Origin of the sequence: Moritella sp. F3 (genome assembly GCF_015082335.1) — a bacterium.
GTDB lineage: Bacteria > Pseudomonadota > Gammaproteobacteria > Enterobacterales > Moritellaceae > Moritella.
This window is the reverse complement of sequence record NZ_BLRL01000012.1, coordinates 1-57,671: the sequence shown is the minus strand read 5'-3', so window position 1 is coordinate 57,671 and position 57,671 is coordinate 1. Positions and strand designations below refer to the sequence as shown.

The following is a 57,671-nucleotide window of genomic DNA, read 5'->3' as shown; positions in this document are numbered from 1 at the left end:
AACAACTGCACACCATAGACACTCATCAAGACCACCTTAGCGTGGTGAGTTATCTCGCCAAGTGCAACAAACCCGCTATCGTCATCGCCGCCAGTGGCATGTGCAGCGGCGGACGCATTGTCAATTACCTCACGGAGTTTCTACCTGATAGTAAAGCCAATGTGATTTTTGTTGGCTATCAAGCCAAGGGAACACCTGGTCGAGATATTCAGAAATATGGGCCCGCTGGTGGTTATGTAACGCTGAATGATAAACGCATTAGCATTAACGCTGGTATTCATACTATCAGTGGGTATTCAGCCCATGCCGATCAGCAAGATTTACTTAATTTTGTTAAACACATCAAACATCAGCCACTCGAGATACGTATAGTGCACGGGGATGAAGCGGCTAAAGCTGTGCTTGCTGAAAAGTTAGGAACATTAGTGCCAGGTGCGCGGATATTGCGGCCAATAGAGTAATGTTAGTAGATATATCTAATCTTGATATGTTGCGTGAATGAAGCTAATATATCGTCTAAATTAGTAAGGTTATTATACATAATGTCTAATTGAAAATATGGCGTTCATCTTAGGGGTGAATACTATAATTTTACTGAAAAAATCCACATGAAATAGGCTTCTAGATTTAAATGAAAATTAATACAATAACTAAATTAAATACCAATGTTAGCGGTAAACTGATACCTATATTAGCATGCCTATTTCCTATTTTATGTCTAGCATACGGGAAAGGTTATAAAGCAATACCCGCTATTTTATTGCTATTTTCTTTACCTGTTCTATTTTCAACTCCTCGTCAAACCTTAACTAAAGATACAAAAGTATTGATAGGAGCATTTTTATTTTATTTTGGTATATTTGTTTTTTCAGCGCTATTAAATGGAGATAGCTTGTCGAAATTAGATGGCCCTAGTCGATTCATTTTATGTATTCCTATTTTCATAGCCTTACTTCGTTATCCTCCTCCTTTTTCTTGGGTTTCAAACAGTATTGTCGTAGCAAGTTATATTGCTGGTACAGCGGCTCTAATTTTGGTTTTTCATTATGGTCAAGGACGTGCATTTTCGTCTGGCTATGATTTCTTTTCTAAAGGTTACATGCCGATCCAATCGGGTAATATAGCTATGACTTTTGGTATTATATGTTTGCCAATAGCCACTTACTATCTAAAAAAAACAGCACTAATTACATCCATAATATGTAGCTTTGGTGCCGCTTTTGGTATTTCCGGCAGCTATCTTTCTGGTTCACGTGGTAGCTGGATTTTTGTCCCGATTGCTATCCTATTCTTGTTATATATAAATAGAAAGTATATACAAAAAACTAAAACAACACTTGTTGCATTCATCATTATCATAGTACCAACATTGTCTATGCTTACTGTTATTAACATAACACCGACAATGCAACAGAAATCATCGCGTATCGAGCAACTTTCTCGGGAGATTGATATGTATGAAAGTGGGGAAATGCCTGAATCTGAGTCATCATCAGGTATTCGTTTAGAATTATGGCGTGATTCGGGTTATACATTTATTGAAGCACCCTTTGTAGGTGTCGGCTATGAAACGCGAAATGAGTTGAGAGCTCAACGGCAAGCTGAAGGTCTGATTAGTATTCCCTCTAACTATTTGACTGGACATGCACATAGCCAATATTTTGAAACTTTAGCTGTAAGAGGCATTCTTGGATTTATTGGATTAATGGGGATTTTCATTGCTCCCTTGTTTATTTTTAGACAATTATATCGAGATGGTAATGAACAGGTCAAAACCATTGCGCAATGTGGGGTATTAAGCGTCATTATGATGATGGGTTATTGCTTAACACAGGCAATGTTTAGACATAACTCTGGCGCTATATTTTATCCATTGATGACGGTTATTCTACTGGGTAGTGGGTTAGCCTTGGCAAAGAAAGAGGTTGAAAATTAATTTTATTATCATCAGATAAGGTACCAGCAATGAATAACAAAATATCAGTTTGCATTATTTGTAAGAATGAAGAAAAAAAGATCGAAGCATGCTTACAATCAGTAATGTGGGCGGATGAAATTGTAGTACTTGACTCGGGAAGTTCAGATGGAACACTTGCTATTGTTAAAAAATATACCGATAAAGTATTTGTACGCGAAGATTGGCCAGGCTTTGGTGAACAGAAACGTCGTGCTGAAGCCTTAGCAACTAATGACTGGATATTCTCAATTGATGCTGATGAAGTTGTTCCCGAAACATTAGCGTTAGAAATTCAAGCTGCAGTCAGTAATGCTAATACTGAACAGGTATTTAGTGTTAACCGTTTAACGCATTTTTGTGGTGAATTTGTTTATCACAGTGGTTGGTACCCGGATAAATTACCGCGTATTTATAATCGTAGTCGCTACCGTTATAATCAAAATATGGTGCATGAATCGCTAGAGTGTAAAGATGCGCCGATTACAGATTTACAGCATAATCTATTACATTATACTTTTTCTGACCTGAATGTTTATTTACAAAAACGTACTGGTTACGCTGAGGCTTGGGCGCTTGAAAAATATAATAAAGGTAAAAAAGGCTCAATGTTAAAAGGTTCATTGTCTGCTGTATTTGCTTTTATTCGCCATTATTTTTTACGTCGCGGTTTTTTAGATGGTCGTATTGGCTTTTTGATCGCTGTAATACAATTTCAATATACCTTTAACAAATATGCATTATTGAAATTTAAATATAAGGATACAAAAAAACACTAAAAGATTAGTTTATCAGCTCAAAGTAACGATATAAGTTGATATATTTTTTTCTTTTACGAATAAAGGGTATTATGTGATGCAATTATATCTTAAGGTGAAAGAACTGAATTCTGATTAAAATGTGATGCTGAAGATACAAGATAAATGGAACAGTGTGAATTTTAAAGTTAGAGTAACTTCCAAGAGTAGGTAAACCAATCCGCAGCTGGAAGGCTGCTATGGATTGGTTTATCATTGAGTTTAAAAACTGATTTTAATCGATACTTCTAAAATTGAGATTGAACTGAGGTGCCTAGCCATGACAGAAAAGCTTTAATTAAACGTTGTCATTTCCAGATCTTTTCTTGCTAAAGCTATACTTTTTTCGGTGACATTTCGAGCCCAAAACCCATATTCACTTTTAATCACTTTACATGGAACTCCAGCACTTATTGAGTTAGAAGGTATCTTGCTTGTCACAATACTACCCATCCCAACGATAGAACCATTTCCAATTGATGAGTTTTTAAGTATTTTCACATCCGTCCCGATCCAAACATGCTTTCCAATTGTTATTGCGCCATGATTATTAATTTTTTTAGAGTTAAAGTTTAGTATTGGGTGGCCATCAGAAGTCATCATCATAATACCTTTAGAGAGCAAACTTCCATCACCAATGACGATAGAGGACGGAAGGGGATCTGGCTTGTTTTCGTTTTTAACATTCTCAGAACCAGAGAATATCAAAGAAGGCTGACCAGATGCATCCGAAACGTTTAATAGCCCCTCTCCCATTGAAACTCTTTCACCAATTGCTACGTGTGAATTACTTTTTAAAATTTCAATTTTCACATTATCCAAAACGACATTGCGACCAATATATATGTGGTTATTATTTCCCACAATTTTTATATCTACTTTTCCAGAGAATCCATCCTCGATTAAAACACTGTTATTTTTTGTTTTTGATTTGAATTTTATTTTTATATTAGTTTTTCTATTTATTTTATTTATTGAGATGAAGTTATGCTCTGTTCCAGAGAAAGTGAATCTACTATTTTTAAAAAATGATTTAAACGATAAAACTAGAATTGAAAAAATACTATTTCCAACTTTTTTATCGCTATACATACTTACCAAATCTACGACGGGCATTTAACCTCCAGTGAAAGTTCATTTCAAATTATGATATTGTTTTGCTATTAACTTAGGGGTGAATTTAGAACTAACTTTCAAGGTGTATTTTGATGGTGTTATTAGCATGTCATCAATTTTTTGTGATATTAATGGTATATTATCCATCGGAATTAAACACGTGCTCTTTTCACCTAAAAGCTCTCTTATTCCAGCGCTACAATCGGTTGATAATACGGGGACGTTTAATGCCATAGCTTCTAATATGACCATAGGTAAGCCTTCTGAATCTGATGAGATGATCAGGCCCTTTGAATTTTTTAAGTATGGATAAGGATTTTCTTTAAAACCTAATAATATGACCTTATCTTTAATATTCAATTCATTAATTTTTTTTATTATTTTATCTTTTAGGCTTCCGGAACCAGCGAGCACAAGTTTACAATTAGTATTTACTTTCGCAAACTCTTCCAATAAACGATCATGTCTTTTTACACGGTTAAAGCGTCCTATGTGTATTATATAGTTATCTTCGATCTTTTTAATGTTATCATTTGCTAATGATATTACATTGTCTATATCAATAGGGTTATATATAACGATATGTTCATTTAACTGTTTGAATATTTGTTCAAAACTATCTTTGACACCGTTTGATATAAATATTAGTGGGTGGTATTTGTATATTCTTTGAATGTTTATTTTTGTTTTTATTTTTTTAAATAATGAACTTTTAAAGAATAATGTTTTATGATATTCACTGTGGATAATATGATAAACATTTAAATTACTTTTTGACATCACTTTATCAGACGAAATCATGTTAGATAAAACTAATGAGTCACATCCAAAATTGTTAATAATAAATTCATCTATCTTATTTGCCATTTTAGATTTATATAATAATCTTTTAATAAATCCATTTTTATTTATAGAGGATAATGCATCGATAAAATGAACATCAAAATTAGCGATGTTATACTCAGTTTCATTACTTAATGATATAATGTGGCAGGTACAGTTCTCGAATTCTTCCATCGCTTTGTATAGATTTAAAACAACTTTTTCAGCCCCACCACCATTAATAGCTGGAAGAATGAAAACGACATGTCTTTTTTTATTCATAAGGAGCCTAATTTTTCTGTTATTCTATCATCAATCATATCAATAGATTTAGTCCAGGATTTGATAGTATCATTCATATTATTAACTTCATTATCATTGATCAATGTTATTCTTTCACAATATTTTTCAAATCCCATACCAGCACTTGAATATACCGATATTATTTTTATTTTTTGAGGGGATTTTAAAATTATTAATTCGAGCGGAATCTTACTCTCTATAAAATCAGCATTTTCTATTATATTTGCATATTTTTCTGTTTTTTCTCTAGGATGTATTTTAAATGAAAATGAAATGCTTTTACTAGTAAGGTAATTAGCTATTTTTTTATACACAAGAAGGTCAGTACCGGAATTTAAGTATTCAGGAGATGATATAGGTTGTGTAGCAATAATGTATTGAACTGTTGTGTTGTCGCTTCGTACATTAAAAAATGGAAAACAATATTTAGTTATAAGATTATGATCTATAAACTGTATAACTTTTGTCTTTGGTCGTATGTATTCAGGGGCATTCTCTGGATTCAATAAAAAAATATTCGAGCATTTAGAATTATCACCTACATATCGCATTTTCTGTTTTGGTGAGGTTATCTTTTTCAAACATTTCTCTACGAATTTTAATTTCATCCCTCTGTAGTTAGATAGACCGTCTTCTATCACTATATAGTCTTTAAAGCATAGGATGAAAATACGAGCCAATCTATTTCTATCATTGAATACAATTAACTGAGTATTGTTAAAATTGATATTTTCAGTAATCTTTCGTGTAAGTAAAATGTTGCAAATATTGTTTTTAATGTACTTGTTTATGGTTGAATTTGTGTAGGTCAATAATGGTATAAACGGCCCTAAAATACTTTTTTTCACTGTAGATATTACATCTTGTCTTTGAATGAAAATTATTTCTATCTTTGAAGGAAGCACGCTCGTATCATAATTATTCTTATTTATGTTTTGTTGGTCCGTTATCATAAAAATGTAACTTTTTTTATGCGTTGACAAGCCTCTTAAAATCGAAAAAAGTAAATTTCTAATCGTGGAGCAAACGTATATATCCATTAAAGTCTCATTATGTTTGGAACTGGAAGCTAGACTGCAATTAAATACATTTTCTATCATATCCCAAAGTATTTTAGTTATTGTGGTGATTTTAGTGATTTTAGTCAATTAGGATTGGATGTATAATAGACAATTTCTAAAATAGAATTTTATGTAAAATCGGCCTCGAAAATGAGGTTGTGCTTTTATGATAATTACCTTTAGTAAAAATTTGGTTATGAGTCTGCGTATTGTACGATTCTAAAAGATATCAACTTGAAACATAACTTATTGGATTTTTAATTTTGGTGCTAATGTACAAGTATACATTAGTTCCCTCGATAAAATTTAATAATCAGGCTGAATTTTATTATTATTTTTGTATTTTTAGATGGTAAAATGGGTAATACCTAAGTGTATATTGATTTAGTGTAGATATAAGTTTAATCAACATGCACCTTTAAAGTTTGAAACGCTATCGGTCAAATGTTTAAGTGGCTGATTTTTAATTATAAATTGTGGGTTTACAATGAGAATATTAGCATTTCCCGGTTGTGCCAATGCATACAATAGCGTGCGTCCTGAAGTTGAAACATTTATTGGCCTGGCTAACAAAGGCCATGACGTAACCGTGATGATACCTGAAGATTCAAATGCTCTGAGTTATTATCAAGAGGCTGGTATCAAAGTGATATTCGGTTATCCGAAGCGCAAAATATGTTTAGAGACAATAAAAGCTTTACGTAGTGAATTAAAAACACATAATTATGATGTTGTTTATGCGACCAATTCTAAAACCATCCCTAATGCTGCCTTTGCCTGTATCGGTTTACCCGTTAAGTTAGTTGCTTACCGCGGTACTACGGGCGGGTTGTATCGTCATGATCCAAGCGCTTACCTTACTATCTTACACCCGCGTGTTGATGGCGTTATTTGTGTATCGGAAGCGGTAAGACAAGATATTCTCCAGCAAGCCTGGAAAGGTAAAGAGCAGGTCGTGACAATTCATAAAGGACATAACCTAGCTTGGTATGGGCATAAAGCAGCTGATTTATCTGAATTTGGTATTAAGGAAACTGATTTTACTGTGGTGTGTGCGTGTAATGTACGCCCGAGTAAGGGCATTGAGGTTATGTTAGATGCAGCGAGTAAACTTACTGATTTAGATAACTTTCATTTAGTATTAGTGGGTAAGGGGCTCGATCAAGAACCTTACAATAGTCTTATCGCTAAACATCCGATGAAAGATCGTATTCATGTAACCGGTTATCGTAAAGACGCGCCTGAAATTATTACCGCTTGTGACGTATTAGTACAACCGTCGATCAGTGGTGAAGGTTTACCTCGCACCGTAATGGAAGCTATGTCATGTGGAACACCGACAATCGTGACTACTACGGGGGGTGGTAAAGAAGTGGTGCTTGATGGTATTAGTGGATTTGTTGTGCCAGTAAAAGATGCTAATGCAATTGCTGACAAAGTACGCTTCTTCCATAGTAATCCACAAGCTATTATTGAGTTTGGCGTAGCGGGTAAAACAAGATTAGTTAACGAGTTTTCGACTCAGAATACTGTTGATAAATTTGAACAATATTTTCAACAGCTGTAATATTTTTGCCCTATTTCATAAAATCCCCTTTCTATTACCTCTGATCTTTATATAAGAATGACAGTAATAGAAGGGGGATTTTAGTATCTGTCTAAAAGCGGTATAATTATTGTATATCTAAATGACACGCTGATTATTGACACTCGAGGCTGATAGCTGAACACTGGTTTAGTTTTTCTCGTGTTCAAACAAGGATACATATGTTCAATAACAAATCCATTCTCATCACAGGTGGCACCGGCTCTTTTGGTAAGAAATATACCAAAACAATTCTTGCCAATTACAAGCCAAAACGCTTAATCATTTTATCACGAGATGAACTCAAGCAGTTTGAAATGCAGCAAGAGTTTAATGATCCCTGTATGCGGTATTTTATAGGTGATGTACGTGATGGTGAACGTATGATGCAAGCGATGCAAGATGTCGATTTTGTAATCCATGCTGCAGCGTTAAAGCAGGTTCCTGCGGCCGAATATAATCCGATGGAATGTATTAAAACCAATATCCATGGCGCTGAAAATGTAATTAAAGCGGCGATTGCTAATAAAGTCGAAAAGGTGATTGCCCTATCGACAGATAAAGCAGCGAATCCGATTAACCTGTACGGTGCAACCAAGTTAGCGTCGGATAAATTGTTTGTTGCGGCTAATAATATGGTCGGCACTGGCCCCACGCGTTTTGCTTGTGTGCGCTATGGTAATGTTGTTGGTTCGCGCGGCTCTGTGGTACCATTTTTTAAAGGCCTCATTGCCAAAGGTGCGGACTCATTACCCGTTACGCATGCCGAAATGACACGTTTTTGGATCACCTTGCAAGATGGGGTTGATTTTGTACTGACTAACTTTAAGCGTATGCAGGGGGGGGAAATATTTATTCCCAAGATCCCTTCTGTGCATATTATGGATTTAGTCGAAGCGTATGCGCCCGGTATTAAAACTGACATTATTGGTATCCGCCCAGGGGAAAAATTGCATGAAATCATGTGCCCTAAAGATGATTCACATCTAACCTTAGAATTTCATGACCACTATGTCATCTGTCCGACAATTACTTTTTTCGGCCAAGATATCGATTACACCAATAATGGCTTAGATGAGGCCGGTCAATCAGTGCAGCAAGGTTATGAGTATCATTCGGGTAATAACCCCGATTTCTTAGATATTCAACAGATCCGTGATTTTGATAAATTGGCAGAGCTATAACAAGTGATAATACGTGATGAAGGAATGATGCTGTTATGATCCCTTATGGAAAACAGGATATTAACCAGCAAGATATTGATGCTGTTATCAAGGTGCTACAATCAGATTATCTTACTCAAGGTCCGCAAGTGCCTTTGTTTGAACAGACCTTGATAGATCACTCTGGTGCGGAATATGCCGTTGCTTGTAATAGTGCTACATCGGCATTACATCTGGCTTGTTTAGTGTTAGAACTCGGTGTTGGTGATTGGTTATGGACCACGCCCATTACCTTTGTGGCATCAGCTAATTGTGGCTTATATTGCGGCGCACAAGTTGACTTTGTTGATATAGACCCCATTACTTATAACCTTTGTCCAAAAGCGCTTAAACGAAAATTGATTATTGCCAAAGCGCAAAATAAATTACCGAAAGTGGTCGTTCCCGTACACTTGTGCGGACAGCCTTGTGATATGCCTGCTATCCATGCCTTATCGCTAGAATACGATTTTAAAATAATCGAAGATGCGGCGCACGCCATTGGTGGGGAGTATCAAGGTAAGCCAATAGGTTGTGGTGACTACAGTGATATAACAGTATTTAGTTTCCATCCAGTGAAAATTGTCACGACAGCGGAAGGCGGCGCGGCGTTAACCAATCAGCAGGCGCTAGCCGATAAAATGACGCTGTTACGTAGTCATGGTATTACCCGAGATAAAGCATTGATGAGGCCTGTAACTGGCTTAGATATAGAAGAGCAGGGCGATTGGTATTATCAGCAAGTAGAGCTTGGTTTTAATTATCGCATGACGGAGTTACAAGCGGCATTAGGTGTGAGCCAAATGCAGCGTCTAAGGCAGTTTGTCAGTGAACGGCAGCGTTTGGCATCACGTTATAATCAGTTATTAGCCGATCTACCGCTAACTTTACCTAAGCAGTTAGAAACCACTAATTCGGCTTGGCATTTGTATGTGATCGGTTTGCAGTTGGATGATAGTGCTTTTTCTCAGAATCGATTGTCTCAGAATAAAGTTTTTCGGCAGTTACGTGAACTGGGAATTGGCGTTAACTTACATTATATTCCTGTGCATACCCAGCCTTATTATCAGGCTATGGGATTTGCTGTTGGTGACTATCCTGCAGCGGAACATTATTATCAGCATGCGATCTCATTACCGTTATTCCACGGCATGACTGAGGCGCAGCAAGATGAAGTCGTCACGGCACTACGCCTTGTATTAATAAAGGTGTATTAATAAAGGTGTATTCGTTAATCGTGAGTTACTTACCGATGGTTAAACAATTAATATGAAAATAGCAGTTATTCCAGCGCGCGGTGGCAGTAAACGTATTCCGGGTAAGAACATCAAATTGTTTCATGGCAAGCCTATTATTGCTTATTCAATTGAAGCCGCGCTAGCATCGGCTTGTTTTGATAAAGTGATCGTATCAACTGACGATGCAGATATAGCCAAGGTTGCGTTAGCTTATGGCGCAGAAGTGCCTTTTGTACGTCCTACTGATATTGCTGATGATCACGCTACAACGATGGACGTTATCCAACATGCCATAGAGTGGTGTCAGTCACAGGGTATGTCTGTTGATTTACTTTGCTGTATTTATGCGACCGCACCTTTCATATCAGCGGATGATTTGATTAAAGGATTAACACTTGTCTCTGCAGGTGATATTGATTACGCCTTTAGCGCAACGTCTTTTGCTTTTCCTATTCAGCGTGCTATTTCACTAAATGACAATGGCAGTGTACAAATGTTACAGCCTGAACATGTAAATGCCCGTTCACAAGACTTACAAGAAGCATTTCACGATGCAGGGCAATTCTATTGGGGTAAGGTCTCTGCATTTGAAGCAGGAAGACCATTTTTTTCACTCTCTTCAAAAGCCATCTTGATACCTCGAAAGCGAGTTCAAGATGTTGATACGTTCGAAGATTGGGAATTTGCTGAAGCCTTATATGCAGTCATGCAGGTTTAATGTGAATATTATCATTCGTACAGATGCATCGGTGCATATCGGCAGTGGCCATGTGATGCGTTGCTTGGTATTAGCACAAGGATTAACACAACTGGGTCATCTGGTGCGTTTTGTTTGCCGTCCACAAGCGGGTGATTTAATTACTTTCATTGAAAGCAAAGGTTTCTGCGTGTCTACATTAGCGCCACCAAGCATTGAATTGATACCGACTACTAGCGCTGATTATGCGGCTTGGTTACAAGTACCTTGGCAGCAAGATGCGCAAGATTTATTAGCGGAGGTGGCCGCCTCCGAGCTTATTATCGTTGACCATTATGCGTTGAATGCAGACTGGCAATTGTGTATACAGCAAGCATTACACTGTAAGATCATGGTGATTGATGATTTAGCGCGAGAGCACCATGCAGATTTAATTTTAGATCAAACGCTATTACGCCGAGCCGATGAATATCAATCTCAATCTAAACCTGAATTTCAATCTCAATTACAGGCTCAGGAAAATCATGATGAAAGTACGATCTTAACCGGTTGTAAATTCGCCTTGTTAAATCCACAGTTTAGTTATTATCGTGCAGATGCTTTAGCAAATGATGTGCTTTCTTCGCGACCTAAGCTGTTACTATCGATGGGCGGCATTGACCAGCCTAATGCTACCTTATTAGTGTTAAAGGCACTTGCTGAGCTACCTAAATTATCACGACCGTTGGTTACGGTATTATTAGGGCTGCGGGCACCACATTATCTGGAAGTCAAAGCCTTCTGTTTACAGCATAGTGACTGGATTAAGCATATAGACTTTGTCGATAATATGGCGGCATTAATGTTGCAACATCAAGTTGCTATTGGTGCACCAGGCACAACGTCTTGGGAGCGCGCCTGTTTGGGATTACCGAGTATTATCATTCCATTGGCAGAAAACCAGCAAACCATCAGTCGTAATCTCGTGGCTGTTGACGCTGCCTATAAGATTGAGCGTGATGATATTACAGATCATCTATTAAGCTGCTATCAAAAGCTGCTAAAAAACTGGCCTCAGTTAAGAGCGAATAACCTAAAGTTGTGTGATGGTTTAGGTTTAAAACGGGTGTTAACTGCTATTGGCCACTTAACTGGTGGATCTCATTTGCACTTACACTCTGCAACAGAGGGTGATATCAAACTGGTATTTGATTGGCAATGTCAGCCGTCCACACGAAAATATGCACTAAATCAACAAGTCCCGACTTGGGCCGAGCATGACAAGTGGATGAGGTGTAAACTTCTGCAGCAGCAAGATTATTTTTATATGATTACAATTGCAGATAATACTTGTGCTGATGCTAGTACTGATGTCGGTGTTGTACGTCTTGATAAAATAGCCGCAGCTGAATATTTACTGTCTATTTTTATTGCCCCTGATTATTATAATCAAGGTATTGCCAAACGAGCACTTGCTTCTCTAGATAAATTATACCCGAGTATTACGATTCGAGCTCAGGTATTAACGGCTAATTTAGCGTCACAGAGATTGTTCACTCAGGCTGGTTATCAACGGATAACGGCGGAAACCTTTATTCGCTATCCACAGGATTAGCTGCTTATTTATCCTTTATCAAAGAGTATTCATTAATATTATGACCGAGCAATATATAACTATCGATGGCCGTAAAATTGGCCCGAATTATCCGCCTTATATCATTGCGGAACTATCGGCGAATCATAATGGTGATATCAATCGTGCTTTTGCTATCATGGAAGCGGCTGAAGCGGCAGGTGCTGATGCGATAAAGTTACAAACTTATACTCAAGATACCATTACCATGGATTGTGGCAGTGATGAATTTCAGATAAAAGGTGGTCTGTGGGATGGACAAAGTTTATATCAGTTGTACAAAGCTGCGCATATGCCGTGGGAATGGCATAAACCATTATTTGCCAAAGCGAAAGAGTTAGGCATTACTATTTTTAGTTCGCCGTTTGATTTTACCGCAGTGGATTTATTAGAGCAGCTGGATGCTCCCGCATACAAAATTGCCTCATTCGAAGTCATTGACTTACCATTAATTAAACGGGTTGCACAAACCGGTAAACCGATGATCATTTCAACCGGCATGGCAAACCAACAAGAGATTGAGTTAGCAATACAAACGGCTAAAGATAATGGCTGTCATGAGCTGGTGGTTTTACATTGTGTCAGTGGTTATCCAGCGCCAGCAGGACAATATAATTTGCGTACGATTGCTGATATTAGTCAACGCTTTAATGTGTTGTCAGGTTTGTCCGATCATACTATTGATAATGCGACAGCTGTGGTGTCGGTGGCATTTGGTGCCTGTGTGATTGAAAAACACGTTACTTTAGATCGCAATGGCGGCGGCGCAGATGACAGTTTTTCGCTTGAGCCGACGGAGTTGACTCAGCTTTGCGCTGATACACATACCGCATGGCAAGCATTGGGTAAGGTGAATTATGAACGCACACTAGCAGAGCAAGGTAATGTTCAATTCCGTCGTTCTTTATATGTGGTTAAAGATATTGCTGCTGGAGAAGTGCTTACAGCAGAAAGTGTTCGCAGTATTCGCCCTGGTTTTGGCTTAGCACCAAAACATTATGACGTTGTTTTAGGTAAAGTAGCTAAGCAGCCGATTACTCGTGGTACAGCCCTAAACTTTGATCTTATTGAATAAATTCAAATGATTTTAAATAGATTTAATACTCTTAATGCCATTAATCTAACTTTCAGTTCTCATAGGGACGATTAAAATGCTAGCATTAACTTGTAGCATTAACTTGTGATTATAGTTTAATGCTAGAATACCTCTCAAATTACATCCACTCATAATCAGGTTAATACCATGAACATTACCATTGCTGGTACAGGTTACGTTGGTTTATCAAATGCGGTGTTGTTAGCGCAACACAATAGCGTGATCGCGTTAGATATTATCGCCGAAAAAGTAAAGCTTATTAATGATAAAAAATCACCTATTTCAGATAATGAAATTGAAGATTTTCTTGCCAACAAAGAACTTAATCTTATCGCGACAACTGACAAGCAACTTGCTTATGGTAATGCTGACTATGTGATCATCGCCACTCCGACTGATTATGATGTGGTGAATAACTACTTTAATACCAAGTCAGTTGAAGCTGTAATTAAAGATGTGATGGGGATTAATCCAAACGCAGTGATGGTAATTAAGTCAACTGTTCCCGTCGGTTATACCAAAGAAGTTAAACAGCGTCTTGGCTGCGATAATATCTTATTCTCACCTGAATTTTTACGTGAGGGTAGTGCGTTATACGATAACTTACATCCATCACGTATCATTGTCGGTGAACAGTCTGAGCGTGCTGAAGTGTTCGCTAGCCTGCTAGTACAAGGTGCGATTAAAACTGATATCGATGTCTTGTTTACCGATTCAACGGAAGCTGAGGCGGTTAAGCTTTTTTCTAATACCTACCTTGCGATGCGTGTTGCTTACTTCAATGAGCTGGATAGTTATGCTGAAACGCATGGTTTAGATACTGCTCAGATTATTAAAGGGGTGGGATTAGATCCGCGTATTGGTAACCACTATAATAATCCGTCGTTTGGTTATGGTGGTTATTGTTTGCCGAAAGACACCAAGCAATTACGTGCGAACTATGAAAATGTCCCGAACAGTCTAATCAGTGCCATTGTTGATGCAAACTCGACGCGTAAAGATCATATTGCTGATGCTATTATTGCTAGAAAGCCGCATGTTGTTGGTGTTTATCGTTTGATCATGAAGTCTGGCTCGGATAATTTTCGCGCCTCATCGATTCAAGGCATCATGAAACGTATTAAAGCTAAAGGCATTAAAGTCGTCGTTTATGAACCAGTACTGACCGAAAGTGAATTTTTTAAATCTCAGGTGCTGACAGATCTCAGTGAATTTAAAGCCCTGTCTGATGTCATAGTATCAAACCGTTTGTCTGATGAACTACTTGATGTTGCGGATAAAATTTATACTCGAGACCTGTTTGGTAATGATTAGTTTGGTCACGATTAAATTAAGCTTGATTAAAAACAATGCAATGACGTAATAATAAAAGTGAAATAAAAATGAAATATTTAATTACCGGCGCTGCTGGGTTTATTGGCTCGCGCTGTGCGGAGCTATTATGTCAACAAGGCCATCAAGTGATAGGTGTTGACAACTTAAATGATTATTACGATGTGAATCTAAAGTTTGCTCGTTTAGCTAATGCTAAAAAATCCGAATTGTTTAGCTTTATTGAATTAGATCTCGCCGATCGTGAAGGTGTTGCCGCATTATTTTTAGCGCATCAATTTGATCGCGTTATTCACCTTGCAGCACAAGCGGGTGTGCGTTATTCGATTGATAACCCAATGGCGTATGCAGATAGCAATTTAACAGGTTTCTTAACGGTTTTAGAGGGCTGTCGTAACACCAAAGTGAAGCATTTAGTTTATGCATCATCTAGCTCGGTTTATGGCCTTAATAATAAAACCCCATTTAGTACCAGTGATAGTGTTGATCACCCTATTTCATTATATGCCGCATCGAAGAAATCAAATGAATTGATGGCGCATACCTATTCACATTTATATGGTGTACCGACAACAGGACTACGTTTCTTCACTGTGTATGGCCCTTGGGGCCGTCCGGATATGGCATTATTTAAGTTTACTAAAGCCATTATTGCCGGTGAAGAAATTGACGTATACAACAATGGTGACATGTTACGAGACTTTACTTATATCGATGATATCGTCGCGGGTGTTTTACAGATCCAAGATGTAATACCAACGCCAGATAGCGAATGGAAAGTCGAAACCGGTAGTCCAGCTACCAGTAGTGCGCCTTATCGTGTTTACAATATTGGTCACGGTAGTCCGGTTAAGTTAATGGATTACATTGAAGCGCTAGAAGACTCGTTAGGTATTAAAGCCAAGAAAAACTTTATGCCGATGCAGCCTGGTGATGTTTACGCTACCTATGCTGATACCCAAGATTTATTTGACGCCACAGGTTATACTTCTAAAGTGAAAGTGAAAGAAGGCGTGAAAGCCTTTGTTGATTGGTATCGTGATTTTTATAACGTATAAAATCACATGCATGCACTCAAAAGTATAAAAGTATAAAAGTATAAAAGTATAAAAGGATAAAACTTTGAAGCAAACTAAGATCACTAAAGCGGTTATTCCGGTAGCAGGTTTAGGCACTCGTATGTTGCCTGCAACCAAAGCTATTCCAAAAGAAATGCTGCCAGTTGCCGATAAACCACTGATTCAATATATCGTTAATGAATGTGCAGCGGCGGGTATTACCGAGATCGTATTAGTTACTCATGCATCAAAAAATGCTATCGAGAACCATTTTGATACATCGTTTGAATTAGAGTCAACGTTAGAGCACCGTGTTAAGCGTCAGTTATTAGCGGAAGTACAAGCTATTGCACCAAAAGGTGTGACGATCATGCATATCCGTCAAGGTGTAGCGAAAGGTTTAGGCCACGCGGTCTTGTGCGCGAAACCGATTATTGGTGATGAACCATTTGCTGTGGTATTGCCTGATGTATTAATGGATGAAGTGAGTGCAGATCTAAAAACCGAAAACTTAGCTAGCATGATGCGCCGCTTTAATGAAACAGGCTTTAGCCAGATAATGGTTGAGCCTGTGCCAATGAATCTAGTGTCTGGTTACGGTGTTGCTGATTGTGCTGGTGTTGAACTTAATGCTGGTGAATCAACGCCGATGACGGCAGTAATAGAAAAACCTGCTCAAGATAAAGCGCCATCAAATCTTGCTGTTGCCGGACGTTATGTTTTACCTGCGGCAATCTGGGATTTATTAGCAAAAACGGCACCTGGTGCGGGTGATGAGATCCAATTAACTGATGCTATTGATGATCTAATGAAATTAGAAACCGTTGAAGCTTTCCATATTAGCGGTAAGTTACATGACTGTGGTTCTAAACTTGGTTACATGAAGGCATTTATTGAGTATGGTTTACGTCACCCTGAAGTAGGCGTAGATTTACAAGAATTTATTAGTGGTTTGAAGTAAGACTTGAGTTTGAAATCATAATATTATGAAACAAAGGGCAGCCACTGCCCTTTGTTGTATCTAAATAGAAATTAATCTAATTCAGTTTCTAACCAATCTGAATCTAGCTGCGCGAATGCTAATAACAATTCTACTACCGCAGCATAAAAGCCAAATTTATCACAGCCTTTCACTTTCATTTCAAAATCACCTAGCCAGTTAAGTAAGTGCGTTTGTAAAAAATCGTGCTGCATAGCGAAGTTAGCACGGATCTGCTCTTCCGATTCAGAATCCAATGTTTTTAAGATCAAGTTACCCATGAAATCTAACTGGATCGCAATGTGATCAGCTGGCTCGCTGTATTTGTCACTGATATTGATGTTGTGCTCTTCTAACAGGGCCGTCATCTGCTGATACGCTTCTTGCATCAAATGACCTTCTTCACTGGTGAATACAGACTCATAGGGTGGCGCAGATGATTTACTGTTGCCTAAAAATACTTGGGCATAGTCTGCACATAACTCTAAACGCGCATCGTTACGTAGGTTTGCAGCGGCTAATGCACTAATTAACTTTTCAACAGATGCTGTTAACGCTGGTGTTGCCGCTAGGCCTTGTAAGAAACCTTGGATCTCAGCAGACTGGTACTGGCCCAATTGTTCATCGCTTAATTCTGCTGCTAGTGTTGTTGAAAGCCACCAGTAGATCTCTGAGCGGGTCTGGCATAGTTGAGTTAATTCATCCATTGTTTTCTCCAAATAGGGTTGAGTACTGTTTATTGGGCTGCATTATAGCGGAATTAATTTAACCGGGGAGTCAGTTTTGATCAAAGTTAATTTAAAATGCAGTGTTTTCACGCAAAATTGAAATTTTCTCAAGGCATTCTAGTAGGAAGTCGGCAACATTCACGTTACAATGTGCTCCAGTTTGGCTTTGCTAGCTAAATTTTAGCTTTGCTAGTAAAATGTTAAGACTACTAATTATATGTTAAGTTTACTAGCCGGATGTTGTATTTAATGGCGAGTGTAAAGTTAACTGACCAACTTGTATGATCTCAATCAGGAGAAAACGGATGTTTACACGTGATATGAATATAGCTGACTATGATGCAGAATTATGGGCAGCAATGACACAAGAAGTAACTCGTCAGGAAGACCATATCGAGCTTATTGCTTCAGAGAACTATACAAGCCCACGCGTAATGGAAGCTCAAGGCTCTCAGCTTACTAATAAGTATGCAGAAGGTTACCCAGGCAAACGCTACTATGGCGGTTGTGAGTATGTTGATATTGCTGAGTCTTTAGCAATCGAACGTGCTAAGCAGTTGTTTGGTGCTGATTACGCGAATGTACAACCACACTCTGGTTCACAAGCAAATGCTGCTGTTTACATGGCATTAGTTAAACCAGGTGATACTGTACTAGGCATGAGTCTTGCTCATGGTGGTCACTTAACACACGGTGCAAGCGTAAGCTTCTCGGGTAAAATCTATAACGCAGTTCAGTACGGTATCAACCCTGAAACTGGCGAACTAGATTATGCTGAAGTTGAAGCGTTAGCGATTGAACATCAACCAAAAATGATTGTTGCAGGTTTTTCTGCATACTCTGGTGTGGTTGATTGGGCTAAATTCCGTGAAATCGCAGACAAAGTAGGTGCTTTCCTATTCGTTGATATGGCACACGTAGCAGGTTTAGTTGCTGCAGGTCTATATCCAAACCCAATGAAGCACGCGCATGTTGTAACGACTACTACGCATAAAACATTAGGCGGTCCACGTGGCGGTCTTATCCTTGCACAAGCAGATGAAGCGATTGAGAAAAAATTAAACTCAGCAATCTTCCCTGGTGGTCAAGGTGGTCCTTTAATGCACGTTATCGCTGCTAAAGCGGTTGCATTTAAAGAAGCGATGGAACCAGCATTCGCTGTATACCAACAGAATGTACTTGATTGTGCGAAAAGCATGGTTGAAGTATTACAAGAACGTGGTTTCAAAATCGTTTCTAACGGTACTGAAAATCACCTATTCTTAGTTGACTTGATTGGCAAAGAATACTCAGGTAAAGAAGCTGATGCGGCGCTGGGTAATGCACATATCACAGTAAACAAAAACTCGGTGCCTAACGATCCACGTTCACCATTTGTTACATCTGGTCTGCGTATCGGTACTCCAGCACTTGCTCGCCGTGGTATCCCAGCTGATAAAGCCGGTGAACTTGCTGGTTGGATGTGTGACGTATTAGATAACATCGGTAATGAAGATGTAGCTGCGACAGTACGTGCGAACGTACAAGCGCTATGTGCAGACTATCCTGTATATAAATAGGCCTGTTTATAAATAAGCTTATATACAAAAATTAATCATAAGCCTAAGGGTTTATAAAAATGATTAATTTGTTAACCGTAAATGCTGCTTAACTTGAATAAGGTTTTAAGCTAGTCATTTACGGTTTTTTTATGTCTAAAAATAACGCCACTAAAATTGTACCATTCAAATTGAACATTTATTATCTTAGGCTATGTCATCACGACTAATGCTCTCCCTCATACCAAAAACCATGCTATTTCCATACTTTTTTATTATCTTGTCAGCATATGATAAGCGGTCATAAACGTCAGTTTTATCGCAGCAGCTGATCCGTTTCATAGACCAAGGATGGGAAATATGATGAATACATTGCTACTGAACACACTACCAAAAAAAAGAGCCCATAGAATATGTAAAGGTATATGCATTACAGCGTTCGCTGTAACAGTCGCTGCTGTCGTCACCGGTTGTAGCTCGGTTGACGTATTAACAAAAACTGAAAATGGTGCATCTTTTGAATACCAGATCGGTCAGTTTCAAACAATAGAAGTCGTTGATATGGCTAAAGAGCATTGTGGTAAATACGGTAAGTTAGCGGAACTTACTAATCGTTATTCTGATGCTCATCGCGTATTCAATACGTTGATATTTAGCTGCTCATAACGGGTATCACGGTTTTGATTTTATATTGTGAAGTGGGTGGGTTAAATCTAACTTGATAGTTTTTAATACAGCGTACAAGTGTTAACATATTTGCAACATGATCAATATTTGAGAAGGAATGCTCAAGTATCTGTATAAATAGGGTGAGGTATAAGGGATGATGCTGAATTCAATCGGTAATTATAAACGTTTAATATTAGCGTTAATATGTGGCTCAATGAGCTATTCAACATTTGCGAAGGTATACAGTTGGCGCGATGCCGATGGTGCGATGCATTACAGTCAGTTCCCACGTCAGATAGTGGAAAAAAATGCAGCACAAAGTCGAGCTAGTCGTAAGCAAGCTGATATGGATGATGTGGTAAATGATTTATCGTCAACTAAAGCGAGTAACTTACTCGATGGTCTTGATGATATAGTTGCTAATGCTAGCGTTGAACGCCAAGTAGATAAGGTTTTAACACGACGAGATCCTCAGTTAGTCTTGATTGAACAACAACTCGCCCGTCAGCAAGCCTTACTTGTATCAACTTCAGTTCCAGATCGTAATGCCGTTGCTAACGTTGCCATGAAGCAACCGCGTAAAACAACTAATAAATTCCTAGCTGGTATTCAAAATAAATTAAAACGCCAACGCCACATCGAATCAAGCCCACGTGTTGTCAATGTAGAACCTGTCGCGATAGCAAAAATAGCACCAATCATTCAGCCTGCGCCTTTAAGATCCATTGAACAGAAATCAAAACCTAATAACGCTTTTCTTTCGGGTATTAAAAAGAAACTAAATCGTAACAAGCAAACACAGGTTATTGATGAGCCAATGATGATTGCGAGCCAAAATAAAGCGACAATAGGGAGTAACATTACTGCTAACAAAAAGTTGAAATTGCCCCCTGAGCTGGTGCAGAATAAATTTTTAGCTGAAATCAATAAAAAGCTATTTAGAGCGCATTTAGCGAAGGATAAGAGTGACTCGACCAGAAAATCTGGAGCTGTGTTAGCTAAGTCGAACATCAAGGCCTCTTCGAAGAGCAGTGTTAGCGCGACAGCTAAAAATAAAGAATTAATACACAGCGCTGATAAAATTAAAGCGATTGAAAGTGAAATTAGTAGCAGTCGTAGCAAAGTAAATAAAGCACCTTCAGAAAATAAAGCACCATCTGTAAAGCAAGTTAACTCGGCATTAATGCTGAGTCGATTAAGCTACAATCACAATGCGCGCTTACCTTTACTTGGCGCGGGTACAAACCAGCTTGATAGACAAGGTATAGAAGTATCTAGTCAGTTTGTAAACGAAGTAAACCGTAACGCCGAATAAGCAGCCTCAATATATGGGTCGGTTTTTTATCTCACTTTGATCTCACAATAAGATGATTTAAAACCGACTGATTATTCAACAATTTGTTAACTTATTTATTAATTCCGCTAATTTATCTGCACTTTTCTGTACCCGCCTGCTGTTTAACGATAGACTCAGAATAATATTATTCAATAGGATTGTTTATGTTCTGTCCATTTTGTTCTGCGACTGAAACTAAAGTTATCGACTCTCGTCTTGTGGCTGAAGGCCATCAGGTGCGTCGCCGCCGTGAGTGTGCGAAATGTCATGAACGTTTTACTACCTTTGAAACGGCCGAATTAGTAATGCCGCGTATCATTAAAACAGATGATAAACGCGAACCTTTTAACGAAGATAAGTTAGTTAATGGTATTTATCGTGCGTTAGAAAAACGTCCGGTTGCCGCAGAGCAAATTGAACTCGGTATTAATCAAATTAAATCGAGTTTAAGAGCCACTGGCGAACGTGAAGTTGAATCTAGTTTTCTCGGTGAACTGGTGATGGACGTACTGAAAAAGCTCGATAAAGTCGCTTATGTACGTTTTGCCTCTGTCTATCGTTCTTTTGAAGATGTAAAAGAATTTAATGAAGAAATAGCCAAACTCGACAAATAACCTGATACCTGAGTTCTCATTGATTATGCCAATCTCATCGCGCCCTGAGTTAGACCTGTTAGTGGCAGACCTTATCTCAACCAGTCAATTTAATACTGTAGACAGCCTGTACATGCAACGTGCGATCGCACTTGCACAACAAGGCCGTTTTACCACTGCACCTAATCCAAATGTTGGTTGTGTGCTGGTAAAAGCAGATAATATCATCGGTGAAGGTTTTCATTTACGTGCGGGAGAGCCGCATGCAGAAATTCATGCACTAAAGGCTGCTGATATTGCAGTTGAGAATGCCGTCGATAGTGCTGAATATAGCGCTTCACAGGGCGCAACTTGTTATGTGACATTAGAACCTTGCAGTCATTATGGCCGAACGCCACCTTGTGCTGCGGCCTTGGTTAAGGCTAATGTCAACGAAGTTGTGATTGCCATGGTTGACCCAAACCCAAAAGTAGCAGGTAAGGGCATTGCGATATTAATAGCCGCAGGTATTAAAGTACGCATTGGTTTGTTATCAGAGGAAGCCCATGCTCTCAATCCTGGTTTTATTTTACGCATGCAAAAACAACGTCCTTTTGTACGGCTGAAAATGGCGGCGAGTCTCGATGGGCGTACAGCATTGAAAAATGGCGAAAGTAAATGGATAACCGGTCCTGCTGCGCGTAATGATGTGCAAGTGTATCGTGCCCAATCTAGTGCTATCTTATCTACTGCAAGCACGGTGATGATGGATGATGCGTCACTGAATGTGCGTTATAGCGAATTAGGCGCAAGCCAAGCCGACTATCCTTTATCTCTTCATAAACCACCTGAGCATCAAGTACGTCAACCTATCCGAGTGATTCTGGATAATCATGGCCGACTCGATGGGCATATTGCATCATCGACTACGGAATTAAAGCTATTTGCTCAGCCAGGGCAGATACTACTCGTTAATGGTGTTAATAAGAATATCGAAAATAGTGCTAATGGCGCAGCACATGACCCGGTTACAGCGGCGTTATTAGTGAATGAATCTGTGTCACGAATTGAAATAAAGCAAGATAGTCACCATAACATAGATCTAAACCAGTTAATGACGGCGCTCGCACTGCAGGATATTAATGACCTATGGGTTGAAGCGGGTGCAACATTAGCAGGTGCATTACTTGAAAATAAGCTGGTGGATGAGATAATTATTTACCTGGCGCCGAAACTTATGGGTGATAGTGCCAGAGGACTAGCAGTATTAAGCGAGCTAACTGAGATGGCGCAAGTGCCTAAGTTTAGCTTTACCGATATCACGCAGGTCGGTGACGATCTTCGCATTACAGCAAAACCGGAATACTAATGTTTACAGGAATTATTGAAACCGTGGGTACGCTCACTGGTTTAACGCCAAAAGGCGCAGATGTGAGTATCACTGTTGACAGTGGCTCGCTTGATTTAAGTGATGTAAAACTTGGCGACAGTATCGCCACGAACGGTGTATGTCTGACAGTTGTTGAATTACTAAGCAATGGCTACCGCGCAGATGTGTCATTAGAGACGATAAAGCGCTCTGGTTTTGCGCATTACAAAATTGGTGATAAGGTAAACTTAGAAAAAGCATTAACCTTAAGCACACGTCTTGGTGGTCACTTAGTCAGTGGTCATGTTGATGGTGTTGCCGAGATTGTAAATATAGCTAAACTTGGTCGTGCGACTGAGTATTGGTTACAAGCTCCAAATGAATTAGCCCGTTATATTGCCGAAAAAGGTTCAATTACCATTGATGGTATTAGTTTAACTATTAATGAAATTGACGGCGCTAAATTCAAATTAACGATCGTACCGCATACAGCGTTAGAAACAACGATAGAAAGTTATGTCGTCGGTCGTAAAGTTAATTTAGAAGTAGATGTTATTGCCCGTTATTTAGAGCGGATCATGCTAGGTGATAAAGCGGCTGAGTCAAGCACGCCTGAACAAGGTATCACCATGGATTTTCTTGCGAGTAATGGATTTTTAAAGTAAAACATCTATTCACGTTCAGTTTTTAATTGTTATTAAGGGGCTATGAACATGGCACTAAGTCGTATTGAAGATATTATTGAAGACATCCGCCTAGGTAAAATGGTTATCTTGATGGATGATGAAGATCGTGAAAATGAAGGCGATTTGATCATGGCGGCAGACAAAGTAACGCCAGAGGCGATTAACTTTATGGCGACACACGGTCGCGGTCTAATTTGTCTGACATTAACCAAAGAACGCGTAGCTCAATTACAGTTACCTTTAATGGTTCAAGATAATACGGCGCAATTCTCAACTAACTTCACAGTTTCTATTGAAGCGGCTGAAGGCGTGACGACCGGCATTTCTGCAACGGATCGCGCAGTAACGGTATTATCAGCAGTCGCTGGTGATGCTAAACCAGCTGATATTGTAATGCCTGGCCACATTTTCCCACTTGCAGCGCAAGACGGCGGTGTACTAACACGCGCAGGTCATACTGAAGCGGGTTGTGATCTTGCACGTTTAGCGGGTTGTGAGCCTGCTGGTGTGATTGTTGAGATCTTAAAAGATGACGGTGAAATGGCTCGTCGTCCTGACTTAGAAATTTTTGCTGAAAAACATGGCATTAAATTAGGCACAGTCGCTGACTTAATTGAATACCGTAATAGCAATGAAACAACGATTGAACGCGTTGCGGAATGTAAATTACCAACTGAACACGGTGATTTTGACTTAGTGACTTATCGCGATACTATCGATAATCAAGTTCATTATGCATTATGTAAAGGTGATGTTGTTGCTGAGCAGCCAACATTAGTACGTGTGCATGTACAAAATACCATGACTGATATCCTGCGTACTGATCGCGCGAGCAAGATCTCGTGGTCATTGGATGATGCAATGGCACGTATCGGCCGTGATGGTGGCGTGATGGTGATCTTAGGTAACGAAGAAAACTCTAACGATATCATCGAAAAAGTGAAACAATTTGCGCAAGAAGATAAAGGCGATGTACAGCCAAAAGCAAAATGGCAGGGTACATCACGCCGCGTTGGTGTGGGTTCACAAATTTTAGCTGATATGGGCGTGTCTAAAATGAAGCTATTAAGCTCAGACAAACGTTACCATTCACTATCAGGCTTTGGCTTGGAAGTTGTCGAATACATCTCTAAATAAGTATTAGCTTGTCGGCTAATAAATTTAATAGATAGACGTCGAATAAGTTATATAGATAGCCATCGCAGAAGTTTTAGCGATAGTCGTAGAATAAGTTTGCTTGCTGACGAAAGCTTGGTACAATCCGAGCCCTTTCGTCAGTCGATTCTCAATAATTAAAATTGGCCGTAAATTTACGTGCCGTGATATAGGATTTGTACACATGAAAGTTATCGAAGGAAATGTTCCTGCTCCAGAAGCAAAAATTGCAATCGTAATCTCGCGTTTTAACAGTTTCATCAATGAAAGTTTGTTAGCGGGTGCTATCGATTCACTAAAACGTTTTGGTCAAGTTAGCGAAGACAATATCACTATTGTTCGCGTACCTGGCGCTGTAGAATTACCGCTTGTAACTCAACGTGTTGCTGCAACAAAACAGTTTGATGCGATCATTGCTTTAGGTACGGTAATTCGTGGTGGTACACCACATTTTGAATTCGTAGCTGGCGAATGTAATAAAGGTCTTGCTCAAGTTGCAATGGACTATGATGTTCCTGTTGCATTTGGTGTTCTAACGACAGACACCATTGAGCAAGCAATTGAGCGTGCTGGTACCAAGGCTGGTAATAAAGGGTCGGAGGCTGCTCTAAGTGCACTTGAAATGGTGAATGTTTTGCATCAAGTTGATGTATTATTGGAGAAAAAATGAAACCTTCGGAACGTAGTAAGGCACGTCAGTTTGCCACACAAGCAATTTATCAATGGCAAATGACACAAGAAACTGTTGCAAATATCGAACACCAATTTGTAACAGAGCAAGATTTTAGCGACACAGATGCAGTTTACTTCCGTGAACTTGTATTAGGTGTAAGCTTAAACTCTGTAGAACTTGATGAATTAATGTCACCATTCTTATCTCGTCCAATCGACGATTTAGACTTGGTTGAGAAAGCGATTTTACGTCTTTCTACATTTGAGCTTACTAAGCGTCAAGATGTACCTTATAAAGTTGTGATCAATGAATCTATCGAATTAGCGAAAGACTTTGGCGCTGAAGACAGCCATAAATTCGTTAACGGCGTATTAGATAAAATTGTAAGTAAATTGCAATTACGTTTGAAAAAATAATTTAATTATTTTCTTCAATGCAAAAAAGCTAGCACAGGTTGCTGGCTTTTTTTATGTCTAAAACTTACTTTCAAGATATTAATTAATCTGAATTAGATTAAGGATATTAGACAATTTTCACGCAAAAACGCAGCAAGTACTTCCATGTATGCTTGGCTTTTTCATCCCTGAAAAAGACATTTTACTTAGTAAAGTCTAAATCCTATCCAGCCTTGCTTATCCTGACTTGAGGTTAATTAACAATATAATTAGGTTTTAATTAACAGTACAATAGTAAGATTATCGAAACCTAATAATGGAAACTGCAGTACTATGGCGACAGGCGAATTTGATTTGATTGGGCAGTATTTCACTAACAAATCGGTGTCACGAGATGACGTAATTGCAGGTATTGGTGATGACTGTGCCATTTTGTCTGTGCCAGTAGGTAAACAGTTAGTTGTTACCACTGATACGATGGTGCGTGGTATCCATTTTCTACCTGATGCAGATCCAGCAGATGTTGCGCACAAATTGGTTGCGGTAAACATCAGCGATATCGCCGCTATGGGCGGGAAACCAGCTTGGGCATCCTTAGCGATAACCCTGCCGGATTATGATCATGCTTGGCTTACGGCCTTCAGTGATTGTTTACATCAACAATTACACCGTTATGGTGTGAGTTTGATTGGTGGTGACACGACGAAAGGCGATATGACCCTGACGTTAACCTTGCAAGGCTTTGTTGAGCAAGGGCTCGCATTACGTAGACAAGGTGCACAAGCAGGTGATTTAATTTATTGCAGTGGCACTATTGGTGATGCGAACGCTGGATTAAAATTATTAATCGATGCTGGTAACCGCGTGTGTTCTGATGCTGAGAAAGCATTTTTAATCGCTCGTCATCAACGCCCTACGGCGCGAGTCTCAACGGGGCAAGCTTTAGTTGGTATTGCTAACAGTTGCATTGACTTGTCAGACGGATTAGCATCAGATTTACAGCATATCCTTAAGGCTTCAAGTCGTGCTCGTGGTGTTACACTATCGGCAAATATTGAACTGACTGCCTTACCGTTATCCAACGCATTGCAAACTTATGTAAGTAAAGCGCTATGGCCGCAATATGCACTTGCTGGCGGTGATGACTATGAATTACTATTTACAGTATCGCCAGAAAATAAAGCCAAATTAGAACAAGCTATGGCGGACACTGACTTACCTTGTACGCAGGTTGGTGTGATTATAGGTACTGACATAACTAAATCAAAAACAGCTGAATCAGAAACAGTTGAATCACAAATTCACTATTATAATGATAAGCAATTAACAACGCTCGCTTTGCAAGGATGGGATCACTTCCAATGAAAAAAGATTTTTTATCACCTGAATTACAAAAATTAAATTACGCTAACCCTGTGCATTTAGCTGCAGTTGGTTTTGGTAGTGGTTTGTTCCCTAAAGCGCCAGGTACTATGGGAACGCTTGCTGCTATTCCATTGTATTTATTGATGACGAGTGTATTAGAGCTAGGCTTATGGCAGTACATCGCTATTGTCGCCTTCGCATCGATTATTGGTGTGTATATTTGTGCCAGCGCGAGCAAGGCCATGGGCGTACATGATCACGGTGCTATTGTGTGGGATGAGTTTGCCGGTTACGGTGTTACCATGATCGCAGCGCCGCAAGGCTGGTTGTGGGTTGTTCTTGGTTTTGCATTGTTTCGCTTTTTTGATATCGTCAAGCCAGGCCCTATTGGCTGGTTAGATAAAAATACCCATGGCGGCTTTGGTATTATGGTCGATGATATACTTGCAGGCGTGTTCGCTTTAGCTAGCGTACAATTGATTGCTTATATTATGCTTTAGTGGTGACCACTTTTAGTATTTAACACTGCAGCTATCGCTCAGTGGTTGCCGTTTAATCTTAATATATATATTAAGCGGCATTTAAAACACTATTGAGAAATATTCATTTTAATGGCATATTTTTAATGAAGTACTAAATAATAATGCTATAAAATACTATAACGATTTATTTAACTGCGTTATTAGTCTAAATCGACAAATTACACTGCTTTAATTATCATCAATAGCCAGTGTGATCGCCCATTTTACAAAATTCGTGAGTTAAATCACATTTAGTCATCTATCCTGCTAGAATCGCCCTGATTTTATCGTTATTCCTTTTTGTTATCTATTAGTCCTTTGAATTATAAGGGTTATTCTTAACAGTGCTCGAATTAAATTAAATTTTATCTTTGCAGTATTACTTTAAGCTGTTGTCGCATATGTTACTTTTTATTGTTCAGCCAGCTTATTTGACTATTTCAGTGGATAATATTGCCGCTTTGTCATTAGTTATTCCACTGACATAGGTTTACATCTCTGTGCTAAAAACGTAATTTCGCTGTGAAAATTACAATTCGCGGACAATGTATCTGCAAGAATGGCGTTAACTCAAATCTAGTCTAGTATCTGCAGTTAACGTTATCAACATCGCATAATGGAGTAAGGCATGAATAAAGGGAAAGTCGCGTTATCGCTATCTATCGCCAGTATCATCACGTTAGGTTTAAGTGGTTGTTCAGACGATAAAGCAGCGAAAGATTCATCTTCAGCAGAAGCTAAAAAACCTGTTTCTTTTGTATATTGTTCAGAAGCAAGTCCAGAAGGCTTCAACCCTGGATTATTTACTACAGGCACTACGTTTGATGCATCATCAAAAACTATCTTTAACCGTCTGGTTGAATTTAAGCAAGGTACTACAGAAGTTATTCCTGCATTAGCAGAAAGCTGGGAAGTATCAGAAGACGGTCTCGTTTATACATTTAAGCTACGTCATGATGTACCATTCCACACAACGAAAGACTTTACTCCAACACGTTCATTTAATGCTGATGATGTTATCTTCTCATTTGACCGTCAAGGCAATGCAGAAAACCCTTATCATAAAATTTCAGGTGGTTCATACGAATACTACAATGCAATGAGCATGGGTTCGTTAATCAAAGAAATTAATAAAATTGATGAGTACACAGTACAATTTGTACTTAACCAACCAGAAGCACCATTCATCGCTAACTTAGCAATGGATTTCGCATCAATTATGTCTGCAGAGCAAGCTAACGTATTCCTTGAAAAAGGCATGGCTGCACAACTTGACGTGATGCCTTCTGGTACGGGTCCGTTTGCACTACAGCAATACCAAAAAGATTCATTGATCCGTTACGCGGGTAATGCTGACTATTGGGATGGCGCACCAGCTATCGACCGTTTAGTTTTCTCTATCACACCGGATGCATCAGTGCGTTTTGCTAAATTGCAAAACAACGAATGTCAGATCATGGCATTTCCTAATCCGTCAGATCGTAAAATGATGGAAGAAGATAAAAATATTAATCTTCTTTCTCAAGAAGGCCTGAACATTGGTTACCTTGCATTTAACGTTGATAAAAAACCGTTTGACGATGTACGTGTACGCCAAGCATTAAACATGGCTGTAAACAAACCTGCAATTATTGATGCGGTATTCAACGGTTCTGGTAAAGCGGCAACAAACCCAATCCCACCAACAATGTGGTCATATAACGCTGACATTAAAGATTACGAATTCAATCTTGAAAAAGCCAAAGCACTACTCGCTGAAGCGGGTTACCCTGACGGTTTCGAAACGAATATTTGGGCAATGCCAGTACAACGTCCTTATAACCCGAACGCACGTCGTATGGCTGAGATCATGCAGTCTGATTGGGCTAAAGTTGGCGTTAAAGCTAAAATCGTTACGTTTGAATGGGGCGAGTATTTAAAACGCGCATCGAAAGGCGAACACGATACTATCCTACTAGGTTGGACTGGCGATAATGGTGACCCTGATAACTTCCTAGCTGTATTACTTGGTTGTGATGCTGTTGGCGGCGCAAACCGTTCAATGTGGTGTAATGCTGAATTTGACTCGTTAGTTAAAGAAGCAAAAACAACAGCAGATCAAGCTGTACGAACTGACTTGTATGAAAAAGCACAAGTAATCTTCAAGCAACAAGCGCCATGGGCAACAATCGCTCACTCGGTTGTGTTTGAGCCTGTTCGTAAAGAAGTTAAAGGTTACGTGATTGATCCACTTGGTGGTCACAATTTCTACGGCGTAAGCTTAGAAAAGTAATATCACTCAATGAAGAAACCTCAGGTACTAAGTGCTAAGCCTAATAAACGCATAGTGTGTACTTGAGTGTTTTGGATAGCGTAAGCCAAGGTTAATCCACAGGTGATTGATCTTGGCTTTATTGATAACCCTTTAAAGACCCGCAGAGTTTTCTATGTTCCAATTTATTTTAAAGCGATTAGGTACTGTGATCCCGACATTTTTCGGTATTACCTTACTTACTTTTACGCTCATTCATATGATCCCCGGTGACCCGATTGAAATCATGGCTGGCGAGCGTGGTATTTCACCAGAACGTCATGCAATTTTGTCTGCTGAGCTGGGTTTAGATCAACCAATCTGGAAGCAATACTTCTCTTATGTAGGAGGTATCCTACAAGGCGATCTAGGTAACTCTCTGGTAACCAAAAAGCCAGTAGTAGAGGAGTTCTTCGAACTATTTCCTGCCACTGTTGAACTGGCTTTTTTAGCGGCTTTATTTGCAATTTGTATTGGCTTACCTGCTGGTATTATTGCTGCTGTTAAACGTGGCTCTGTATTCGATCACACAGTAATGGGGGTGTCACTAACAGGTTACTCAATGCCGATTTTCTGGTGGGCATTACTACTGATGTTAGTGTTTTCGGTAAATCTAGGTTGGACACCCGTATCTGGCCGTATTGATGTATCACTGTGGATTGACCATGTGACTGGGTTCATGTTGATTGACTCATTATTATCAGATGAAGTGGGCGCATTTGGCTCTGCTATTCATCACCTTATCTTGCCTTCTATTGTACTTGGTACCATTCCACTGGCTGTTATCGCGCGTATGACACGTTCTTCAATGTTAGAAGTGTTAGGTGAAGATTATATCCGTACTGCACGTGCCAAGGGTTTAGCGCCTTGGCGTGTAATTGTGATCCATGCGCTGCGTAATGCCTTGATTCCGGTTATTACTGTTATTGGCCTGCAGGTTGGTATCTTGTTATCTGGTGCAATCTTAACAGAAACAATTTTTGCTTGGCCGGGTATCGGTAAATGGTTAATTGAATCAATTGGCCGCCGTGATTACCCCGTAGTGCAGGGTGGTATTTTAATTATTGCCACGTTAATTATCTTAGTTAACTTACTGGTAGATATTATCTACGGTGTTGTTAATCCACGTATTCGTCACGCGAAATAAGATACAGGATACAGGATACAAGGAATAGATTATGAGTGAAGTTTCAAATAACGCGCCAGTGCTAGAACTGAAGCCGTTAACGCCATTACAAGAGTTTTGGAAATACTTTAGTTCAAACAAAGGCGCCGTCGTCGGTCTAGTTTATATCTGCATTATTATTTTTATTGCCGTATTTGCTGACTTAATTGCACCTTATTCTCCAGTTGAACAATTCCGTGATGCGCTATTACAGCCACCATCATGGACCAGCGGTTACCTGCTGGGTACCGATGCTGTCGGCCGTGATATCTTATCGCGTCTTATGCACGGTGCGCGTTTATCACTGTTTGTTGGTATGTTAGTGGTCACATTATCACTGGGCATGGGCATTTTATTAGGCCTAGTTGCTGGTTATTATCGTGGTCGTGTTGAAACCATCATCATGCGTTTAGTAGATATCATGCTAGCAATGCCAAGCTTATTGTTGGCGATTGCGATTGTCGCGATCATGGGGCCAAGCATTGTTAATGCATCAATCTCAATTGCAGTGGTATCTATTCCGCATTATGTACGTTTAACGCGTGCATCTACCATGACGGAAATGAGTAAAGATTATGTGATTGCTTCACGTATTGCAGGCGCAGGCCCAATCCGTATTATGTTTAATGCAGTATTACCAAACTGTTTAGCACCACTTATCGTACAAGCGACATTAGGCTTTTCAAACGCAATTCTAGATATGGCAGCACTGGGTTTCCTTGGTTTAGGTGCACAAGCGCCAACGCCTGAATGGGGCACTATGCTGGCTGATGCGCGTCAATATGTACAAAGCGCATGGTGGGTTGTTACTTTCCCTGGTGTGACTATCTTGCTAACGGTATTAGCATTTAACTTAATGGGTGATGGCCTGCGTGATGCACTTGATCCTAAATTGAAACAGTAAGAGGTTGGTTTATGTCACTGTTAGAAATTAAAAACTTATCAGTCACATTCAGCGGCTTCAGAGCGGTTGATAATATTAGTTATAGTGTTGATAAAGGTGAAATCCTTGGTATTGTTGGCGAATCTGGTTCAGGTAAATCAGTAAGCTCTATGTCAATCATGGGTCTCATTGAACATCCCGGCATAGTCACTGCAGATAGCTTGCTGTATGAAGGTCAAGATCTGCTGACTATGCCTGAAAAACAACGTCGTCAGCTGACGGGGGCTGATATTTCAATGATTTTCCAAGATGCGATGACCAGTTTGAATCCGTGCTTCACGGTTGGTTACCAAATCATGGAAGCATTAAAAGTGCATCAAGGTGGCAGTAAAGCCGTGCGTAAAGCGCGTGCGATTGAATTACTTGACCTAGTTGGTATTCCTGCACCTGAAAGCCGTTTAAATGTATATCCACATCAACTGTCTGGTGGTATGAGCCAGCGTGTCATGATTGCGATGGCATTAGCCTGCGATCCAAAACTGTTGATTGCTGATGAACCAACAACTGCATTGGACGTAACGATTCAAGCGCAGATTATTGACTTGCTTGTTGATCTGCAAAAGAAAAATAACATGGGGCTAGTACTTATTACCCATGATTTAGCCTTAGTCGCGGAAGTGGCTGATCGCGTTGTTGTGATGTACGCAGGTCAAATCGTAGAGACAGGTATTGCTGAGGAAGTGTTTAAACATCCTAAGCATCCGTATACGCAAGCCCTGCTCGCGTCATCACCAGAATCTGCCATTGGCCAATCGCGCCTTGCTGCATTACCGGGCGTGGTACCAGGTGCGTATGATCGTCCTGTTGGTTGTTTACTTAATCCACGTTGTCCTTATTCAACGGATAAGTGCCGCACTGAAGTGCCTGATGCACATGCTAGCCCATTGGGTCAGGTTAAATGCCATACGCCGTTAACGATTGAAGGGAGACCTGCAGCATGAGTGAAGTTGTAAGTATAAATACTGCAGAGCAACAACCATTATTAAAAGCGGTTGATCTGAAAAAGCATTACCAAGTAGAGCAAGGTTTCCGTAAGCCAGACGCAACCGTGAAAGCGTTAGATGGCGTATCATTTACGCTAGATGCAGGTAAGACGTTGGCGATTGTAGGCGAGTCAGGTTGTGGTAAGTCAACGCTAGGGCGTTTGCTGACGATGATTGAAACCCCGACCCATGGTGAGATTGATTTCCAGGGACAAGATTTACTGAAAATGGATAAAGACACGTTTAAAGTATTACGTCAAAAAATCCAGATCGTATTTCAAAATCCGTATGGTTCATTGAACCCACGTAAAAAAGTGGGGCAGATATTAGAAGAACCATTAGAAATTAATACCAAGTTAAGCAAAGCGCAGCGTAAAGAAAAATCGATGGCGATCATGGCGAAAGTAGGCTTGAAGACAGAGCATTACGATCGTTACCCGCATATGTTTTCGGGTGGTCAACGTCAACGTATTGCGATTGCCCGTGGCTTGATGTTAGATCCAAACGTTGTTGTTGCAGATGAGCCTGTTTCAGCACTGGATGTATCGGTACAAGCGCAAGTATTAAACTTGATGATGGATTTACAAGACGAGCTAAATTTAAGTTATGTATTTATCTCACATGATTTATCTGTGGTTGAACATATCGCTAATGACGTGATTGTGATGTATCTGGGACGCGTTGTTGAGCATACGACGAAAGAAGAGTTGTTTGCTAATCCACGTCACCCTTATACTCAAGCATTGCTATCAAGCACGCCGCAGCTAAACCCTGCGCACCGTCGTGAGCGTATTAAGCTGGTGGGTGAACTACCATCACCACTTGATCCACCTAAAGGCTGTGCTTTCCACGCCCGTTGTCAGTTTGCCAATGAGCGTTGTAATGTTGAACAGCCTAAACTGGCTGAATTCGGTAAATCGCTAATTGCTTGTCATGCAGTTGAAGAAAACCGTATTTAATTTTAGCTTAGATAAGCGAATAATCAGTAAACGTACAGTTGGATTAGTTAAAATAAGCCTACTGTTGCTGGCATGGATGCCAGCAACAAGCTTCCTGGGATGGATTTACAGCGTGTAGGGCGTTTTTAACTAATTCGGCGAAAGGCGAAACGAAAAAGGCTCTACTGGATATTAATCGAGTAGAGCCTTTTTATTAATTACGTTTGTAATGATAAATATTACAGCGCAATAAACGCCTTAATACTGGCTTCAATACCGATATCATCTAGGCCGAGCTCTGTATAGATTTCATCTTGTGTACCTTGATGAATAAACTGATCTGGCAGACCTAAGTTTAATGTAGGTGTCATTAACTTATTCGCCATCAAGTATTCATTCACACCCGAACCAGCACCACCCATAATCGCACCGTCTTCAATCGTAACGAGGATATCATGAGTCTTTGCCATATTAGCGAGCAAAGCTTCATCTAATGGCTTAGCAAAGCGCATATCAACAACTGTCGCATTTAAGCGTTCAGCCGCTGGAATAGCGTTATGCATCAAAGTACCGAAACATAATATCGCCACTTTTTCACCTTGACGACGGACAATACCTTTACCGATTTCAAACTCAGTAAATGCTTGTTCGACATCAATGCCAGTACCGTTGCCACGTGGGTAACGTACTGCCGCTGGACCATTATACTGGTAACCTGTGTGTAGCATCTGGCGACATTCGTTTTCGTCACTTGGTGTCATGATCACCATTTTCGGGACACAACGCATAAAGCTAATATCAAACGCACCTTGGTGAGTCTGACCATCTGCGCCAACAAGACCAGCGCGGTCAATAGCAAACAATACCGGGAGGTCTTGGATCGCGACATCGTGGATAAGTTGATCATAACCACGTTGTAAAAACGTTGAATAGATAGCAACAACAGGCTTGTGACCGCCAATAGCCATACCAGCAGCGAAAGTCACACAGTGCTGTTCAGCAATGGCCACATCAAAATATTGTTTTGGGTAAGTCTCAGAGAATTTGATCATGCCCGAGCCTGCACCCATCGCAGGTGTTACTGCAGCTAGCTTATTATCTGTTGCCGCCACATCACATAGCCAATTACCAAAAATCTTAGAGAAAGTTGGTTTTGACGCTGCAGATACCGGTAACGTATCTTCTGCTGGATCAAATTTAGGTACGGCATGATAGCCGAGCTGATCTTGTTCAGCTGGCGCATAGCCTTTACCTTTCTTCGTTACCACGTGTAAAAATTGTGGGCCTTTCAGGCTACGCATATTACGCAGTGTTTCAACTAAACCATTTACATCATGGCCGTCAATTGGGCCTATATAGTTAAAGCCAAATTCTTCAAATAATGTGCTTGGTACTACCATGCCTTTTAAATGTTCTTCCGCACGACGCGCAAGTTCTTTAATTGGTGGGATACCTGAAAGTACTTTTTTACCGTTTTCACGAAAACTAGAGTAAATATCACCAGACAATAGTTTAGCTAAGTGCTTATTTACTGCGCCGACGTTTTCAGAAATCGACATGTCGTTATCATTTAAAATGACGAGTACGTCTTTGTCGATATGACCTGCGTGGTTTAACGCTTCAAATGCCATACCGCCAGTGATAGCACCGTCGCCAATAATGGCAACCGTCTTGCGATTTTTATCTTCTTGATCGGCTGCAACAGCAAGGCCAAGCGCTGCACTGATAGAAGTAGATGAATGACCTACGTTTAAATGATCATATTCACTTTCATCACGCCAAGGGAAAGGGTGTAATCCACCTTTCTGACGAATAGTAGACATGCGGTCACGACGGCCAGTTAAGATCTTGTGTGGGTAGGCTTGATGACCTACATCCCATAACAATTTGTCGTATGGTGTATTGTAAACATAATGCAAGGCAACGGTTAGTTCAACAACGCCTAAACCAGATGCAAAGTGACCGCCACTTTTACCAACCGAATGTAATAAATAGCTACGCAGTTCATCGCATAAATCATCTAGGCGATCAGCAGGTAATTGACGCAACTCTTCTGGAATGTCTGCTAATGCCAATGTAGGGTAGTTCGAAATATCTAAGCTCATAATTTTTATAATTTTATACTTTGTTAGAATCTGTTACTTATTTCGCTCGATGATGTACTGCGTAAATAAAGCGAGAGTGCTGGTATCATGCGGAATGGTTTCTAAGGCAAACATCGCTTGTTGATACAGAGCTTGGGCTTTTTCTTGTGCCCCTGCTAAACCGAGTAATGCTGGGTAAGTTGATTTGTTTAATTCAACATCTGAACCTTGCGGTTTACCGAGCGTTGCAGTATCACTTATTATATCGAGAATGTCATCTTGAACTTGGAAAGCTAAACCGATGGCGTTTGACCATTTATCTAATGCAGCCAATAACTCAACCGAGCAAAGTGGTGATGCGAGGCAACCCAGTTTGGCTGCGCAATTAATTATCGCACCGGTTTTATTATTGTGGATAGCTTCAAGTTGTGCCAACGAAACCTGTTTATCGGTCGCGGCTAAATCCATTGCTTGACCACCACACATACCACGATAACCGCTGGCTTGGGTAAGTGATTTCAGCATCGCTAAACGATTCTTCTCAGCTTCTGGGGCTAATGGGCAATCAAGTAGCATTTCAAAAGCAAAGGGCTGCAGCGCATCACCCGCTAAGATCGCAGTCGCATGATCGAATTTAATATGACAGGTCGGTTGGCCACGGCGTAAATCATCATCATCCATTGCCGGTAAATCATCATGAATTAATGAATACGCATGAATTGATTCGATTGCGCCTGCTGGACCATCAAGATCGCGTAAGTTAGCCCCGAGCATTTCACCGACGGCGTAGACGATCACTGGACGAACACGTTTGCCACCCTGTAATAGACCATATTCCATTGCAGCAGCAAGCTGCGTGTCATGTCTTGGTAGCAAGTTTATTTGCTGTTGCAAATAGTCGTTGATACGACCCTGGTATTGGGCAATTGAGTTTGAAATCTGCACGGTTTAATTACTACTGTCAGAATTGAAAGGAGCGAGCGTTTGCTGGTCACCGTTGGCGAGTAATATTGCTACTTGTTGTTCAGCATGCTGCAGTTTTTGCGAGCTAGCACGTGTTAAACTAATACCACGTTCAAATTGCTTCAACGCATTATCAAGTTCACTATCACCTTGCTCTAAGCTGTTCACAATTGTCTCTAACTCTGCAATAGACGCCTCAAACGTCATATTTTCTGGTTTTTTTACCGCCATCGGGTGTCCCTCTGATAATATACTCAGGTATTATACCCAAGTTAATAAGGTATATACAGCTTAACTGTGAGATGGCAGTGATAAGCAAGACAAGATCACTTAAGATATTTGCTTGCTTGCCGATATAGTTCAATGAACGCACTCGCTAGAAATATGATGATAATTTGCTTGGGATGGGGAATGTTGTGGATTTAGCAACTTTAATAGGATTGGTCGGCTCGTTTGCCTTTGTTGTCATGGCAATGGTATTGGGTGGCGATATAAGCACGTTTGTTGATACGCAGTCAGTGTTGATTGTATTTATCGGCTCACTCTTTGTGGTATTGATGCATTTTAATTTTGGCCAATTTTTAGCTGCTGCAAAAATTGCGATTAAAGCATTTATGTTCAAAATCGATAAACCTGAAGAGTTAATCGAGCAAGCGGTTGAAATGGCGGATGCTGCCCGTAAAGGTGGTTTCTTAGCCCTTGAAGAAGCAGAAGTAAAAAATGAATTTATGCAAAAAGGCATCGATTTGTTAGTCGATGGTCATGATGCAACGGTTGTTAGCCAAACGTTACAGAAAGATATTAAGCTGACGACCGCGCGTCATAAGGCCGGTATCCATGTGTTTACGATGATTGGTGAAGTTGCCCCTGCGATGGGCATGATTGGTACGCTGATCGGTCTCGTTGCCATGTTGTCGAACATGGATGACCCTAAATCAATTGGCCCAGCAATGGCGGTAGCCTTATTAACCACATTATATGGTGCTGTTTTTGCCAATATGATAGCGATCCCGATCGCCGGTAAGTTGAAATTACGTTCTGAAGAAGAGATGCTCAATAACACCCTGATCATGGATGCTATTTTAGGTATTCAAGAAGGGCGAAACCCAAGGGTAATCGAAAGTTTGTTAAAAAATTACCTCAATTCATCAAAACGTGAAGTGGCCGATGGCGGCGTCTAGTGAGTAGAGAGATATCCTATGTCAGATGAATGTGATTGCCCACCTCCAGGCCTCCCCGCCTGGATGGGAACATTTGCCGATTTAATGAGCCTATTAATGTGCTTCTTTGTATTACTGCTGTCATTTTCAGAAATGGATGTAGTGAAATTTAAGCAAATTGCAGGCTCAATGCAGTTCGCATTTGGTGTCCAAAATCAAATTGATGTAAAAAACATCCCGAAAGGCACCACTGTGATCGCGCAGGAGTTTCGTCCGGGTCGTCCGGATCCCACACCAATCGAAACTATCATGCAGCACACTATTGATAACAGTGAAGCTGAATTGGATTTCAAAGATGGGGAAGATCAAAATGCGGGTGGTAAAAATAAATTAGAGGAAGACAGTAACGGCGGAAAATCGCCCGAAACCTCAACTCGTGATAATACACCAACAGAAAATGTTGAAGTGACAGAAGATACAAGTGAATTGGTTAAAGCGCTGGCTGAAGCATTAAAAGAAGAAGTGGATAGCGGTGGCGTTGAGGTTGAGAATCTAGGCCAACAAATCATCATTCGTATTAATGAAAAAGGCTCATTCCCAGCAGGATCTGCATTTTTACAACCACGATTTCGTCCTGTGATCCAAAAAGTAGCACAACTCTTGGCGACAATTCCGGGCATGATCACGATTGCCGGACATACTGGCAAAGAGCAGTTACATTCTGAGCTATACCGTTCGAAATGGGACTTATCGAGCCAGCGTGCAGTATCTGTTGCCCATGAAATGTTGAAAGTGGATGACTTTACTGAGAACCGCTTGATCGTACAGGGAATGGCAGATACGCAGCCACTCACTGATGTTGAAAGTGAGTTACGTCGTAACCGTCGTGTTGAAATTAGCATTATGCAAGGTAAAGCAAAATTATCTGAGCCGTTGAGTGTTGTTAAGTAGCGGATAAACCCCGACCGATAAAGATAAAAAATAAAAAGCTCATGGTTCTGGATTATTCCAAACTATGAGCCTTTTTTATTTTCAATTCCCTGCGTATTGAAGTTACTAACTACTAAAGCTACTGCGTGCGCGTCTTTTTTCAGCTAGCTGACATAATGCAGTTATTTGTTGCGGGGTAAATGCTTGGCTATCTCCTTGGCACTCGCCATTATCATCAATACTAAAGTTGGGGGGGGAATCCTGTAAGATGAATGTTTGCTTACGTGCTTCCTGCTGCTGAGTCGTTAAGTGCTGCTGGGCAATGTATTCTATTTGTAATTTACGTTCTTGGGCGGATAAATTATTATCGAGCTTGGCGACAGTCAGCATGTATTGATCATAATTCATCCCTTTACCAAACATGGCATCGGTTTCAGCTAATGTGAATACTTGTTCGCGCATATCTTGGCGTTCTTGCATTAATGTTTCAATGGTTAGCAAGGTATTGCTTTTTTCAGTATGACGGCCGCTATCGGTAAGTGTATTCAACTCGGGTAAATCTTGTAATGCGGTACTCTGAGCATGAAAGTCCTGCATCTGTTGTTTGTAGCCGAGGTATTTATCTAATAATGCTAATGCCTGCTGTGCGGCGGGTTGTGGGTAAGCGTACTGGATATATTGCTGCATACTGGCAATTAATTCTGCAGTCGTTAAATCGCCATCGGCGCTAAAGAAATAATCAAATAGTACTTTGATGTCGTGATTTAAAATTAATTGGTTATCTGCATCAATGTGGATCAAGCTACTTGGGTTAGTATTCTTAAGTGATTTTGGCATGTTTATATCTGCCAATTGGATTGTTTCTGTGGTTATGTTGGCGGATTTTTTGCGTAATATAATTGATGGCGTCAATCTTATTTGTTGTTCAGCGTTGTTACTTTTATCTGAACTCTTTTCGTTAGAACTCAGTCTATCTGAAATACCGCCTAGGCCAGCTATATTTCTGTTTTTTTGCTTATCCGATAATGCGTTATCAAATAGGTAAAACGCGGTGCCACTTATGAGCAAGAGGCTGATAATAGTCGCGGATTTTTTGATGCTATACATTCTATCATCCTGATAAAAGACCAAAACAACGCTCTTTTAAGCAATGGTCTGTGAATATTAACGTATCATTTTTCTAAATTGTAGCGGTTTAGTGCTAATCGTTATAAACCCTGTTGCGCGAGCATATTGGCATGTTTAGTGTAAATTGCTGGAATGTTTAACTTCCAGCTGCCAAGTCCCATTAACTGGTTAATTGCATCGAAGTGGTTGGCGTTATAATCGAGTTTGATTACTTCACCAATGGCTTGGCCACACACTGGCACTAAACCATCCCATTGAAAACCATCTGCACCTTTGTATTCTGGTACAAATAGCCCGAAGATCGGTACTAGAATGGAATCGAGCGGGTCAAGCACATTGGTGCTGTATTGATTGCCACCCCACGAGAAATATTTAATGCCATTGGATTCTGTTTGACCATAGAAAGCGGAGTCTACTTCACCTTGCTCGCCGTTGTTAATGGACATACAGTCTTGCGTTGGCATAACGGCCATATCGGTAAACTCAGCAGCATAAAGTGCAACTTGCTCACGGTCAGTGGCTTGGGCAAGACGTAATAGGTCCTGTTCACCACGTGCTGGGCTATCATAATCACCGTCACTCGCGTCTTCTTTAGCAGACAGTAACTCTAGGGTGTTAAAGACAAAGTTAATCACGGTGACACCAATTGTTTCAATGCTGCTGCCTTCTTCAATGGCGTTTCTGAAACCTTCAGAGAAGTGAGTGCCTTTGTTCATGCCATGTGAGGTAGATACAGATGCAATGCTATCGCTGACTCGTTCATCATTGGCTGCGAATCGTGATGCTAAAGCACCTTGGCTATGTGCGATAAGATTTACTTTGTCTGCGCCGGTTAACGCTAAGATCTGTTCGATATCGTAAACCAGTTCTTCGCCACGTACTTCATTCAGCTCTGAGCTTGACAGGTTTGTGACATACACCTCTGCACCTTGTTCACGCAATGCATCGGTAATGCCATACCAATAATCAATGCCGATGGCACTATCAAATGCAAATGCGCCACCGACCATCACAATAGGATATTGAGTTTTGGCAAACGTTGGTGCTGGTTTATCAAACCAACCTGCATGTGCTTGTGTCGCCATTAATGATGCGCTAGTCATTAATGTGGAAAGGACGGTTGCAAGTGTTAATTTTTTGAAGTTCCGTTTCATTTTTTATCCTCAAAGTAGTCAATAAGACAGGTTGTCTTGATTGCGGTGTTGAGCATATAAGTTCATTTTAGAAGGTGTCAATATTTGTCCGTGTTCGTTTTCGAAACAAATCGAAAGCGTGAGACCTCTCACATTAATACCGATTTTAACCATAAATTCAGGGTATTAGTCGTCAGTCATAAGTATTAATACGAGAAAATCGTTGAGTATATATTCCAATAAGGGCTAATTAAGTATATTAGCGTCACATTTAGATACTTAATCTTATCAATTGTCGTATTGCAGGTATTAACGGTTGTTGATTGATGATAGTTTAGAATATATAGCAATTAAATGAATTAATTGTTAATGTGAATACTACTCCTTTAGAGATGCTTGGTATTTCAGTTCAACAAAAATTGAAATATAAAACAAATTTAAAGGTCATGGATGTAATTGTCGTACTGGAGTTGTACATGTTAAAAAATAAAATCACCCAATCACTACTATTAGGCGCAGGTCTTGCGTTTGCTGCCACTTCCCTCACTGCTACTGCAGCAGAAGTTCCTACCGGCGTTAAGCTTGCTAAAACCCAAGAACTTGTTCGTGGTAACGGTACTGAAGTTGCGTCGTTAGACCCACAAAAAGTGGAAGGTGTGCCTGAATCGCATGTATTGCGTGACCTACTTGAAGGTCTTGTAAACCAAGATGCGAACGGTGTAACTATTCCGGGTGTGGCTGAACGCTGGGAAACTACAGATAATAAAGTATTCACTTTTTACCTACGTAAAGATGCGAAATGGTCAAATGGTGATGCTGTAACTGCTGATGATTTTGTATATAGCTTCCAACGTGCAGTTGATCCTGCCACTGCTTCACCTTATTCATGGTATTTAGATATGACTACCATGGTGAATGCGTCTGATATTATTGAAGGTAACAAAGATAAGTCTACTTTGGGTGTTAAAGCGATTGATGCCAACACATTTGAAGTAACACTCGAAACAGCAGTACCTTATTTCGTTAAAATGATGGCTCACACAACGATGAAGCCTGTACATAAAGCGACTGTTGAAAAATTCGGTGATAAATGGACTAAACCAGAAAACTTCGTTGGTAACGGTGCGTTTGTGGTGAACAAATGGGTTGTGAACGAACGCCTAGAACTAACTCGTAATGAGCAGTACTGGGATAATGCAAAAACAGTACTAAACAAAGTGACTTACTTACCAATTGAAAACCAAGTTGCGGAAATGAATCGTTTCCTATCTGGCGAAATTGACTTTACTTATGAACTGCCAAACGAGCATTTCCGTCGTTTACAGAAAGAACATGCTGATTCGGTAGCGATTAAAGGTAACTTGTGTACTTATTACTACAACTTCAATACGCATAAACCACCATTTGATGATGTGCGTGTACGTAAAGCGATTTCTTATTCTATTGATCGTAATATCGTTGCTAACGCAATTCTTGGTCAAGGCCAAAAACCTGCTTACTTCTTAACACCTGAAATTGTTGCTGATTTTAGTCCTGAGACACCTGCTTATGGCAAGCTGACTCAAAAAGAACGTAATGAAAAAGCGAAAGAGCTGTTAGCGGAAGCGGGTTACAACAAGTCAAACCCTCTCGAATTTAGCCTATTGTATAATACGTCAGAAAATCACAAGAAAATTGCAGTTGCCATTGCATCTATGTGGAAGAAAAACTTAGGCGTATCAGTAACACTGGAAAACCAAGAGTGGAAAACCTACCTAGAAACTAAAAAGCAGGGTGACTTTGAAGCCGCTCGTGCTGGTTGGTGTGGTGATTATAATGAAGCATCTACTTTCACTTCATTAATGGAAGGTAGTAATACAACAGGTGGTATCCACTACAAGAGCTCAACATACGACAAGCTAACAAAAGATGCAGTGAAAGCGACATCTGAAGCGAAACGTCAAGAGCTTTATTATGCTCAAGAAGCACTATTAACGAAAGATATGCCAATTGCTCCTATCTATCAGTATGTTACTGCACGTTTAGTTAACCCGCATGTGGGCGGCTATGCGGAAAATAACGCACAAGATCAACTTTACTCTAAAGATATGTACATCATCGCTGAGTAATAGTTTTCCATACCAAGCTGCATGTGTCATCCGCATGCAGCCTTTTCTGATATTTAAATTGTCATAGATTGAGTTAGATTATGCTTAAATTCATCTTAAAACGAATTCTAGAAGCAATACCGACGATGCTGGTATTGATCACCGTGTCTTTTTTCCTTATGCGCTTCGCCCCTGGTAGCCCATTCTCAAGTGAGAGAACACTGCCGCCACAAGTGATGGCAAACATTAATGCTAAGTATGGTTTAGACAAGCCAGTACTTGAGCAATACACCACATATCTTACTAATGTCATCCAAGGTGACTTAGGTCCTTCTTTTAAATACAAAGATTTTACTGTGAATGAGCTGGTTGCTTCGGCATTACCGGTGTCTGCAAAAATCGGTGCTTTCGCGTTTGTATTTGCACTGGTATTCGGTGTTTTTGTCGGCACGATGGCGGCCTTAAAACAAAATACGTGGTTAGACTACAGCATTATGTCAACCGCGATGATCGGGGTGGTGCTGCCTTCTTTTGTTCTCGCCCCTGCGCTTATTTATTTATTTTCTATTGATCTTGGTTGGTTCCCTGCTGGTGGTTGGTTAGATGGTTCATTTAAATACATGGTTTTACCTGTGTTAGGTATGTCGATGTTATATGTTGCTACTTTCGCACGTATTACCCGCGGTAGCATGATTGAAACCATGAACAGTAACTTTATTCGTACTGCGCGTTCGAAAGGGTTGAGCTTTCCATATATTGTGATGAAACATGCATTGAAACCAGCGATGTTACCAGTGGTGTCATACATGGGGCCTGCTTTCGTTGGTATCATCACAGGTTCTGTGGTCATTGAAACAATTTTTGGTCTACCAGGTATTGGTAAGCTGTTTGTAAACGCGGCGTTTAACCGTGATTACTCGTTGGTTATGGGTGTTACGATCCTTATCGGATTCTTGTTTATTTTATTCAATGCAGTAGTGGATATTCTACTTGCTTATGTTGATCCGAAAATTCGTTACTAAGGGATTAGGTATGTTATCTAAAACAGCAAAAGTAGAAGCGTTAAACAACTTCTCGACAAATTTAGAGATTGAAGGCCGTAGTTTATGGCAGGATGCGCGTATTCGATTTATGCGTAATAAAGCGGCGATGGTGAGCTTGTTCATCTTATTTCTGATCACGCTTTCAGTGATCTTCGTGCCTATGTTTAGCCAATATGCATTCGATGATACGGATTGGTATGCGATGCATGCGCCGCCATCTGCTGAGCATTGGTTCGGTACTGACAGTTTAGGACGTGACTTACTGGTTCGTACCTTTATTGGTGGTCGTATTTCGATGATGGTTGGTGTGATGGGCGCATTCGTTGCTGTGCTTATCGGTACTTTATACGGCGCTGCATCAGGTTTCATCGGTGGCAAAACTGACCGTGTGATGATGCGTATCCTAGAGATCCTTTACGCTATTCCGTTTATGTTCCTTGTGATCGTATTAGTGACTTTCTTTGGCCGTGACATTATCTTAATTTTTGTGGCGATTGGTGCGATTGCGTGGTTAGACATGGCGCGTATTGTCCGTGGTCAAACGTTAAGTTTACGCGGTAAAGAGTTCATCGAAGCGGCACATGTGTGTGGTGTGAGTAAGTGGGGTATTATTACCCGTCATATCGTACCTAATGTATTAGGTATTGTAGCTGTTTATTCAACACTACTTATTCCAAGCATGATTTTAACTGAATCTTTTCTTAGCTTTCTAGGCTTAGGCGTGCAAGAGCCTATGACCAGTTGGGGGGCGTTATTGCAAGAAGGTGCACAAACGATGGAACTGGCTATCTGGCAACTAGGTTTCCCAGCGCTGTTCATGATTGTCACTCTGTTCTGCTTTAACTATGTCGGCGATGGTCTACGTGACGCGCTTGATCCAAAAGACAGATAATCGCTCAATAGAATGGCTTAAAGTGAGCAGAACCTAATTTAAGTCATTCTAGCGTAAAATATATTGCTGACTACACAGTTAGATGTAGCGCTAGAACAAGATTAAGGATGTCAGATGAGTTTACTAGATGTTAAAGACCTACGCGTTGAGTTTACTACCCAAGACGGTAATGTAACTGCAGTTAATGATTTAAATTTTTCTCTAAGCCCTGGTGAAACGCTGGGCATTGTTGGCGAGTCTGGTTCGGGCAAATCTCAGACCGTATTTGCGATTATGGGATTACTGGCAAAAAACGGTATTATTACTGGTAGTGCTAAGTTCGAAGGTAAAGAAATTTTAAATTTACCGGAAAAAGAACTTAACCATGTTCGTGCAGAACAAATCGCAATGATTTTCCAAGACCCAATGACATCATTGAACCCTTACATGAAGGTCAGTGAACAGATGATGGAAGTACTTATTCATCATAAAGGTATGTCACGTAAAGAAGCGTTTGAAGAATCAGTATTCATGCTGGAATCGGTAAAGATCCCGGAAGCGCGTATGCGTATTAATATGTACCCACATGAATTTTCGGGTGGCATGCGCCAACGTGTCATGATTGCGATGGCGTTGTTATGTCGTCCGAAGTTATTGATTGCTGATGAACCAACAACGGCATTGGACGTAACGATCCAGGCGCAAATCATGCAGTTGTTGAATGAATTGAAAGATAAATTTAATACCGCGATTATTATGATCACCCATGATTTAGGTGTGGTTGCCGGTAGTTGTGACAAAGTATTGGTGATGTATGCTGGTCGTACGATGGAGTATGGCAAGGTGAATGACATCTTCTATACACCAAGCCACCCTTATACAGAGGGGCTACTTAAGTCTATTCCACGTTTAGATACCGAAGGTGATATTTTACCGACTATTCCGGGTAATCCACCTAACTTGTTATCATTGCCAAAAGGCTGTGCGTATCAAGATCGTTGTCATCGAGCACAAGAAAACTGCCAACAAGAACAACCACAATTAATCCCATTCGCTGGCGACCGTTTACGTGCCTGCTTCTCAGACCAGGGGACATGGTAATGACTGTTATTGAAAAACAACAAGTATCAACAGAGCAGGCTGTAGCAACAAAACAACAGAAAGTTGCTGTACAAACAGTAAAGAAAGAACTGCTACTCGAAGTGGACAATCTGAAGGTTCAATTTGATATTCCGTCTAAGTCATTTTGGCCTTGGGCGCCACCGACACCACTGAAAGCGGTTGATGGTGTGAGTATCAAGTTATACGAAGGTGAAACATTAGGCGTCGTTGGGGAATCTGGTTGTGGTAAATCAACCTTTGCCCGTGCTCTCATTGGTTTAGTGCCAGCTGCAGCCGGTAATGTGGTTTGGTTAGGCCAAGATCTAACACGTTTACCGCACAACGAAATGCGTGAAAAACGTAAAGAAATTCAAATGATTTTCCAAGATCCGTTAGCGTCGCTTAACCCGCGTATGACGGTGGGTGATATTATTGCTGAGCCGCTACGTACTTTCTTTCCTCGTCTGACTAAAGATGAAGTGAGAGAGGAGGTTAAAGAGATGATGACGAAGGTAGGTTTATTACCGAACGTGATCAATCGTTACCCACATGAGTTCTCTGGTGGTCAGTGTCAGCGTATTGGTATTGCCCGTGCGCTTATCTTAAAGCCTAAGATGATCATTTGTGATGAACCGGTATCTGCTTTGGATGTATCGATACAAGCACAGGTAGTGAATTTATTGCAATCATTGCAAAAAGAACTGGGTTTAAGCCTGATCTTTATTGCCCATGATTTATCGATTGTGAAACACATTTCCGATCGTGTATTAGTGATGTATCTGGGTAATGCTGTTGAATTGGGTGAGTCAAAAGCCTTGTTTGCAGAGCCTAAACACCCATATACCAAAGCCTTGATGTCTGCAGTGCCGATCCCAGATCCGATACTGGAACGTCAGAAGAAAATTGAAATGCTAGAAGGTGATTTACCGTCGCCACTCAATCCGCCATCAGGCTGTGTGTTCCGTACGCGTTGCCCTGTAGCTAAAGCAAGTTGTGCAGAGACGAAACCGACGTTAGTCGGTGATGAAGTACATTCTGTGTCTTGTTTGCTGGTGGCTTAATGCCTTTATCGAGATAAGGCGATTGAAAATAACATAAAATAGTCATAATCTTCTATACCTGTCAGCAACGTGTTGATGGGTATTTTTTTGTCTTTCCCCCAGATTACGGATAATTATATGAAACTTAAAAATATAGCGCTTTCTGCTTTAACCATTGCTATTGCAACGGGTTGCGCTACAACAGACCAACAACCTCAGCACGAATGGATACAAGATAAAGAATATAACCTGACGATCCTGCACACCAATGATAACCACGGTAATTTCTGGCAGAACAAATACGGTGAACGGGGCATGGCTGCACGTGCAACCCTTATCAATAGCATCCGCGCTGAAGTAAAATCTGAAGGCGGCTCTGTATTATTGTTATCTGGTGGCGATATTAATACCGGTGTACCGGAATCAGACTTGCAAGATGCAGAACCTGATTTTATCGGTATGAATATGATTGGTTATGATGCGATGACATTAGGTAATCATGAGTTTGATAATTCACTTGATGTGTTAGCTAAGCAAGAAGGCTGGGCAAACTTCCCATTCATTTCTGCGAATATCTATAAAGATGGCGAGCGCATGTTCGACGCTTACAAGATCTTTAATAAAGACGGTGTCAAGATCGCTGTTATCGGTTTAACGACAGAAGACACTGCCAAGATTGGTAACCCTGAATTTATCAGTGAATTAGAATTCCGCGATCCGAAAGTGGAAGCGAAAGCATTAATTGCTGAATTGAAAGCAACTGAAAATCCAGATGTGATAATTGCTGCAACGCATATGGGCCATTACTTAAATGGTGATAACGGTTCAAATGCACCGGGCGATGTGCAGTTAGCGCGTTACCTTAACGAAGGCGATCTAGATATGATTGTCGGTGGTCACTCACAAGAACCTGTGTGTATGGAAGGCGCTGAATACGCAAACTTCAAACCAGGTCAAGACTGTACACCCGATGTGCAAAACGGTACTGACATTGTACAAGCACACGAATGGGGAAAATATGTGGGCCGTGCAGATTACACCTTCAAAAATGGTGAATTTACACTGGCATCGTACAACCTTATTCCTGTTAACTTAAAGCAAAAAGTCAACGTTGACGGTAAGAAAACGCGTGTGTTTATCCAAGACGAGATTGTGCAAGATCCAAGTGTACTTGCAACATTAAAACCGTTCCAAGAAAAAGGCCAAGACGCGCTAAATATCAAGATTGGTAATTCCAATGGTTTGTTACAAGGTGACCGTGACGAGGTACGTAACAACCAAACTAATCTAGGCCGTTTAATTGCAACGGCACATATGGAACGCGCTAAAGCTGATTTCGGTATTATGAATTCAGGTGGTGTACGTGCGTCAATCGATGCTGGAGACATTACATATAAAGATGTATTAACGGTACAACCGTTTGGCAATATCATCACGTATGTTGATATGACGGGTAGCGAGGTAATGGATTACTTAAACGTCGTTGGTACTAAGCAGAAAGATTCTGGTGCATTCGCGCAATTTGCTGGTATCTCGATGACTGTTGCAAACGACAAAGTATCTAACGTGGTGATTAAAGGTAAAGCGATTGATTTAGCGAAGTCATACCGTTTCACTATTCCATCGTTTAACGCTGCTGGTGGTGATGGTTATCCAAAAATATCTACGCATTCCGCATTTGTTAACACAGGTTATGTTGATGCTGAAGTACTGAAAGAATACATTGAAGCTAACTCACCGATTAACGTTGCTGATTTCGCTCCGAAAAATGGCATGGTTTATAAATAAGATTACGGTGTAGTTTTACTACAATGTGATGTTATAAAGTAGGATTATTAAAAAAGGCTAATAAACAGTGTTTATTAGCCTTTCATATAACATATTTTAGAATTAGTAACTATTAATTACCCCAGATCTCGCTTACATATTCAGGGTGATCAACGAATGGATTACGGTTACCTTGATACTGGAATGCCGCATCATTACGATATTCTTCTTTTGTACTAACAGGATCGTTAGTATGCCACTCTTTCAACATAGCGATAACCCAAGGTTCAAATACAGCGTCTGTGCTACCATTTAATACAGCATCTGAGTTCGTAGAGTTAGTTTCCCAAGAACCAATCGTATTTTCATAGCGAGTCGCCATGTAAAAATAGGCTCTTGCTAAATCACCTTTAAACTCATCGATTGGTTCAAACACTGTATCGCCTGTAAAGCCTAATGTAACTAAGTTAGCTGTCGGTGAGCCTAATTTACTGCCATTAGATGATGTGAAAGTCGCTGTATCAACTTCGCCGTATGGGAAATTACTACGTTTACCATTCACGTAACCGTCTGTTGCGAAGAGGTGATGAACATCGCTATACATTGGGTACTTATCATCAAACCAACTTTTCGGGAAAGAATGTTCACGATTATAACAATCACCTTCTGCTTTGTAATTACCACATTGCTTAACTATTGGATCAAAGTTATAGCTGTCTGAAGCTGATGGGATTTCAGAGTACATATCTAAGATAGTATTATCGTTTTCATAATAAGTATCTAATGAATATGTAGACATGAAAGTCCATAAATCATTATATGTTTTGTTCGTATGACCTTTAATTATATCATAAAGTGCTGTTTTTAATTCAAAACCAGTTTTTCCTTCAGCACTTTGATAATATGCTTTTAAAGCTTCAGGGTTTTTACCAATAGCTGGTGGTGGTAAAAGAGGAGCTGGTTCTTTAGCTTCGCCTGTTGCTAATAATACTAGATTATCAATATAAACGATTTCTTCATTATCAAAGGTACCGCTTACAGAATAAAAGCGCGTCCCAATTTCAATATTTTTATCTTCAGTCGGTTTGTATTCAAAGCTAATTTCTTGCCATTGATTGACTAAGCTAGGATCTGAATACACATTTACATAATCAGCTAGGTAAAGTCGAGTTTTCACTCCGCCTTCGGTATGATAAATCGACATAGAGAGAGTATATGTTTTACCATTGACCACATCGATACTTTGACGGAAATCAGCTTTAGTTTTAGTCACTGTAAAAGCGCCAGAATTTAAACCGGTTGTAAAAATTGTACTATCTTGTGCAACCGCGACTCCCCAAGTATCAATCGTCGTCCAGCCAGTGGGGGTTGTAGGATCAGTAAAAATTTCGAAACTACCATTAACTGCAACATCGACACCGACAGGTGTTTCCTGTCCGACAGTTGTAACACTACTCATTGTTGATTTATCGTCACTACTATCACCGCATGCAGCTAGTGAGGTAAGTGATAATAGCAGTATGGCTATTTTAGTTTTGTTATTCATATTTAATTGCCTATAAATTTTAACTTAAAAGAGACTGTTCACGACAGCGTAATAGCAATCACTAAAGTAATAAGTGATTGCTCGTTTGTCGTTAAATTAGGTAGTTATTTGTTACGCTTTAATCCGACGTGAAAAACCTACACCCAATAGTGATAAAATGCCAAAAAGACTAAATGAACCACCGCTATTATCGCTTTCAGGTATGACAATTTGGGGAGTTAATGAGTCTGATTTGACTACTTCAATTGTCATTGATTGGCCATGTGCAGGCATCTCTTTACCATCTCGTACTAATTTCATTGTTGCGCTGTAAGTACCTGCTTTAATACCGTCGACTTCAATATGCACTAATGATTGACCATCTTTAGTGACTGCGACTGTAGGAAGTAATACGTCACTCATATCAACACTTGATGATAATGATATTTCTGCTGTGTCTCCTGCTTTTACTGATGCTGAGGCCGGAATACTATAAGGAATACTAATCGCTCCACTTTCAATCACGAGGTGGACAGCTTCGCCATTACTTACTTCGCCATATTTATACGATATAGACATAATCGCAGGATCATGATCTGATGAACGATATGAATCGTCTACAACAAAGTTAGTCGAGCCGTTTTCACCTTTTGAATATACAAGGCCTTTTGTCTCATCGAGACGATATGTACTGTAATCGTAATAGACTGATTCAGCAGCATTGATGTGCCAATCAGTCGCATCAATAAGACGAGACTCTAATGACGGGGTAATTAAGATATGATCGAGAGAGCCAATTGAATCATCGTATGCATAACTCCAGCTAACGTGCCCACGCTCCTTGTCTTTCTTATCTACGGCACTAATGTAACCATATGTTTTATTCACGACAATCGGCTCGCCAGTATTATTAAACTGTGGGGTTTTACCAATAAAAGTATCACGCGCAGTTTTGATTATTTTTTGGGTAACATTCTCTGTTAACACTAAAATAGGATCTTCTTTGGCGTATGAATTCATATCGCCAATGACGACACGATCACCACCTATTTTTTCTAATTCGTCACCGAGTTGAACCGCCGCTGCGACACGGAAATTCTCACATTGGCCCTGGAAATCTAAATCAGGGGCGTCATCATTCCCTTGAGAATTTGTATATTGGCCTGCGTCATTAAATTGATCTTCACTAAAATCGACACCTTCCCAATCTTCATGGCAGGTTGAACCTTTTGATTTAAAGTGATTCACTGCAACAGTCAGATGTTTACTTGTTTGGTTTATCACAAATGTTGCTGCGACGGTATCGCGTTGGTAATTATCTCCACTTTCTAATGTTTGACCTTTTTGATCTTTCACCACAACATTGTTGTAATCCACTGTTGCCGGAGCATGTTGCTGTGGCATCTGGATGATCTTAGTGCTTTTGATACTGACTTTTGACGGGCGATAGATAATGCCTGAAGTAATAACATCAGAACCAATAGAATCTAGTTCATCTAATACGGTGTCACCATTTGAATCGAAGCCAATAAATGCATACTTATTAACTGACGATTCAGGGTCATTCTTATCTTCAGGTCTTGGGTTGTAATATTTAGCATTAATTGCTTCTACAAATTCAGCAATTGTACCTGTATCTGAGAAACCATTATTTTCTATTTCCATTAAGCCAACAATATCAGCATTTAAGCCATAAACAGCTTCTACTAGCTTGGCTTTCTGATGTTGATATTCTGACTCAGTATTTGCGCCACGACTTCCGCCATGTAAGTTATCTGCACCGCCAAATGGAGAGTTGAATAAATTCAATACATTTTGAGTCGCAATTTTGATAGCAAAATATCCATCTTCTACCGTTGTGCTAAGCGTTGGTTTTGCTGGTCGCTCAGTTCGATCGAAGTTGGAACTATCAACTTCCTTTGTCACAAGTAGTTTATAGCCGAACTCACTTTCTACAATAATACCTTGTATCGTTTTGATCTTATCATTAATACGAATAGCGTTATTGGCGGAATCAGTATGGAAGGTTGGGTAATAAGCGATGGTGCCATCTTCTGCAGGGAAGACACTGTCAATGATTAGTGTATTACTGACGTTATCTAATTGTTGTTTTCCAGCAAATGAGGTTCCTGCAACAAACTCTTGGTTTGGCTGAACGTTAGCACGCTTGTAAGAAGCACTCATGTTATTCGTGTAGCCGTTGACGTTAAATCCAAAGCTACGCGTGATCACTAAGCTCTGATCTTCAGCTTCGTCATCATTAACGTCAATGTTAATGATGACTTCTTTGCCTACATAGCGTGCAAGCGCAGTTATGAATGAGCCTTCGTCATCAGCTGTCATTTTGAACACTTCAGGATCAGCCGGTAAAGCCGCTGGGCTGCCATATGTTGGAGTCCCTAAATCAGCAAATCCATTGGCTGTCGTATCGAGCCAGTTTTCTTCAATGTATCTGATTGTATCGCCACTTGGAGTTGAACCGTCATTCGCTAAACGACGTGTAAACGATTTATTTTCACCCCATTTTGTACCATTGACACCAATAACATCGACGACATTAACCCCACGTTTTAATAATACTTGGTCATCACCACTAAATCCTAAGTGGTTGTATTTGTGTTCGTCAAGATACTTATAGCTAGTCGCTGCGACTTTTGCACCTGTAATTTTAGCTATCTCGTCAGCAGCCATTAGTCGATCATAGATAACTAATGTTCCGCCTGCGGGTATTGATTGTCCAGTGAAGATATTCTTACCATCTGGATTTAAAATTTGATTAGAATATGAGCTGTATTCAAGCGTGTCTTCATCTTTAAACGTATAGTTACTCGTGCCTGTATTGGTTAATTCAATTACGTTACTGTTATAACTAGTACTTTCTATATATTCAGTAATGATAATATCATTCATATCAGCTTGAGCACTTGCTGATAATACGCCGCCGATTGTGAGGGCTAATAATTTCTTTTTCATAATTTACCTTAAATTCGTTAACTGGTTCTACATCGAAATGATGGAAATACTAGAAGTAAACGCGTGCGTAAGCGTAAGCATCTTGTGCGGCTTCGCCGAAGTTGCCTTCAATCGCGAAAATAACTGAGCTTGATGGGCGGAAGTTTACGCCGACAGTGCTCCAAGTACGCTCGTCGCCCCAAGAATATGGAGTCGCGTCGTACTCTGCATTATCGATAGCCCATTGCTCATATTCTTCGAAGTTATAAGAACCAGTTAATTCCCATTTAGGCGTAAGTTTGTAACTTGCAGATGCTAATGCACCTTTGTTTCTAAAGGTTTGGTAGTCGTTGTACAATTTGATCTTGTTTAGTGGATCAGTAACATCAACAGTGGTGTCTTCTTCAGATTTATCTTCATCTTCGATATAACCGTTAAGTCCCAATGTGATCGAATCAGTCACGTTTATACGCATACCAAAGCCCGCTAATTGTTGTTTACCGTATTTAGACTCACCAGCAGAGCCGGCACGTTGCTCAACGCCTATAACCGCTGATACGATGTCACCAAAATAACCTACATACCCATTAACTACGTCGCCCAGTACAGCGCCAGACGATGATTCAGCTTGATATGAATAAGAAGTACCTAATTTAATTTTCCAGATTTTCCCTTCATACTTGATAGTATTCGCCTGATCACCTGCTTCTCCAGTTTCTACTGTGGTATCAAATGTTAAGTCACCGTATTTATCATAATCATCAAAGGCGGTATCGGTGATACCGACTTCAATAGCATGGTCTTCAGTGATGTGGTAACCGATGAACATTTTGTCGATACTTAGTACCATATCACCCGATCCGCCAATCCAGTTTTCACGTTCGTAATCTAACTCAAGACGGTAGTAAACTTCTTGGTAATTACCTTTTACACCCAGAGTTGCAAAGCTATCGTCGATGTAATCTTTTTCTTCATCCCCATAACCTTTGTTATTACCAGCGATAGGTGATTGATAAAATTCACCATAATCATAATCAGGACCAAAATGGCCGCCGACACCGACTTCTCCGTAAAGTTTAAGAGTGTCACCGTTGTCATTTTTATAGATTGTTGCGGCTTGTGCTGCGGCACCTACAAATAACGTAGAGACGGCTAGAGCAAGAGCTGTTTTCTTTAACATTTTTATGCCTCATTAAAATTGCCACACGTAGATGTGCGGCTTTTATTTTTATTTTTATATTGGTTTAGGATTCTTAATTACTGAGAGGAAATTTCATCTTTTGGTGCGAACTCATCGATGTTGATCGGTGAGTTTGCTTGGATATAGTCTTTTAGCACTTCAGCATCAACATAACCTGTGTTTACAAATGCGGGGTGTGCAGTGATGTTTGGATAGCCATCACCGCCTGCGGCGTTAAATGATGGAATAGTGAAACGGTAGGTTGCTGTTGTATCTAGTGCTTTACCTGAAATAACAACATTTGTAACTTGGTCTCCTGCAACAGTCATTTGGATACCTGCGAACTGAGCATAAGCACCTGAATCACGGGTCTTAGTGCCCACTATATTCAGGTAATCCATGATTTCTGCGCCAGACATATCAACATATGTAATGATATTGCCAAACGGTTGAACAGTTAATACGTCTTTATAAGAGATATTACCTGCTTCGATTGAGGCTCGTACACCACCAGAATTCATTATTGCAAAGTCAGCTTTAGCACGTTGCATATGCGATGTTGCAATTAAACGGCCTAGGTTTGTTTGGTTATTACGAACGATTTTACGTTCACCTTGAAGGACACCATTACTTTGACCGATCTGGATATTTAGCGCGTCTTGGCCTTTATCTTGGAAAGGTTTTAACGCATTAAATACGGCTTGGTCCTGTGCTATTTCATCTTGGATAAGTACGCGTACTTTTTTACCTTCGGCATTTTTAATTTTTGTCTTTAAGTTAACTGGAATGAGGTTGTACGATTGCAGTGTGAACTCACCATTTATAAAGGTGTAATCTGCACGGCCCACATATTTTCCCCATTCGTGTGCTTGTACAATGTCAGTACCGTTTTGCACATCGGGTGCACAGTCTTGACCTGGTTTGAAGTTTGCGTATTCAGCGCCTTCCATACACACAGGTTCTTGTGAATGACCGCCGACGATCATATCTAAATCGCCTTCGTTAAGATAACGCGCTAACTGTACATCACCCGGTGCATTTGAACCGTTATCACCGTTTAGGTAATGGCCTATATGCGTTGCAGCAATTATTACATCTGGATTTTCAGTTGCTTTCAATTCAGCTATTAATGCTTTAGCTTCCACTTTCGGATCGCGGAATTCTAATTCGCTAATAAATTCAGGGTTACCAATTTTGGCAGTATCTTCTGTCGTTAAACCAATAACAGCAATCTTGATACCGTCTTTGTTAAATATCTTGTAAGCATCAAACATACGCTTACCATTTTTATAGATATTTGCAGAGATGAATGGGAAGTTTGCCCAGCCTTCTTGCTTTGCTAGTACATCAAGTGTGTTATCGAATTCATGATTACCTAATGTCATTGCATCGTAACCAATCATGTTCATACCAATAAAATCTGGTTCGGCGTCTTGCAAGTCTGATTCTGGAACTCCGGTATTTATATCACCACCAGAGAGTAGTAAGACTGAGCCTCCTTCAGCTTGGACTTCATTACGGATGTTGTTTACGAGTGTTGCACGCGCAGCCATGCCGCGTTCACCGTATTTATTTTGCCAGAAGTTACCGTGATTATCGTTGGTATGTAAAATTGTCAGGTTGTATTCTTTATCTTGGATCCAATCCTGATTGAACGCTGCACTATTAGTCTGGTTGGTATTTGAACTGGAACAGCCTGTAGCCACTGCCAGTGCCAAGGCGGTTAAAGCGAGGTTTTTATAAGTCATAATGTTATGCCTAAAAATATTAATTACTGTAAAAATTCAAGCCTTCAAGATTGAATTGAAGATAAGGTTATACGGCTAAATTATTTACTCTAAGAATGTCAACAATCGTTACCACTATCTCTCTCACGATCAATATCACTGTTGTTATGGCTTAATATAGGGAAATCAACTATACATCAATGTTTGAAATAGCCAAGTTTGTGGCAATTTAAATACTGTAAGTGTGATTTAGAGCTATTGCTTTATCATTTTTCGTTAAAAAAACAAAACATTCGTCATACATTATTTATACATTTTATTTGTAGGTTGGAGATTCAATGTCTTCTTTTACAAGGGGTTAGTTTGTTGATGTTGTTTTTTTGGTTTTTTTATAACTTAATTTGTGAGTTTGATTTACTTTTTGATGTGTTGATTATGTTGGTGGATTAGTTTTTTTTACAAATTTAGGAGGTGTTACTGCTGGTGTGCTGGTTTAGCATAAAATCCCGTTTGTGTTTTTGGTTAATTAATCTTATTTTGATACTTTGAAGTGACCTATGATGATTTTTAACGGTAGCTATTGATTATTTTATCTATGTTTATTATGTACAATATATTTTATTTATTGGTTGATTATCCGGTTTTAAAATATGGATAGTTTTTAAACTACTCATGGTCGTTTGCATTTCTTTTCCTTTATTTACAGTTGTTTACGTTTCATTGTTGTTTTTCACCTTTGCTTTTTTTATTTTATAGACTAAGTGTAAATAAGCTTAAATTTAAATTTAAGCTTATTTACATA

General features: G+C 39.9%; 49 protein-coding genes (1 of these 49 running past the window's edge). 36 read left to right on the top strand and 13 right to left on the bottom strand.

Going from position 1 to position 57,671, the window contains the following annotated elements:
- The 3 genes from JFU56_RS17335 to JFU56_RS17325 all read left to right on the top strand — a co-directional run.
- Positions 1-461 carry the end of an MBL fold metallo-hydrolase RNA specificity domain-containing protein gene (locus tag JFU56_RS17335; protein ID WP_198438525.1) on the top strand. Its footprint begins 964 nt before the window's first position, so the window shows 461 of its 1,425 coding nt (coding positions 965-1,425); the start codon falls outside the window, past its left edge; its stop codon occupies positions 459-461.
- 170 nt (positions 462-631) lie between these two features.
- Entirely contained in the window at positions 632-1,936 is a 1,305-nt protein-coding gene (locus JFU56_RS17330; RefSeq protein ID WP_198438524.1) for an O-antigen ligase family protein, read from the top strand.
- Positions 1,937-1,965: 29 nt separating this feature from the next.
- The gene (locus tag JFU56_RS17325; RefSeq protein WP_198438523.1) at positions 1,966-2,733 is read left to right on the top strand and encodes a glycosyltransferase family 2 protein; all 768 of its coding nucleotides are present in this window, start codon (positions 1,966-1,968) and stop codon (positions 2,731-2,733) included.
- 312 nt (positions 2,734-3,045) lie between these two features.
- Here JFU56_RS17325 and JFU56_RS17320 read toward each other — a convergent pair whose 3' ends face one another.
- The 3 genes from JFU56_RS17320 to JFU56_RS17310 are packed head-to-tail and all read right to left on the bottom strand — an operon-like array spanning position 3,046 to position 6,032.
- On the bottom strand, positions 3,046-3,867 hold the full coding sequence (locus tag JFU56_RS17320) for an acyltransferase (RefSeq protein ID WP_198438522.1): 822 nt from the start codon (positions 3,865-3,867) through the stop codon (positions 3,046-3,048).
- Between the two features lie 18 nt (positions 3,868-3,885).
- Positions 3,886-4,971: a glycosyltransferase gene (locus JFU56_RS17315; RefSeq protein WP_198438521.1), complete on the bottom strand. Its 1,086-nt coding sequence runs from the start codon at positions 4,969-4,971 to the stop codon at positions 3,886-3,888.
- Positions 4,968-6,032 carry a glycosyltransferase family 52 gene (locus JFU56_RS17310; protein WP_198438520.1) on the bottom strand — a complete coding sequence of 355 codons (1,065 nt, stop codon included), beginning with the start codon at positions 6,030-6,032 and terminating at the stop codon, positions 4,968-4,970. Before JFU56_RS17310 ends, JFU56_RS17315 begins: the two co-directional genes overlap by 4 nt.
- A gap of 508 nt (positions 6,033-6,540) precedes the next feature.
- On the opposite strand from JFU56_RS17310, the gene JFU56_RS17305 reads away from it, so the two are divergent.
- The 9 genes from JFU56_RS17305 (at position 6,541) to galU (ending at position 16,834) form a co-directional block, all read left to right on the top strand.
- Complete coding sequence (locus JFU56_RS17305) at positions 6,541-7,620, top strand: glycosyltransferase family 4 protein (protein WP_198438519.1); 1,080 nt, start codon at positions 6,541-6,543, stop codon at positions 7,618-7,620.
- A gap of 200 nt (positions 7,621-7,820) precedes the next feature.
- Positions 7,821-8,822 (top strand): UDP-N-acetylglucosamine 4,6-dehydratase (inverting), encoded by a 1,002-nt coding sequence (gene pseB, locus JFU56_RS17300; protein ID WP_198438518.1) that lies wholly within the window; start codon positions 7,821-7,823, stop codon positions 8,820-8,822.
- Positions 8,823-8,857: 35 nt separating this feature from the next.
- The gene (gene pseC / locus JFU56_RS17295) at positions 8,858-10,057 is read left to right on the top strand and encodes a UDP-4-amino-4,6-dideoxy-N-acetyl-beta-L-altrosamine transaminase (RefSeq protein WP_198438517.1); all 1,200 of its coding nucleotides are present in this window, start codon (positions 8,858-8,860) and stop codon (positions 10,055-10,057) included.
- 52 nt (positions 10,058-10,109) lie between these two features.
- A complete protein-coding gene (gene pseF / locus JFU56_RS17290; protein ID WP_198438516.1) occupies positions 10,110-10,796 on the top strand; it encodes a pseudaminic acid cytidylyltransferase in 687 nt (228 codons plus the stop codon).
- A 1-nt stretch (position 10,797) separates the two neighbouring features.
- Positions 10,798-12,369, top strand: coding sequence for a UDP-2,4-diacetamido-2,4,6-trideoxy-beta-L-altropyranose hydrolase (pseG, locus tag JFU56_RS17285; RefSeq protein ID WP_198438515.1), 1,572 nt, complete (start codon positions 10,798-10,800; stop codon positions 12,367-12,369).
- A gap of 40 nt (positions 12,370-12,409) precedes the next feature.
- A complete protein-coding gene (gene pseI, locus JFU56_RS17280) occupies positions 12,410-13,462 on the top strand; it encodes a pseudaminic acid synthase (RefSeq protein ID WP_198438514.1) in 1,053 nt (350 codons plus the stop codon).
- A 168-nt stretch (positions 13,463-13,630) separates the two neighbouring features.
- Positions 13,631-14,797, top strand: a complete 1,167-nt coding sequence (locus JFU56_RS17275) for a nucleotide sugar dehydrogenase (protein WP_198438513.1) — start codon at positions 13,631-13,633, stop codon at positions 14,795-14,797.
- 68 nt (positions 14,798-14,865) lie between these two features.
- The gene (locus tag JFU56_RS17270) at positions 14,866-15,873 is read left to right on the top strand and encodes an NAD-dependent epimerase (protein ID WP_198438512.1); all 1,008 of its coding nucleotides are present in this window, start codon (positions 14,866-14,868) and stop codon (positions 15,871-15,873) included.
- A 64-nt stretch (positions 15,874-15,937) separates the two neighbouring features.
- Positions 15,938-16,834 (top strand): UTP--glucose-1-phosphate uridylyltransferase GalU, encoded by an 897-nt coding sequence (galU, locus tag JFU56_RS17265; protein WP_198438511.1) that lies wholly within the window; start codon positions 15,938-15,940, stop codon positions 16,832-16,834.
- Positions 16,835-16,905: 71 nt separating this feature from the next.
- Here galU and torD read toward each other — a convergent pair whose 3' ends face one another.
- Positions 16,906-17,559 carry a molecular chaperone TorD gene (gene torD, locus JFU56_RS17260; RefSeq protein WP_198438510.1) on the bottom strand — a complete coding sequence of 218 codons (654 nt, stop codon included), beginning with the start codon at positions 17,557-17,559 and terminating at the stop codon, positions 16,906-16,908.
- Positions 17,560-17,885: 326 nt separating this feature from the next.
- On the opposite strand from torD, the gene glyA reads away from it, so the two are divergent.
- The 16 genes from glyA to JFU56_RS17180 all read left to right on the top strand — a co-directional run bounded on the left by glyA (position 17,886) and on the right by JFU56_RS17180 (position 34,199).
- Positions 17,886-19,139: a serine hydroxymethyltransferase gene (gene glyA, locus JFU56_RS17255; protein ID WP_198438509.1), complete on the top strand. Its 1,254-nt coding sequence runs from the start codon at positions 17,886-17,888 to the stop codon at positions 19,137-19,139.
- Positions 19,140-19,478: 339 nt separating this feature from the next.
- On the top strand, positions 19,479-19,784 hold the full coding sequence (locus JFU56_RS17250; protein ID WP_198438508.1) for a hypothetical protein: 306 nt from the start codon (positions 19,479-19,481) through the stop codon (positions 19,782-19,784).
- A 157-nt stretch (positions 19,785-19,941) separates the two neighbouring features.
- Positions 19,942-21,102, top strand: a complete 1,161-nt coding sequence (locus tag JFU56_RS17245) for a DUF4124 domain-containing protein (RefSeq protein WP_198438507.1) — start codon at positions 19,942-19,944, stop codon at positions 21,100-21,102.
- A gap of 185 nt (positions 21,103-21,287) precedes the next feature.
- On the top strand, positions 21,288-21,737 hold the full coding sequence (nrdR, locus tag JFU56_RS17240; RefSeq protein WP_017221092.1) for a transcriptional regulator NrdR: 450 nt from the start codon (positions 21,288-21,290) through the stop codon (positions 21,735-21,737).
- A 25-nt stretch (positions 21,738-21,762) separates the two neighbouring features.
- Positions 21,763-23,064 (top strand): bifunctional diaminohydroxyphosphoribosylaminopyrimidine deaminase/5-amino-6-(5-phosphoribosylamino)uracil reductase RibD, encoded by a 1,302-nt coding sequence (gene ribD, locus JFU56_RS17235; RefSeq protein ID WP_198438506.1) that lies wholly within the window; start codon positions 21,763-21,765, stop codon positions 23,062-23,064.
- The gene (locus JFU56_RS17230; protein ID WP_198438505.1) at positions 23,064-23,729 is read left to right on the top strand and encodes a riboflavin synthase; all 666 of its coding nucleotides are present in this window, start codon (positions 23,064-23,066) and stop codon (positions 23,727-23,729) included. Before ribD ends, JFU56_RS17230 begins: the two co-directional genes overlap by 1 nt.
- A gap of 48 nt (positions 23,730-23,777) precedes the next feature.
- Complete coding sequence (gene ribBA, locus JFU56_RS17225) at positions 23,778-24,887, top strand: bifunctional 3,4-dihydroxy-2-butanone-4-phosphate synthase/GTP cyclohydrolase II (protein ID WP_198438504.1); 1,110 nt, start codon at positions 23,778-23,780, stop codon at positions 24,885-24,887.
- Between the two features lie 202 nt (positions 24,888-25,089).
- Positions 25,090-25,575 (top strand): 6,7-dimethyl-8-ribityllumazine synthase, encoded by a 486-nt coding sequence (gene ribE / locus JFU56_RS17220; protein WP_006031692.1) that lies wholly within the window; start codon positions 25,090-25,092, stop codon positions 25,573-25,575.
- Complete coding sequence (gene nusB / locus JFU56_RS17215) at positions 25,572-25,994, top strand: transcription antitermination factor NusB (RefSeq protein ID WP_198438503.1); 423 nt, start codon at positions 25,572-25,574, stop codon at positions 25,992-25,994. The genes ribE and nusB overlap by 4 nt, the downstream gene beginning before the upstream one ends.
- 312 nt (positions 25,995-26,306) lie before the next feature.
- Positions 26,307-27,338, top strand: a complete 1,032-nt coding sequence (gene thiL / locus JFU56_RS17210) for a thiamine-phosphate kinase (protein ID WP_198438502.1) — start codon at positions 26,307-26,309, stop codon at positions 27,336-27,338.
- On the top strand, positions 27,335-27,838 hold the full coding sequence (locus JFU56_RS17205; RefSeq protein ID WP_198438501.1) for a phosphatidylglycerophosphatase A: 504 nt from the start codon (positions 27,335-27,337) through the stop codon (positions 27,836-27,838). The genes thiL and JFU56_RS17205 overlap by 4 nt, the downstream gene beginning before the upstream one ends.
- A 649-nt stretch (positions 27,839-28,487) precedes the next feature.
- A complete protein-coding gene (locus JFU56_RS17200; RefSeq protein WP_198438500.1) occupies positions 28,488-30,131 on the top strand; it encodes an ABC transporter substrate-binding protein in 1,644 nt (547 codons plus the stop codon).
- 154 nt (positions 30,132-30,285) lie between these two features.
- Positions 30,286-31,296 carry an ABC transporter permease subunit gene (locus JFU56_RS17195; protein WP_019440321.1) on the top strand — a complete coding sequence of 337 codons (1,011 nt, stop codon included), beginning with the start codon at positions 30,286-30,288 and terminating at the stop codon, positions 31,294-31,296.
- 31 nt (positions 31,297-31,327) lie between these two features.
- Complete coding sequence (dppC, locus tag JFU56_RS17190; protein WP_198438499.1) at positions 31,328-32,218, top strand: dipeptide ABC transporter permease DppC; 891 nt, start codon at positions 31,328-31,330, stop codon at positions 32,216-32,218.
- An 11-nt stretch (positions 32,219-32,229) separates the two neighbouring features.
- A complete protein-coding gene (dppD, locus tag JFU56_RS17185) occupies positions 32,230-33,198 on the top strand; it encodes a dipeptide ABC transporter ATP-binding protein (protein WP_198438498.1) in 969 nt (322 codons plus the stop codon).
- Positions 33,195-34,199, top strand: coding sequence for a peptide ABC transporter ATP-binding protein (locus JFU56_RS17180; RefSeq protein ID WP_305798252.1), 1,005 nt, complete (start codon positions 33,195-33,197; stop codon positions 34,197-34,199). The genes dppD and JFU56_RS17180 overlap by 4 nt, the downstream gene beginning before the upstream one ends.
- 218 nt (positions 34,200-34,417) lie before the next feature.
- Here the strand turns inward: JFU56_RS17180 and dxs are convergent, their stop codons facing one another.
- The 3 genes from dxs to JFU56_RS17165 are packed head-to-tail and all read right to left on the bottom strand — an operon-like array spanning position 34,418 to position 37,456.
- On the bottom strand, positions 34,418-36,283 hold the full coding sequence (gene dxs, locus JFU56_RS17175) for a 1-deoxy-D-xylulose-5-phosphate synthase (RefSeq protein ID WP_198438497.1): 1,866 nt from the start codon (positions 36,281-36,283) through the stop codon (positions 34,418-34,420).
- 33 nt (positions 36,284-36,316) lie between these two features.
- Positions 36,317-37,207, bottom strand: coding sequence for a (2E,6E)-farnesyl diphosphate synthase (gene ispA / locus JFU56_RS17170; RefSeq protein ID WP_198438496.1), 891 nt, complete (start codon positions 37,205-37,207; stop codon positions 36,317-36,319).
- A gap of 3 nt (positions 37,208-37,210) precedes the next feature.
- The gene (locus tag JFU56_RS17165) at positions 37,211-37,456 is read right to left on the bottom strand and encodes an exodeoxyribonuclease VII small subunit (RefSeq protein WP_198438495.1); all 246 of its coding nucleotides are present in this window, start codon (positions 37,454-37,456) and stop codon (positions 37,211-37,213) included.
- A 185-nt stretch (positions 37,457-37,641) separates the two neighbouring features.
- On the opposite strand from JFU56_RS17165, the gene pomA reads away from it, so the two are divergent.
- Together pomA and JFU56_RS17155 are read left to right on the top strand one after the other, a co-directional pair.
- The gene (gene pomA / locus JFU56_RS17160; protein ID WP_198438494.1) at positions 37,642-38,406 is read left to right on the top strand and encodes a flagellar motor protein PomA; all 765 of its coding nucleotides are present in this window, start codon (positions 37,642-37,644) and stop codon (positions 38,404-38,406) included.
- Between the two features lie 18 nt (positions 38,407-38,424).
- Positions 38,425-39,336, top strand: coding sequence for a flagellar motor protein MotB (locus JFU56_RS17155; protein WP_198438493.1), 912 nt, complete (start codon positions 38,425-38,427; stop codon positions 39,334-39,336).
- Positions 39,337-39,441: 105 nt separating this feature from the next.
- Here JFU56_RS17155 and JFU56_RS17150 read toward each other — a convergent pair whose 3' ends face one another.
- Both JFU56_RS17150 and JFU56_RS17145 read right to left on the bottom strand, forming a co-directional pair.
- Complete coding sequence (locus JFU56_RS17150) at positions 39,442-40,422, bottom strand: lipase secretion chaperone (RefSeq protein WP_198438492.1); 981 nt, start codon at positions 40,420-40,422, stop codon at positions 39,442-39,444.
- A 101-nt stretch (positions 40,423-40,523) separates the two neighbouring features.
- Positions 40,524-41,597: a triacylglycerol lipase gene (locus tag JFU56_RS17145; protein WP_198438491.1), complete on the bottom strand. Its 1,074-nt coding sequence runs from the start codon at positions 41,595-41,597 to the stop codon at positions 40,524-40,526.
- A gap of 455 nt (positions 41,598-42,052) precedes the next feature.
- Between JFU56_RS17145 and JFU56_RS17140 the strand changes: the two genes are divergently transcribed.
- From JFU56_RS17140 to ushA (JFU56_RS17115), 6 genes are all read left to right on the top strand, one after another.
- On the top strand, positions 42,053-43,684 hold the full coding sequence (locus tag JFU56_RS17140) for an ABC transporter substrate-binding protein (protein WP_198438490.1): 1,632 nt from the start codon (positions 42,053-42,055) through the stop codon (positions 43,682-43,684).
- Between the two features lie 80 nt (positions 43,685-43,764).
- Positions 43,765-44,685 carry an oligopeptide ABC transporter permease OppB gene (gene oppB, locus JFU56_RS17135; RefSeq protein WP_198438489.1) on the top strand — a complete coding sequence of 307 codons (921 nt, stop codon included), beginning with the start codon at positions 43,765-43,767 and terminating at the stop codon, positions 44,683-44,685.
- Positions 44,686-44,695: 10 nt separating this feature from the next.
- The gene (gene oppC / locus JFU56_RS17130) at positions 44,696-45,598 is read left to right on the top strand and encodes an oligopeptide ABC transporter permease OppC (protein WP_198438488.1); all 903 of its coding nucleotides are present in this window, start codon (positions 44,696-44,698) and stop codon (positions 45,596-45,598) included.
- A gap of 114 nt (positions 45,599-45,712) precedes the next feature.
- Positions 45,713-46,678 carry an ABC transporter ATP-binding protein gene (locus JFU56_RS17125; RefSeq protein WP_019440443.1) on the top strand — a complete coding sequence of 322 codons (966 nt, stop codon included), beginning with the start codon at positions 45,713-45,715 and terminating at the stop codon, positions 46,676-46,678.
- The gene (oppF, locus tag JFU56_RS17120) at positions 46,678-47,739 is read left to right on the top strand and encodes a murein tripeptide/oligopeptide ABC transporter ATP binding protein OppF (RefSeq protein WP_198438487.1); all 1,062 of its coding nucleotides are present in this window, start codon (positions 46,678-46,680) and stop codon (positions 47,737-47,739) included. Before JFU56_RS17125 ends, oppF begins: the two co-directional genes overlap by 1 nt.
- 117 nt (positions 47,740-47,856) lie before the next feature.
- Positions 47,857-49,506 carry a bifunctional UDP-sugar hydrolase/5'-nucleotidase UshA gene (gene ushA, locus JFU56_RS17115; protein ID WP_198438486.1) on the top strand — a complete coding sequence of 550 codons (1,650 nt, stop codon included), beginning with the start codon at positions 47,857-47,859 and terminating at the stop codon, positions 49,504-49,506.
- A 112-nt stretch (positions 49,507-49,618) separates the two neighbouring features.
- Here ushA (JFU56_RS17115) and JFU56_RS17110 read toward each other — a convergent pair whose 3' ends face one another.
- The 4 genes from JFU56_RS17110 to ushA (JFU56_RS17095) all read right to left on the bottom strand — a co-directional run bounded on the left by JFU56_RS17110 (position 49,619) and on the right by ushA (JFU56_RS17095) (position 56,890).
- Complete coding sequence (locus JFU56_RS17110) at positions 49,619-51,031, bottom strand: endonuclease (protein WP_198438485.1); 1,413 nt, start codon at positions 51,029-51,031, stop codon at positions 49,619-49,621.
- 111 nt (positions 51,032-51,142) lie between these two features.
- Positions 51,143-53,983 (bottom strand): ExeM/NucH family extracellular endonuclease, encoded by a 2,841-nt coding sequence (locus JFU56_RS17105; protein ID WP_198438484.1) that lies wholly within the window; start codon positions 53,981-53,983, stop codon positions 51,143-51,145.
- 49 nt (positions 53,984-54,032) lie between these two features.
- Complete coding sequence (locus JFU56_RS17100; protein WP_198438483.1) at positions 54,033-55,142, bottom strand: porin; 1,110 nt, start codon at positions 55,140-55,142, stop codon at positions 54,033-54,035.
- A 77-nt stretch (positions 55,143-55,219) separates the two neighbouring features.
- On the bottom strand, positions 55,220-56,890 hold the full coding sequence (gene ushA / locus JFU56_RS17095; RefSeq protein WP_198438482.1) for a bifunctional UDP-sugar hydrolase/5'-nucleotidase UshA: 1,671 nt from the start codon (positions 56,888-56,890) through the stop codon (positions 55,220-55,222).
- Positions 56,891-57,671 lie beyond the last annotated feature (781 nt).

What these genes read in the sequence shown, in the direction of transcription:
- pseI (WP_198438514.1), top strand. Translation starts at nt 12,410, where the DNA reads ATGACCGAGCAATATATAACTATCGATGGCCGTAAAATTGGCCCGAAT.
- JFU56_RS17145 (WP_198438491.1), bottom strand. Translation starts at nt 41,597, where the DNA reads ATGAAACGGAACTTCAAAAAATTAACACTTGCAACCGTCCTTTCCACA.
- ribBA (WP_198438504.1), top strand. Translation starts at nt 23,778, where the DNA reads ATGGCACTAAGTCGTATTGAAGATATTATTGAAGACATCCGCCTAGGT.
- ushA (WP_198438482.1), bottom strand. Translation starts at nt 56,890, where the DNA reads ATGACTTATAAAAACCTCGCTTTAACCGCCTTGGCACTGGCAGTGGCT.
- JFU56_RS17270 (WP_198438512.1), top strand. Translation starts at nt 14,866, where the DNA reads ATGAAATATTTAATTACCGGCGCTGCTGGGTTTATTGGCTCGCGCTGT.
- JFU56_RS17230 (WP_198438505.1), top strand. Translation starts at nt 23,064, where the DNA reads ATGTTTACAGGAATTATTGAAACCGTGGGTACGCTCACTGGTTTAACG.
- dppC (WP_198438499.1), top strand. Translation starts at nt 31,328, where the DNA reads ATGAGTGAAGTTTCAAATAACGCGCCAGTGCTAGAACTGAAGCCGTTA.
- JFU56_RS17100 (WP_198438483.1), bottom strand. Translation starts at nt 55,142, where the DNA reads ATGTTAAAGAAAACAGCTCTTGCTCTAGCCGTCTCTACGTTATTTGTA.
- JFU56_RS17105 (WP_198438484.1), bottom strand. Translation starts at nt 53,983, where the DNA reads ATGAAAAAGAAATTATTAGCCCTCACAATCGGCGGCGTATTATCAGCA.
- JFU56_RS17250 (WP_198438508.1), top strand. Translation starts at nt 19,479, where the DNA reads ATGATGAATACATTGCTACTGAACACACTACCAAAAAAAAGAGCCCAT.
- JFU56_RS17275 (WP_198438513.1), top strand. Translation starts at nt 13,631, where the DNA reads ATGAACATTACCATTGCTGGTACAGGTTACGTTGGTTTATCAAATGCG.
- oppC (WP_198438488.1), top strand. Translation starts at nt 44,696, where the DNA reads ATGTTATCTAAAACAGCAAAAGTAGAAGCGTTAAACAACTTCTCGACA.
- JFU56_RS17305 (WP_198438519.1), top strand. Translation starts at nt 6,541, where the DNA reads ATGAGAATATTAGCATTTCCCGGTTGTGCCAATGCATACAATAGCGTG.
- JFU56_RS17320 (WP_198438522.1), bottom strand. Translation starts at nt 3,867, where the DNA reads ATGCCCGTCGTAGATTTGGTAAGTATGTATAGCGATAAAAAAGTTGGA.
- JFU56_RS17325 (WP_198438523.1), top strand. Translation starts at nt 1,966, where the DNA reads ATGAATAACAAAATATCAGTTTGCATTATTTGTAAGAATGAAGAAAAA.
- JFU56_RS17110 (WP_198438485.1), bottom strand. Translation starts at nt 51,031, where the DNA reads ATGAATAACAAAACTAAAATAGCCATACTGCTATTATCACTTACCTCA.
- JFU56_RS17245 (WP_198438507.1), top strand. Translation starts at nt 19,942, where the DNA reads ATGATGCTGAATTCAATCGGTAATTATAAACGTTTAATATTAGCGTTA.
- ribE (WP_006031692.1), top strand. Translation starts at nt 25,090, where the DNA reads ATGAAAGTTATCGAAGGAAATGTTCCTGCTCCAGAAGCAAAAATTGCA.
- JFU56_RS17315 (WP_198438521.1), bottom strand. Translation starts at nt 4,971, where the DNA reads ATGAATAAAAAAAGACATGTCGTTTTCATTCTTCCAGCTATTAATGGT.
- thiL (WP_198438502.1), top strand. Translation starts at nt 26,307, where the DNA reads ATGGCGACAGGCGAATTTGATTTGATTGGGCAGTATTTCACTAACAAA.
- JFU56_RS17205 (WP_198438501.1), top strand. Translation starts at nt 27,335, where the DNA reads ATGAAAAAAGATTTTTTATCACCTGAATTACAAAAATTAAATTACGCT.
- dppD (WP_198438498.1), top strand. Translation starts at nt 32,230, where the DNA reads ATGTCACTGTTAGAAATTAAAAACTTATCAGTCACATTCAGCGGCTTC.
- oppF (WP_198438487.1), top strand. Translation starts at nt 46,678, where the DNA reads ATGACTGTTATTGAAAAACAACAAGTATCAACAGAGCAGGCTGTAGCA.
- JFU56_RS17165 (WP_198438495.1), bottom strand. Translation starts at nt 37,456, where the DNA reads ATGGCGGTAAAAAAACCAGAAAATATGACGTTTGAGGCGTCTATTGCA.
- dxs (WP_198438497.1), bottom strand. Translation starts at nt 36,283, where the DNA reads ATGAGCTTAGATATTTCGAACTACCCTACATTGGCATTAGCAGACATT.
- ribD (WP_198438506.1), top strand. Translation starts at nt 21,763, where the DNA reads ATGCCAATCTCATCGCGCCCTGAGTTAGACCTGTTAGTGGCAGACCTT.
- JFU56_RS17155 (WP_198438493.1), top strand. Translation starts at nt 38,425, where the DNA reads ATGTCAGATGAATGTGATTGCCCACCTCCAGGCCTCCCCGCCTGGATG.
- JFU56_RS17195 (WP_019440321.1), top strand. Translation starts at nt 30,286, where the DNA reads ATGTTCCAATTTATTTTAAAGCGATTAGGTACTGTGATCCCGACATTT.
- torD (WP_198438510.1), bottom strand. Translation starts at nt 17,559, where the DNA reads ATGGATGAATTAACTCAACTATGCCAGACCCGCTCAGAGATCTACTGG.
- JFU56_RS17140 (WP_198438490.1), top strand. Translation starts at nt 42,053, where the DNA reads ATGTTAAAAAATAAAATCACCCAATCACTACTATTAGGCGCAGGTCTT.
- pseC (WP_198438517.1), top strand. Translation starts at nt 8,858, where the DNA reads ATGATCCCTTATGGAAAACAGGATATTAACCAGCAAGATATTGATGCT.
- JFU56_RS17125 (WP_019440443.1), top strand. Translation starts at nt 45,713, where the DNA reads ATGAGTTTACTAGATGTTAAAGACCTACGCGTTGAGTTTACTACCCAA.
- JFU56_RS17150 (WP_198438492.1), bottom strand. Translation starts at nt 40,422, where the DNA reads ATGTATAGCATCAAAAAATCCGCGACTATTATCAGCCTCTTGCTCATA.
- JFU56_RS17310 (WP_198438520.1), bottom strand. Translation starts at nt 6,032, where the DNA reads ATGGATATATACGTTTGCTCCACGATTAGAAATTTACTTTTTTCGATT.
- glyA (WP_198438509.1), top strand. Translation starts at nt 17,886, where the DNA reads ATGTTTACACGTGATATGAATATAGCTGACTATGATGCAGAATTATGG.
- ushA (WP_198438486.1), top strand. Translation starts at nt 47,857, where the DNA reads ATGAAACTTAAAAATATAGCGCTTTCTGCTTTAACCATTGCTATTGCA.
- nrdR (WP_017221092.1), top strand. Translation starts at nt 21,288, where the DNA reads ATGTTCTGTCCATTTTGTTCTGCGACTGAAACTAAAGTTATCGACTCT.
- JFU56_RS17180 (WP_305798252.1), top strand. Translation starts at nt 33,195, where the DNA reads ATGAGTGAAGTTGTAAGTATAAATACTGCAGAGCAACAACCATTATTA.
- pseF (WP_198438516.1), top strand. Translation starts at nt 10,110, where the DNA reads ATGAAAATAGCAGTTATTCCAGCGCGCGGTGGCAGTAAACGTATTCCG.
- nusB (WP_198438503.1), top strand. Translation starts at nt 25,572, where the DNA reads ATGAAACCTTCGGAACGTAGTAAGGCACGTCAGTTTGCCACACAAGCA.
- JFU56_RS17330 (WP_198438524.1), top strand. Translation starts at nt 632, where the DNA reads ATGAAAATTAATACAATAACTAAATTAAATACCAATGTTAGCGGTAAA.
- oppB (WP_198438489.1), top strand. Translation starts at nt 43,765, where the DNA reads ATGCTTAAATTCATCTTAAAACGAATTCTAGAAGCAATACCGACGATG.
- JFU56_RS17200 (WP_198438500.1), top strand. Translation starts at nt 28,488, where the DNA reads ATGAATAAAGGGAAAGTCGCGTTATCGCTATCTATCGCCAGTATCATC.
- pseB (WP_198438518.1), top strand. Translation starts at nt 7,821, where the DNA reads ATGTTCAATAACAAATCCATTCTCATCACAGGTGGCACCGGCTCTTTT.